We start from the raw sequence: 55,143 nt of genomic DNA, 5'->3' as shown, positions 1-55,143 counted from the left end.
GTTACTTCAAACTGTCCGTTCGTGCTGAGTAGAGGCTGAGCTTGTCGAAGCCTCGTATCGAAGCACCCGCCTGCCCCACGGTCCTTCGATACGCCATTTCGACGAGCTCAATGGCTACTCAGGACGAACGGTCGGGGATTGTTCCCCGCCCGCATCGACCGGCGCAACCTTCTCGACGCCGCCCTTGCGCCGCATCACCAGCTTGGTCGGATCGCGCAGATCGAAGCGGGTATAATGCCCACCCAGCAACCGATCGCGCCCGTCCAGCTCGGCGAACTTCACCAGTGCCTTGGCGGCGGGTTCCTCACCGGCCGGCAGCAACAGCACCTCGCCCGAGACGAACTGCAAATCCCAGCGGCGATCGCCGACCCAGGTCGCCGCGCGCACCATCGGGCGAAGCGCGGGTGCCGCCGCCATCAGCCGCTGATAGGCCGGCTCCTGCGCGTTGGCACCGTCACCCACCACCAATGGCAGATTGGGCATCGCATCGGCGCGCACCGGCTCGAGCAAGGTGCCCGCTTCGTCGATCAGCATCAACTGGCCGTTATTCTGCCAGATCGCCGCCGGGGTGCGCTCGACAATGTCGATCACCAGCGTATCGGGCAGCCGCCGCGACACCCGCGCATCGGCGATCCAGCCATAGCGCAACAGCCGCTCGCGCACTTCGTTCAGATCGACCAGCGGCATCGCGCGCGATTGCTGTTCGAGCGCGACGGCATAGACCGACATCCGCTCCATCCGCTCCAGCCCGCTCACCTCGACCTGATCGACGCGAAGCCCTGCGCGCCCCATCCCCTCGGCCACCGCGACGCCGATCGCGCCGGGCACGCCAAAGAAATTGGCGATACCGATCGCCCCCGCCCCCGCCGCGATCGCAAAGGTCCAGGCGGCGGCGCGGCGCAGCGCCAGCTCGCTAACCGGCAGCGCCGCGATCGTCCGATCGAGGATAGAGGGCTTGCGCGCCCGTTTCGCCGGCTGCTTGCGTTTGGCGGGCGCGCCTCGCTTCTGGGCCGATCGACGCTGAGTCATGCTGCTCACGCGCCCCCCCCATCGTGCATCGCTTCATCGACGATCCGCTGCACCAGTTGCGGGTAGGAAATGCCGCGATGCCGCGCCTGTTCGGGCACCAGGCTGAGCGGGGTCATCCCCGGCTGGGTGTTGACCTCGAGCAGGAACAGCCCTTCGGCCCCCTGGCTGTCGTCCCAGCGGAAATCGGCGCGCGAGGCACCCTTGCAGCCCAGCAACCGATGCGCTTCGAGCGCGAACCCCTCGCACGCCTGCGCGATGGCGTCGGGGATGTCGGCGGGATAGACATGCTCGGTCAGCCCGTCGGTATATTTGGCGGCATAGTCGTAAAAGCCGCCGGTCGGCTTTAATTCGGTAACGCCCAGCGCCTGATCGCCGAGCACCGCCGTCGTCAGTTCACGGCCACGGATAAAAGGTTCGGCGAGCAATTCGTCGAATTCGTTCCACGGCCCCACGCTGTCGCGCGCGATCGGGTTGCCGTGATTGCCCTCATCGGTGACGATCGCGACGCCCACCGACGATCCTTCGTTGACCGGCTTGAGCACATAAGGGCGCGGCAGCGGGTCGCGCGCGTACAGTTCCTCGGTCGGCACGATCCGCCCGCCGGGCATCGGGATGCCGTGCGGCACCAGCGCCTGCTTGGTCAGCACCTTGTCGATCGCGATCACCGATGCCGCCAGCCCCGAATGGGTGTAGCGCAGCCCCATCAGGTCGAGCATCCCCTGCACGCTGCCGTCCTCTCCGGGGGTGCCGTGGAGCGCGTTGAACACCAGATCGGGCGCGGCTTCGGCCAGCCGCGCGGCGACATCGCGCCCCATGTCGATCCGCGTCACGCGGTGACCAAGCGATTCGAGCGCATCGGCGACGCCCGCGCCCGACATCAGCGACACCTCGCGCTCGGCCGACCAGCCGCCCATCAGCACCGCGATGTGGAGGTTCTTGTTGTTCACGCGCTACGCCCCACTCGCTGAATTTCCCATTCGAGGTCGATCCGCGACGCCGCCTTCACCCGCGCGCGGACGTCGTCGCCCAGCGCCTCGATATCGGCGCTGGTCGCGTCGCCGGTATTGATCAGGAAATTGGTGTGTTTCTCGCTCACCTGCGCGCCACCGCGCATCAGCCCACGACAGCCCGCCGCATCGACCAATGCCCAGGCCTTCTCGCCCGGCGGGTTCTTGAAGGTCGAGCCGCCGGTCTTGCTGCGCAGCGGCTGCGATGCCTCGCGCGCGGCGGCGATGCGGTCCATTTCGGCCTGGATCGTGGCAGGTTCGGCGGGGTGGCCGCGGAAGGTCGCCGACACCACCACTGCGCCTTCGGGCAAATCGCTGTGGCGATAGGTGTAGCGAAGGTCACCGACGCTCAGCGTCCGCCGCTCGCCCGATCGCAGCACGACGTCGCACGCGACCAGCACATCCTTCACCTCGCGCCCATAGGCACCGCCGTTCATCCGCACGAAGCCGCCGACGGTGCCAGGGATCGACCGCAGGAACTCGGTACCGCCGATTCCGGCATCGCGCGCGGTCGAGGAAACCAAGATGCCCGATGCGCCGCCGCCGCAGCGAAGCGTGACCGCATCGATCGCCTCGACCTTGGCGAAAGGCTTGCCCAGGCGAACGACGACACCGGGCACGCCGCCGTCGCGCACGATCAGGTTCGATCCGAGGCCGAGCGCCATCACGGGGATCGCGGGGTCAAGATCGGCGAGGAAGGCGGCAAGGTCGTCGGCGTCGGCGGGTTCGAACAGCCATTCGGCGGCACCGCCGGTCTTGAACCACACCAAAGGCGCAAGCGGCGCGGCGGGCGTGAGGCGGCCGCGCGGCGCGGGCACGCCCTTCCCGTTCGTTTCGAGCGAAGTCGAGAAACGCTGTTCGTGCGCGAGGCCCGGTTTCTCGACTTCGCTCGAAACGAACGGTTGGGTGGCGTTCTTCGTCACGGTTTCATCCCCGCGCCGCCTCAATCGCCTGCGCCAGCCCCGCAGCCCATTTCGTGATGTCGCCCGCCCCCAGGCAGATGACCTGATCGCCGGGCTGCACCACCGCCGCCAGCGCGGTCGCCAGCGCCTCGGGTCCGTCGATCGTCTGCGCCGAGCGATGCCCGCGCCGACGGATATTCTCGACCAAAGCATCGGCATCGACACCTTCGACCGGGGCTTCGCCTGCGGCATAGACCGGCGTCACATAGACCATGTCGGCGTCGTTGAACGCCTGCGCGAACTCGTCCATCAGCCCGCCGAGCCGTGAATAGCGGTGCGGCTGCACCACCGCGATCACCCGCCCCTGTGCACTCTCGCGCGCCGCCGACAGCACCGCGCGGATTTCGACGGGGTGATGGCCGTAATCGTCGACGATCGCCGCGCCCCCTCCTCCTGCAAAGGCTACCGCGCCCACCTGGGTAAAGCGCCGCTTCACGCCGGTGAACGCGGCGAACCCCTTGGCGATCGTCGGATCGTCGATGCCAAGCTCAAGCGCGACCGCGATCGACGCCAGCGCATTCTGCACATTGTGGCGGCCGGGCATCGGCAGCTCGATATTTTCGATTGATCGCGTGGTGCCGTCGCGGTGGCGGACGATCACTTCAAAGCGATTGCCGCCGACATGCGGCGTCACATTGACCCCGCGCACATCGGCCTGTGCGGCAAAGCCATAGGTGACGATGCGGCGATCGCGCACGCGCGGGATGATCGCCTGCACCTCGGGATGGTCGAGGCACAGGATCGCCGCGCCGTAAAACGGCACATTCTCGACGAACTCGACGAACGCGTCCTTCACCCGATCGAACGAGCCATAATGGTCGAGATGCTCAGGGTCGATGTTCGTCACCACCGCCAGCGTGCCATCGAGCCGCAGGAAGCTGCCGTCGCTTTCGTCGGCTTCGACCACCATCCAGTCGCTCGCACCCAGCCGCGCGTTCGATCCATAGCTGTTGATGATGCCGCCGTTGATGACGGTCGGGTCGACCCCGCCGGCATCGAGGATCGCGGCGATCATGCTGGTCGTCGTCGTCTTGCCGTGCGTCCCCGCCACCGCGACGGTCGATTTCAGCCGCATCAATTCGGCCAGCATCTCGGCGCGGCGCACCAGCGGGATGCGGTTGGCCAGCGCATAGTCGCGCTCGGGATTGCCCGGTTTGATCGCGGTCGAGGTGACAACCACCGCGACGCCTTCGACATTCTCGGCCTTGTGCCCGATATGCACCGGGATGCCGCGCGCGCGCAGGCCTTCGATCACATAGCTTTCGGCGACGTCCGATCCTTGGACGCTATAGCCCAGATTATGCATCACCTCAGCGATGCCCGACATGCCGATTCCGCCGATGCCGACGAAATGGATCGTGCCGATGTCGGTGCCGACGCCCTTCATGCGATCACCTGCAAGCGCGCGGGGGCGTCGGGGCTGAATAGCGACGGCTGGTCGATCCGCTCGACCAGATCGGCCAGGTCGCGCGCGGCATCGGGCCGCCCGACGCTGCGCGCACAGCGTGCGGCATTGGCGAGCGCCAGCGTGTCGAGCCCCAGCTTCTGCATCTGCTTGGCAAGTTCGGTCGCGGTGAACTGATGCTGCGGGATCGTCCGTGCGCCACCGGCTTGCGTGATCTCACGCGCATTGGCGGTCTGGTGATCGTCGGTGGCACCGGGCAGCGGCACCAGGATCGCGGGGCGACCGGCGGCGGTAAGCTCCGAAATCGTCGAGGCACCCGCACGGGCGATCACGACATGCGCCCAGGCCAGCCGCTCGGGCAGGTCGGGCAGATAGGTCGCGATCTCGGCGGGGATTTGGTGCGCGGCATATTTGGCGCGGACCTCGTCGATGTCCTCGATCCGCGCCTGGTGCGTCACCTGCAAGCGGCGGCGGAAATGGACGGGCAGCAGCGCCAGGCCGTCGGGGACGACTTCGCTCAGGATCGACGCGCCCTGGCTGCCGCCGGTGACGAGCACGCGGAAGATGCCGTCCTCGTCGAGTTCGGGATAGGGCCGCTCGCGCAGGTCTAGCACCGACTGGCGCACCGGATTGCCGATCAGCCGCACCTTTGCGACATGATCGGGCTTGAGCCGTTCGACATTGGCATAGCTGGTCGCGATGGCGCTGACCTTGCCTGCCACCAGCCGGTTGACCCGGCCCAGCACCGCATTTTGTTCATGGATGATCGTCGGCAGCTTGGCATGGAACGCCGCCGCCAGCGCGGGGAATGCGGGATAGCCGCCAAAGCCGATGACGGCGGCGGGCTTGAAGCCGCGATACAGTTCGATCGCCATCGAACGCCCCGCGATCATCTTGCGCGCTGCCCTGGCCCAGCCGATCGGCCCGCCGGTAAAGCGCCCGGCGGGCAGCACATGCGTCTGCACATCGTCGAACAGCCCGGGGAAGCGCACCCCGCGCTCATCGCTCACCAGCGCGACATGATGCCCGCGCGCGACGAGTTCGGCGGCGAGCGCGGCGGCGGGGACCATATGCCCCCCGGTACCACCGGCGGCGAGGACGTAATGACGAGGATTCACTGTTTGCTCCGTGCGACGCTGTACGGCGATCGCTTCAGATACGGGTTTCGCCGCGTGAAGGCGAGCAATAGGCCGAAACCGATCGACAAGGCGATCATCGACGACCCGCCATAGCTGATGAACGGCAGCGTCATGCCCTTCGACGGCGCGATCCCGGTGTTGACTGCCATGTTGATCAGCGCCTGGATGCCGAGCTGCACCGCCAGCCCCGAAGCGGCGAGCAGGCGGAACGCATCCTCTTCGTCGAGCAGTTTCACGAACACGCGGACGACGATCGCCAGAAACACCAGCGCGATCGCGGCGCAGGCCATCAGCCCGAATTCCTCGCCGACGACCGAGAAGATGTAATCGGTATGCGCCTCGGGCAGCTTGAACTTGACGATGCCGCCGCCGGGACCGGTGCCGGTGATGCCGCCGCCGGTGATCGTCGCATGCGCCATGTCGGTCTGGTAATGATCGGTCATCGCCTTGTCGGGATCGGGAAACAGGAAGGCGTCGATCCGCGTGCGCGCGGTGCCGTAGAAGAAATAGGCGGCGACGATCCCCGCCACCGCGCTGCCGATCAGCGCGCCGATCGCCTTGGGGCTGGTGCCCGCGATCATCAGCATCACCATCCACACCGCGCCGAACACCACCGTCTGCCCGAAATCGGGCTGGAGCATCAGCAGCCCGCCGACCAAAGCGGTGAGCCCGCCGGTGATGATCACCAGCGGCAATTCGGGGTCCTTGGCGCGCAGCGACAACAGCCACGCGGTGGTGACGATGAACAGCGGCTTGAGGAATTCGGAGGGCTGGAATTGGGTAAAGCCGAGCCCGATCCAGCGCCGCGCACCGTTCACCTCGGCGCCGACAAAGGGCAAGGCCATCAGCGCGACGATGAGCACCAACGTCCCGACCAAAGCGATCCGCCGGGCAGCGGTGGTCGACAGCATCGAGGTGCCGAGCATGAACGGGATCGACACCGTCACCCACATCGCCTGGCGCCAGAAATAATACATCGCGGGGAAGGTCTTCTCGCCGTCCGAATAGCGGATCGCCGAAGCGGGCGACGCCGCCGCGACCGCGACCAGCCCGATCGCGATCAGCAGGAACGCCAGCAGCAGCAATACGCGGTCGATCTCCCAGAACCACAGCCCCAGCGGGGTGCGATTGCCGCGCCCCAGCCGTTCCTCGACCCGGCCACGAAGCCCCCGCGATGCATTGTCGCGCAGCACGTCGGTCATTCGAACGCTCCTACCAGGTCGACAAAGGCATCGCCGCGCGCGGTGAAGTCGCGGAATTGGTCGAACGATGCGCAGGCGGGCGACAGCAGGATCGTGTCGCCCGTCACCGCATTGGCCCATGCTGCGGCGACCGCAGCGTCTAGCGTGCCGGCTTGCTCGACCGCCATGTCGGGAGCGAGCAGCCGTTCGAACAGCGCCGCGGCGTCGCCGATCGTGTAGGCGCGCTTCACATTGGCGAACCCCGGACGACACGCGTCGAGATCGTCGGTCTTGGCCTGGCCGCCGCAGATCCAGTGGATTCGGTCGAACGCCTGCAGGGCCGGCGCGGTCGAGGTGGGGTTGGTCGCCTTCGAATCATTGACGAAGCGAACGCCGCTGCGGGTCCCCACGATCTGCATCCGGTGCGGCAACCCGCCGAAACTGGCGAGCCCCGCGTCGATCGCTCCCTGCGACACCCCCAGCGCCTCGCACGCGGCGATCGCCGCCAGCGCGTTCTGCGCGTTGTGCGGGCCTTGCAGCGCAGGCCAGCGCGACTGGTCCATGCAGACCCCCGGCGCGATCTTGGTGACGTCTTCGGCCCGCCCGCCTCGCGCGAGTTGGCGAGCAATGTCGGACGATGCTTCGTCGCCGATGCCGATGATCGCGGCATGGCCCGGTGTCTGCATCGCAAACAACCGCGCCTTCGACGCGGCATAGCCCTCGAACCCGGTATAGCGGTCGAGATGGTCGGGGGTTATGTTGAGCAACACTGCCACGTCGCAATCGAGCGTCTGGGTCAGATCGATCTGGTAGCTCGACAGCTCGAGCACATAGACCCCGCCCTGCGGCAGCGCGTCCTGCGCCAGGATCGGCAGGCCGATATTGCCGCCCATCGTCGTCGGCACGCCGGCGGTGGCCAGGATGTGGTGGATCAGCGCGGTGGTGGTCGATTTTCCGTTGGTGCCGGTGATGCCAACGACGCGGTGCGGCGGCAGCTCGGGGCGCGCCTGCGCGAATAGTTCGATGTCGCCGATGATCGGCACGCGCGCGGTGGCGGCGTGCTTTGCAAGCGGCAATCGGTTCAGCGGGACGCCGGGCGAAAGAACCAGGCCGTCGACCTCGAACTCCTGCCAGTCAGTGAAATCGTCAATGACGAGCTGGTGCCCCTCGAATCTTGGATTTCTGATTGCCTGCACCCTTGCAGGATCGTCGTCGTGCGCGAGCACTTCCGCGCCGCTAGCTAACAGCGCCGCCACCGTCGCTGCGCCTGAACGCGCCAGGCCGAGAACCGCGAAGCGCTTGCCCGCCCAGGCGCGCGCGGCGATCACCGGATTTTCAACGTCGACAGGCCGGCCAGCGCCAGCACCAGCGAGATGATCCAGAAGCGGATCACCACCGTCGGCTCGCTCCAGCCGAGCTGTTCGAAATGATGGTGGATCGGCGCCATCTTGAACACGCGGCGGCCGGTGCGCTTGTAGAAGAACACCTGGATGATGACGCTCATCGCCTCCATCACGAACAAGCCGCCGATGATCCCCAGCACGATCTCGTGATGCGCGGTCACCGCGATCGCGCCGAGCGCGCCGCCCAGCGCCAGGCTGCCGGTGTCGCCCATGAAGACCGCGGCGGGCGGCGCGTTGAACCATAGGAAGGCAAGGCCGGCGCCTGCGATCGCGCCGCAGAAGATCGCCAGATCGCCCGCGCGCGGCACATGCGGAATGCCCAGATACGCCGAATAGATCGCGTTGCCCGCCAGGTAGACGATGACCATGAACGCGACGCTCGCGATGATCACCGGCATCGTCGCCAAGCCGTCGAGCCCGTCGGTGAGGTTCACCGCATTGCCGAACGCGACGATCGTGAAGGCGGCGAAGGGGACGTAAAACCAGCCAAGGTCGATCGCGACGTTCGACAGGAACGGCAGGTACAGCATCGTGCCGTTCTGCTGGATGATGATCCAGCTGGCGATGCCCGCGATCAGAAACTCGAGCGCCAGCCGGGTGCGCCCCGATACCCCCGCGGTGCTCGCCTTGCTGACCTTGTCGTAATCGTCGAGGAAACCGATGCAACCGAACCCCAGCGTCACGAACAGGCACGCCCAGACGAAGGGGTTGGTCAGGTCCATCCAGATCAGCACGCTGATCGTCAGCGCGGTCAGGATCATCAGCCCCCCCATCGTCGGGGTACCGCGCTTGGCGAGGTGCGTCTGCGGTCCGTCGGCGCGGATCGGTTGGCCCTTGCCCTGGCGAAGCCGGAGCCAGCCGATGAACTTCGGCCCGATCAGCAGCCCGATGACGAGCGCGGTCGCCACCGCGCCGCCGGTGCGGAACGAGAGATAGCGCACGAGGTTGAGGCCGCCGGGAAAGTCGAGATACTGGGCGAGCAGATAGAGCATTAGCGGGCGATTTCCTGGCTGCGTCGTTCGGTCAGCGCGCGGACGACCGCCGACAGCCCGAGTGCGTTCGAACCCTTGATAAGGACCGAATCGCCGGGCGCCAGCACTGCTTCCAACGCGGCGCGCGCGGCTGCGGCGTCGGCGACATGGACGAAGTCGACACGTCCGGCAAGCGCTTGCGCCAGCGGGAGCATCTGTTCGCCGACCAGGATCGCCTGCGCGACGCCTGCCGCCTCGACCGGCTCGGCCAAGCCACTGTGATAGCTTGGGGAATTATCGCCGAGCTCGCGCATTTCGCCGAGCACCGCGATCCGCCGGCCGGGCGAGGCGGCGAGCACCGCGAGCGTCGCGCGCATCGATGCGGGGTTGGCGTTGTAGCTTTCGTCGAACAGCGTCGCGGTGCCACCGGGCAGCGCGATCTGACTGCGCGCGCCGCGCCCGGGCAGCCCCGCCAAGTCGGCGAGTGCCAGCCCGGCCAGGCCGAGGTCGCCGCCCGCGGCATCGACCGCGGCGACGATCGCCAGCGCGTTCGATACCCAATGCATCCCCGGCTGGCCGATCGTGAAGCTGAGTTCGCGCTCCCCCACCTTGGCGGCGATGAAGGTGCCCGCAGGCCCCGGCAGCGCCTCGATCGCGCGGACATCGGCGCCCTCGCCGCTGCCGAAGGTCACGATGTGCGAGGCATAGGGCTGCGCGGCGGCGATCAGCCGGTCGCGATGCGGACTGTCGAAGGGGATGATCGCGGTGCCGCCGGGTTCGAGCCCCGCGAAGATCTCGCCCTTGGCATCGGCGATCGCCTCGACCCCCGAGAAGAACGCGGTGTGCGCGGGCGCAACCGCGGTGACGATCGCGACGTGCGGGCGCACCAGCCCGGTCAGCGCGGTGAGTTCGCCGGCGTGGTTCATCCCCATTTCGAGCACCGCGAAGCGGCTGTCGGCGGGCATCCGCGCCAGGCTGAGCGGGACCCCGGTATGGTTGTTGTAGCTCTTGACCGATTTGTGCGTGGCGCCCGGATCGGCACGGTCGAGCGCGGCGGCGAGCGCCTCCTTGGTCCCGGTCTTGCCGACCGATCCGGTAACGCCGATGATTGTCGCCGCGGTGCGCGCGCGGGCAGCGCGGCCGAGCGCTTCGAGCGCCGCCATCGTGTTGGCGACGCGGACATGCGGGTGGTCGCACGGCTGCGAAACGATCGCGCCGGCAGCGCCTTGGGCGAAGGCCTGGGCAAGGAAGCGGTGGCCGTCGGTCGATTCGCCGGTGAGCGCGATGAAGAGGTCGCCGGGGCCGACCTCACGCGAATCGAAGGTGACGCCGGTGACGGTGAAATCGGTCGAGGCGGTACCACCGGTGGCGGCGGCGATTTCGGCGGCGGTGTAGAGAGGACGCTGGGTCATGCCCCCCTCCCCCGCTCGTTTCGAGCGAACCATCCCCGTTCGTTTCTAGCGAAGTCGAGAAACGCCCAGGGTGCGCTCGCTTCGGTTTCTCGACTTCGCTCGAAACGAACGGTGTGTGCGCCCCTCACGCCGCGCACTCGCGCGCAACGGTCACATCGTCGAACGGCAGCACCATATCGCCGACGATCTGCCCCTGTTCATGCCCCTTGCCCGCGATCAGCACGATGTCGGCCTCGCCCGCCTGCGCGATCGCGGCGGCGATCGCCGCGCGGCGGTCGCCGATTTCGGTCGCGCCAGGGGCGCCTTTCAGCACTTCGCGGCGGATGCTCGCAGCGTCTTCGGTGCGCGGATTGTCGTCGGTGACGATCGCGACATCGGCGCGTGCCGCCGCCACCTGCCCCATCAGCTCGCGCTTGCCCGGATCGCGGTCGCCGCCCGCGCCGAACACGACGATCAGCTTGCCCGCGGCATGCGGCTTGAGCGCCGCGATTGCGGCTTCGAGCGCGTCGGGGGTGTGTGCGTAATCGACATAGACCGGCGCACCGCTGCGCGCGATCGCCGCGCGTTCGAGCCGGCCGCGCACCGGCTGCAACCGCGCCAATGCCTGCAGCGTCGGCGCAACCGCACCGCCGGTCGCGATGACCAGCCCGGCGGCGACCAGGGCGTTCGCCGCCTGATACGCGCCGATCAGCGGCAGATTGACCTTGTGGATCGCGCCATCGGCCTCGATCGTCAGCCCCTGCCCCAGCAAGGTCGGATCGCGCCCGACCAGCCGCAGCGTATCGCCATGCTCGCCGACGGTGATCAGCCGGTTGCCGCGATGCCGCGCCAGATCGAGCACGCGATCGGCGTGCGGATCGTCGACCCACACCACCGCGGTGCCGTCATCGGCGAGGACTTCGGCGAACAGCCGCAGCTTGGCGGTGAAATATTCCGCCATGTCCTTGTGGTAATCGAGATGGTCGCGACTGAGATTGGTGAAGGCGGCGGCGCGGACGGGCAGCCCCTCGGTGCGATATTGCGAAAGGCCGTGGCTCGATGCCTCGAACGCCAGATGCGTCACCCCCTCGCGCGCCAGCCCGGCAACGTTCGACAGGAAGGTGACGACGTCGGGTGTCGTGAGCCCGGTGGTCACGCGCTCGTCGGCGGTGGTGACGCCCAGCGTGCCGATCGAGGCGGCATGGTGCCCCGCCATCCGCCATAATTGGCGGGTGAGCTCGACGGTCGAGGTCTTGCCGTTGGTGCCGGTGACCGCAGCCGTTACCGGCGGGAACGGCGCGAAGAAGCGCGCGGCCATTTCGGCGAAGCACGCGCGCGGGCTTTCGTGCGCGATATGGACCGCGCCTTCGACCACCGCTTCGCGCCGCGCGACCACCGCGATCGCGCCGCTGGCGATCGCCTGGGGGATGAAATCCTCGCCATTCACCCGCGCGCCTTCGAACGCGCCGAAAACGGTGCCCGGCGCCACCTTGCGATGGTCGATCGCAAAGCCGGTGACGTTCTGCTCCTCGGTGCCGCCGGTCAGCGTGCCGAGTTTCATTGGTCGACCTTCTTGTCGCCCGCGGCGCGCCACAGCAGCGGCATCAGCTCGGACACGTTGATGTCGCGGTTCATGTCGGGGACCACCCCCAGCAAGGGGCCGGTGCGCGAGATGACGCGGCTGACGACGGGGGCGGCGGTCCAGGCGGCGCCGGTGAAGCCGAAGGTTTCGGCGGTGCCTTTGGGCGAATCGAGCATAGCGATCACCACATAGCGTGGTGCGTCCATCGGGAAAGCCGCCGCGAAGGTCGAAACGTTCACCCGTTTATTGTATCCGCCCGCACCCGGCTTCTCGGCGGTGCCGGTCTTGGCGCCGACGCGGTAGCCCGGCGCCTCGCCGCGGCGGCCGGTGCCCTCGAGCACCACGAGCCGCATCAGCTGGCGCATCCGCGCGCTGGTGGTCTCCGAAAACACGCGGCGCCCCGTTGCTGCCTTGCCCTGCGGCACCTTGAGCATCGTCGCCGGCCGCCACGTCCCGCCATTCACCATCGCGGCATAGGCGCTGGCGAGGTGGAGCGGGGTGATCGCGATGCCATGGCCATAGGCCGTTGTTAGCGTGGTCGAGCGTCCCCAATTGGCGGGCCAGATCGGCCGCGCCTTTTCGATCTCGATATCGGGCGCGGTGTCGAAGCCTAGCTTGCGGAACAAATGCTCCATCTTGGCCTGGCCCATTTCCTCGGCGACGCGCGCGGTGGCGATGTTCGACGAATGCACCAGCGTCTCGGGAACGTTGAGCCAGCGCTTTTGCGCGTGGTCGTCGCGGATCTGGAAGCGGCCGATCCGCAGCGGCGCGGTGGCGTCGTAGCGTTTCGACATCGACGTCACGACGCCGGTTTCGATCCCCTCGGCCATCACCAGCGGCTTGAAGGTCGAACCCAGCTCGTAGACGCTCTGCGTCACGTTGTTGAGGATGCCGCTGTCGCCCTTGCCCATGCGGTTGGGGTTGAAGCTGGGAAGCGACGCGATCGCCATCACCTCGCCGGTATCGACGTCGAGGATCACCCCGGCCGCCCCCGCCGCGCCGAAGGTCGCCATCGCACGCCCAAGCTCGCTTTCGAGCGCCCCTTGTACGCGCAGGTCGAGCGAGAGGGGCACCGGCGCGCCGCGCAGCGCGGGGTTGGTCAGCTTGGCATCGAGATGCTTCTCCATGCCGGTCACACCATGGCCGTCGAAATCGAGCAGGCCGAGCGCGTGCGCCGCCAGCGTCGTCTGCGGATACAGCCGCTCGGGCTCGCGGGCGAAGGCGATGCCCGGCTCGCCCAGCGCGTTCACGCTATTGACGAGTTCGGGCAGCGCGCGGCGCTGTAGATAGGTGAAGGTCGAGCCCGAGGTCAGCGCGCGATAATAATCGTCGGCACCGCGATCGGGCATCAGTTCGGCCAGCGATTCGGCGAGCTGGCGCTTGTCGCCGATCACCTTGTCAGGATGGACGCCGATCGACCACGCATCGATCGTCCGCGCGAGCGGCGCACCGTGGCGATCGACGATATCACCGCGCACCGGGGTGAGCATCGCGGCGACGTCGCGCCCCGTCGCGGGCTCGGCCGACCAGGCGAGCATCGCCAGCCGGCCGACGACGATCAACACTCCCGCCGCGAACAGCAGCAGCAGGATCATCAGGCGCGCCTGCGCGGTCTGGACCAGCGCGTGCCGGCCCGCGCCGTTGCGCCGGTCGGCGGTCGGAGGCGCCGTCAGGACGATCAACGTCGTTTCACCGTCTCGGATTTGGCGCCGCGCGCCAGATCACCGAGCGTCCGGTCGCTCAGCAGCGTGTCGTCGAGCATCGCGACCGCTTGCGCCTTGCGCTCGGTCGGCCGGCGCGAGGGCGCGGCGAGTGCACGCTCGGGGCTGGTGGTCGCGACCGAGGCGAGCGCGATCGGCGCGGCGCTGCGCTTGGGCGCGGCGGTCGCAGGCTTGGCCGCGGGCGCGTCCGGCGCCGATGTAGCGGGCACAGCCGGGCTGGCCGCTGCCAGCTGCTGCTGGTTCGCGCGGTGGAGATCGTTGTCATACAGCCCGGCGGGGACGATGAACGCCGCCTGCTGGACGGTGGCTTCGCCCGGCGTCGCGACATGCAGCTGCGCCAGCGCTTCCTCGCCCGCGACATATTGTTCGGGGCGCGGTGCGGCGAGCGCGAGCACGTCGCCATTCCAGCGTTCGAGCTGGGCGATGCTCGAGCGCGTCTGGAATTCGGTTTCGAGGTCGCGAATTTCGCGCTGCGCCGACACGATCGCACGCTGCAGGCTTTCGACCCGCGCGCGTTCGGTCGCCACCCAGGACGATACCAGATAGCAGGGCGGCGCTACCAGCACGCCGCACAGAAACCAGCCAAAGCCCTTCAAGCTCTTTGCCGCCATCAGTTTTCTCCCTGCCCCCATGGGGCTGCCGCGGTACGCCGGGCTACACGCAAGGTTGCCGAGCGCGCGCGCGGGTTGCGCGCGATCTCGTCTTCGCCGGCGCGCACAGCGCGCGCCGGTTGCTCGAAGCTTGGCGGCCGGGGCGACAGCGCCGCCGGCCGATGCCGCGATCCGGCGGGCTCGCTGCCCGACCGTTCGCGAAAAAAGCGCTTCACCAGCCGATCCTCCAGGCTGTGAAAGGTTACCACCGCCAGCCGGCCGCCGGGCGCGAGCACACGCTCGGCGGCGGCGAGGCCGTCGACCAGCTCGTCCAGCTCGCGGTTGAGATGGATGCGGATCGCCTGGAAGGTCCGTGTCGCGGGGTCCTTCTTGTCGTGCGGCTTGTAGCCGAGCGACCGGCGGACGACCGAGGCGAGCTCGCCGGTGCGGGCAAGCGGGCGAGCGGCGACGATCGCACGCGCGACGCGGCGTGAGCGCGGCTCCTCGCCATAGCGATAGAGGACGTCGGCAATCGCTTCCTCGTCGGCGGTGTTGAGGAAATCGGCGGCGCTCTCGCCCGCCTGGCTCATCCGCATGTCGAGCGGGCCGTCGCCCTGGAACGAAAAGCCGCGCTCGGGCTGGTCGAGCTGCATCGACGAGACGCCGATATCCATCGTGACGCCGTCGACCGGCACCGCGTCGCGCGCCGCCAGCTCGCTTTCGAGCGCCGAGAAGGGCGATTCGACCAGAATCAGCGCGCCGTCGCTCGCCGCTGCCATCGCCTGCCCGTCGCGGATCGCGTGCGGGTCGCGGTCGAAGCCGATCACCCGCGCGCCGGCTTCGAGCATCGCGCGGGTATAACCGCCCGCGCCGAAGGTTGCGTCGACATGCCGCTCACCGGGGACGATCGCGAGGCCGGCGATCACTTCGTCGAGCAGGACGGGGACGTGCGGCGCGGTCACAGCACCACCTTCTTCTGCGCCATGTAGAAGCGGCAGCGATCCTGCAGATCGGGATCGTCGATCTCGGCGGCGAGAAGCGTTTCGGGTGCCCACACCTGGAAGCGATCGCCGTCGCCCGCGAAGAACGCCCATTTGCCGATCCCGGCGCGCTGGCGCTCATAGGCGGGCAGCACGAAGCGGCCGCTGGGGTCGTAATTGGCGATTTCGACGCGATTCGCGCGGCGCTCGGCCTTTTCGTCGAAGGGGCGACCCTGTTCGGCGGCGAGGCGGCGGAGATGATTGAAATCGTCGTTGAGCTGGCGCGCCCAGGTGACGTCGTAGCACAGCAGGCAGTTCAATGCGGCGTCGCGGCCGACCAGCACGGTGCGGACCGGCGGCTCCTGCGGCGGGGTATTACGGTCGAGCACGACGCGCAGGTCGGCGGGAATCGCGACGCGACCCTTGTCGTCGACCGACTGCAGCGTGAAGCCGTAAAAGAGTTCCCTGTCTGCCACCCGCGCCCTTCATCGGGAGCACACACAGCCCCTCCCCGCCCGAAACCACGACCTGGCCTCGGCTGATATCGGATGACGAAGAGGAACGTGCCCCGCGGGAATTTCGTACCAAATCGAGGGGGTCGCTACAATGGAAATCTATGCCTTTTCGCCCCACTTTGCCCCACCAGCATCCACAAAGGCACGATGTACACTTTTGGTCTTGTTATGTTCTTTTTGCGCCGTGGAGGATCGGCTGGTAACGCATTGCCGGAAAATGAAAGAAGATGCTTAACGCGGCGCCGACGGCTGCTCGGTCACCACGACGTTGGCGACCTCGCCCGAGCTGCGGCTCGGCGCAACGCCGAGTTCGGCGAGCGGCTCGTCCTGCGGCGCTGGCGCCGCGACGCTGTTGCCGAGCAACGTCATGTTCGCGACGACATCGGGTTTCGACGAGCCGATCGCCTCGACCGGCGCCTGGCGGTCGACCGAACTGAAGATCGCGCTGGCGATCGTGATCAGCAGCACGACCAGCGCGAGCCCGGTCATTGCGACCCGGATACGCTGCATTGCCTGGCTTTGGTCGATGGTGGGTGGCATCACGATACCAGGAAAGTAACCATCCCGCCGCGACTTGTCGACCGCGGTGTCAGCGCGGCGCCAGCGCGGCCGGCACCGACAGCCCCTTGGCGGTCAGCCAATCGCGATCGTACAGCGTCGAGAGATAGCGAAAGCCGGTGTCGCACAGGATCGTCACCACCCGGCTGCCCGCGCCGAGCTGCCGCGCCAGCCGCACCGCGCCGGCGACGTTGATCCCCGACGACAGCCCCAGGCACAGCCCCTCTTCGGCGAGCAGCCGGCGCATCCATTCGAGGCCCTCCTCGTCCGAGACGCGGAACTGGGTGTCGATCGGCGCGCCCTCCAGATTGGCGGTGATCCGCCCCTGCCCGATCCCCTCGGCAACCGACGAACCTTCGGATTTCAGTTCGCCATGCGCGTAATAGTTGAACAGCGCGGCGCCGTGCGGATCGGTGAGCGCGATCGTCACATTGGGATCACGCTCCTTGAGCCCCAGCCCGACCCCGGCGATCGTGCCGCCGGTGCCCGCGGCGCAGGTGAAGCCGTCGATCCGGCCTTCCATTTGTTCCCAAATCTCGCTCGAAGTGCCGACGATATGCGCGCGGCGGTTGGCGATATTGTCGAACTGGTTGGCCCAGATCGCACCCGGCGTCTCGTCGGCGATCCGGCGCGAGGTGTGGACGAAATGGCCGGGGTTCGAATAGGGCGCGGCGGGCACCAGCACCAGCTCGGCCCCGAGCGCGCGCAGCGTATCCATCTTCTCGCGGCTCTGCGTCTCGGGCATCACGATGATCGTGCGATAGCCCTTGGCATTGGCGACCAGCGCCAGCCCGATCCCGGTATTGCCCGCGGTCCCCTCGACGATCGTGCCGCCCGGCTGAAGCAATCCGCGCGCTTCGGCATCCTGGACGATGAACAATGCCGCGCGATCCTTCACGCTGGCGCCCGGGTTGGTGAATTCGCACTTGGCGAAGATCTCGGCCCCGGCAGCCTCGCTCGGCCCCTTGAGGCGGACCAGCGGGGTGTTTCCGATCAAGGCGAGCGTATCGTTGGTTGTCTGCATGGACCAGAGATAGGGATTTGCGGGTGTGCGCGGCAAGCAACACCTGCTGTCAGCCGGTCAACGCCCGGTTGCCACCCCAGCGCGCTCGAGATGCGGCGCCAGCCTGCCGCCCACCGCCAGGAAGAACATGCGAAAGTCGCTGAGCAGCGACCACCAAGGATGGGTGAAGGTGGCGGGCCGGTTTCGCTCGACGCGGAAATGGGCGTACCAGGCGAAGCCATAGCCTGCCAACGGCACGGTAGCCCACCACCACCCGCCCGCGCCGATCGCGACGACGAGCAATACCAGCGTGAGCGCGGTGCCGATATAATGCAGCCGCCGCGTCTCGGGCCTGGCGTGCTCGCGCAGGTAATGCGGCCAGAACTGCGCATAGGTGGCGATGCGGGTCATGGGCGCGAGGCTATGCGAGGCCGGGGTGGTTGGGAACGGGTGGATTTGGTGATTCGGAGCCTCGGAAAGCTACAAAAGCTACACTACGTACCCCCCGGATTCGCCCTTTCCGCGTCGCGAAACGCGAAGCCGGTGGGGATGCGGGAAGCGTGTTCATGCGACGTTCGTACCAAAGCTCGCGCTTGTAGGACAGCGGTGCGGTGGGAAGCGTCGTGCCTGTGCCAATCCAGCTGACGCAATTGGCCGGTCTGGTAGAAAGCCGCCATTGTAGAGCGACACGGTATCGATATTAGTGCTGATCCACACGGCGCCAATGCCCTGATCGCGGCGGATTGTGCGAAACCCGACGCCGCCTTTCTACCATACGTTTTTCGAAAAAGCGCTGCGGTGCCACCATTGGAAGTTTAAGGTTCTGACGCGACCATCGGGCATCTCTTGAAGGATACCCAGCACGCCAGAGGAAGAATCCGGAGACGGGAAATACCGAATGTCGCGAATGGGCAGCCTTGACGAAAACAGCTGGAGGGATTGCGACAGGCGGCGATCGGAATGCTGGGTGAAGGACCGAGCGCCCCAAACTCCACCATCACGCCAGACGCCGACGAAGTCGCCACCTTCCAGCTTTGCATTCACGCGCGCGCTGTTGATCGGGGAAGTATCGCGCCAACGCGGCAGTTTTTTTTCAGCAACTGTCCGGCGATCATACCCGTCTTCGAACAAGGGGGCGCTATCCCGTCGGATATACGTGCCCGGGACGTCAGCACTTTGTTCCCCAGCCGTGCCATCATCGAGCAGAAGCTGCCCCATGAATGCAGCGCTTATGTTAGCGGCACAGGGGCCTTCGAACTGCTCCACCGATGACAGCCGTAAGGTGTCGGGGGCGAGAACCTCGATCTTGATTGACGATGCGGCGGCATCGGTTGCCACCTGCTGCGAGCGTATGTCGGAAACCTTGCAGTCTTTTGCAGACTGGCGAGGCTGCGCGACGCTCGCGGGAGCGGTCATTAAAATAGCTGCGAGCAAGAAGTGCCGAATAAGCATGCACTTTATCTAACACGTAGACTTAGACCGCGCCACGTACATTCATAATGGCAAAAGGCTCGTGTCACCGGTAGCGCGGCACCCTTGGTTGGCCTACCCTCGCACCCATGATCTACATTCTTCAAAACCTCATGCCCATCCTAGTCGCCACGCTTGCCGGGCTTGCGATCGGGGCGGTGTGGTATCGCGACCAGCTTCGGCGGGGCGGGAGTGTGGGGTTGTTGGTCGCTGCGTTCGTTGCCGAGTTCTGGCTTTGCGCGATCCTTGCGGGGGCGCTGATCCTGGCGCCGGCGCAGGCCGATCGGTGGACGATGTCGCTGGGGAGCGCGGTGGTGATCTGGATCGGGTTCGTCGTGCCGGCGTTGGTGGTGACGCTGCGGCTGCGCGGGGTGCGCGCGGGCGGGATCGCCGGGGATTGCGGGCATTGGCTGGTGGTGATGCTGGTGCAGGCGGCGATCCTGCAGGGGATCGGGTTGGTGGCGCCGGCGGGGTGATGGGGTGCGCTATTCGCTAGCGGTTTCTCGACTTCGCTCGAAACGAACGGGTGGGAATGGGATTTGGGTGATCGTCCCCTCAGACCGTTCGTGCTGAGCTTGTCGAAGCACCGTCCTTCTGCAGCGAGCGGCCCGAAAAGAAAGAACAGTGCTTCGACAAGCTCAGCACGAACGGGTTAGGGGGAAGTGCGCGCACTTTAAGTGCGGCGCGTGAGCCCCCTGCCCCTCTCCCCTTAAGCCGCAACCCCCTCGATCGCCTCGCTCGCCGTCATCCACCGCGTTTCGGCGTCGGCGAGCTTTGCCTCCACCTCGCTGCGGCGCTTCATCAGGTCGCTCATCGCCAGTTTCGCAAGGTCGGCCCGCGCGTCCGCCGGCGCGAACATCGCGTGGTCGAGCGCGCTTTTCTCGGCGGTCAGCTTGGCGATCTCGCTTTCGGCGGCCTTGGCGTCCTTGCGCAGTTCGGCTTCCTTCTCGCGCGCGGCGGCGGCTGCCTTGCGGTCGGCCTTCTTGTCCTTCTTCGACCCCTTTTCGCCCGACGAGCCCAGCACCAGCGCGATATAATCGTCGAGGCTGCCGTCATATTCGCGCGCGGTGCCGTTATCGACCAGCACCAGCCGGTCGGCGGTGGTTTCGAGCATGTGGCGGTCATGGCTGACCACCACCACCGCGCCCTGATAGGCGTTTAGCGCCTGGATCAGCGCTTCGCGCGCATCGACGTCGAGATGGTTGGTCGGCTCGTCGAGGATCAGCATGTGCGGCGCGTCGCGGGTGATCAGCGCCAGCGCCAGCCGCGCCTTTTCGCCGCCCGACAGCTTGCCCACCAGCGTCGTCGCCTTGTCGCCCGAAAAGCCGAACCGCCCGAGCTGGCCGCGGACCGCGCCGGGGGTCGCGCCCTTCATCAGCGCCGCCATATGCTCGATAGGGGTGTCGCGCGGGTCGAGTTCCTCGACCTGATATTGGGTGAAATAGCCGACGCGCATCTTGCCCGACGAGGTGATCTCGCCCTCCATCGGGGTCAATTGCGCCGCGAGCAGCCGCGCGAGCGTGGTCTTGCCGTTGCCGTTGCGCCCCAGCAGCGCGATCCGGTCGTCGGGGTCGAGCCGCAGGTTCAGCCGCTTGAGGATCGGCGTGTCGCCATAGCCGACGCTGGCCATGTCGAGCGTCACCAGCGGCGGGCGCAATTCGGTGGGATCGGGAAAGTCGAAGCTGAGCGTCGGATCCTCGGCCATCGAAGCGATCGGCGACATGCGTGCCAGGGCCTTTTGCCGCGACTGTGCCTGCTTGGCGGTTGAGGCGCGCGCCGAATTGCGTGCGATATATTCCTGCAGCTTGGCGCGCTGCGCCATCTGGCTGGTGCGCGCGGCTTCGAGCTGCGCCATCCGTTCGGCGCGCTGCTTTTCGAACGCGTCATAGCCGCCGGGATAGAGCGTCACCTTGCCGCCCTGCAGATGCAGGATGTGATCGACGACGTTGTTGAGGAAATCGCGCTCGTGGCTGACGACGACGATCGTCGCCTTGTAGCCTTTCAGGAAATCCTCGAGCCACATCACCGCTTCGAGATCGAGATGGTTCGATGGTTCGTCGAGCAGCAGCAGGTCGGGCTGGCTGAACAGCAAGGCGGCGAGCGCGACTCGCATCTTCCAGCCGCCCGAGAAGCTGTCGAGCGGGCGCTGCTGCATTTCCTCGTCGAAGCCGAGGCCGACCAGGATCCGCGCAGCGCGCGCGGGGGCGGCGTGCGCGTCGATCGCAATCAGCCGCTCGTGGATTTCGACCACGCGGTCCATATCCTCGAGCTCTTCGACCTCTTCGAGCAAAGCCGCGCGCTCGACATCGGCGGCGAGCACGGTTTCGAACGGAGTCGCGGTGCCCGAGGGGGCTTCCTGCGCGATATAGCCGAGGCGTGCGGCCTTGGGCATTTCGGCGGCGCCGCCATCGGGTTCGAGCAGCCCGGCAATCACGCGCACCAGCGTCGACTTGCCAGCGCCGTTGCGGCCGATCAGGCCGACGCGGCTTCCGGGGGGCAAGGCGGCGGTGGCGTTATCGAGGATAAGGCGCCCGCCAAGGCGCACCGTGATCGCGTTCAGGTTCAGCATGCGCGCCCGATAGCAGGCAATCGCCGCAAACGCGACCGGCTTGCGAAACGCTGGCAAGCGGTTCGCGATTACGATATGTCACGCCCGGTCAAATCTTCGTCGCGTCGGAGTTCGAACGGCATGCAGCGTCGCCCTTATGGTCTGGTCCTGATTGCGTTGCTGGTGCTGCTGCTGGCGGTGCGCCATCCGACCACCGACATTCGAATCAATCTGCACGACACCAGCGACCCCACCCCGCGCCAGATCGTCGCGGCGATCGACACCGGATTGATGGCGGTATCGGTGCTGGTGACCTGGACACAGCGGATCGCGCGCTAGCTTGCACCGCCCCAAAACGCTGCTTACACCTGTGTAAATGACCGATCCCGAGACCGCCTGGCGGACCGCCTATCACCACCCCGGCGCGTGGGATCGCGCATTCCCGCCGCAGACGATGATCGCGCTGTTCGAACAATCGGCGCGCGAACGCGGCGACGCGCCGCTGATCGAATTTCTGGGCCGGCGGTACAGCTATGCCGAGACGCTCGACGGCGCGAGCCGCGTCGCGTGCGGGCTGGCGGCGCTGGGCTATGGCAAGGGCGACCGGATCGGTTTGTACCTGCCCAACGTCCCGCATTACGTCGCGGCCTATTACGGCATCCTCAAGCTCGGCGCGACGGTGGTGAATTTCTCGCCGCTTTATACCGCCGACGAGCTCGCGCATCAGGTCGAGGATTCGGGGACGCGGCTGCTGTTCACGATCTCGGCGAGCGCGTTGTTGCCGACCGCGGTGAAGGTGCTCGACCAAAGCTCGCTCGAGCGGCTTGTAGTGGGGTCGGTCGCGGGCGCGCTGCCCGCCGCGAAGTCGGTCTTCTACCGGATGCTCAAGCGCAAGGAGATCGCGCCGCGCCCCGCTGATCCGCGCATCACCGCCTTCTCGGCGCTGATCGCCAACCAGGGCGCGTGCGATACCCCGCCGCTCGATCCGATGACCGATCTGGCGCTGATTCAATATACCGGCGGCACCACCGGCAGCCCCAAGGGCGCGATGCTGAGCCACCAGAATTTGTCGGCTAATGCGCGGCAGGTGGCCGAGGTCGATCCGCAGCGCGGGATCGGGGTCGATCGCATCCTGGGCGCGCTGCCGATGTTCCATGTCTTCGCCAACACCTGCGTGCTCAACCGCACCGTGGTGGCGGGCGGCGAGATGGTGTTGCTGCCGCGCTTCGAGGCGGGCGCGGCACTGGCAGCGATCGCGCGCACCGGCGCGACCGCGCTACCCGGCGTGCCGACGATGTATCGCGCGCTGCTCGAACATCCCAATCTCACCAAGACCGACCTCAGCTCGCTGCGGATCTGCATTTCGGGCGGGGCGCCGCTGCCCGCCGAACTCAAGGCGCGGTTCGAGGAGGTGTCGGGGGCCAAATTGGTCGAGGGCTATGGCCTGTCCGAAAGCTCGGGCGTGGTGTCGACCAATCCCTATGAGGGGCTGAACAAGTCGGGGACGATCGGCCTGCCGCTGCCCGCGACGCGGGTGCGGCTGGTCGACAAGGCCGATCCCTCGCGCCCCGCCCCCGATGGCGAGCCTGGCGAGATCGTCGTCGCGGGGCCGCAGATCATGCTCGGCTATTGGAACCGCCCCGATGCCGATGGCGAAGCGTTCTGCCACGCCGCCGACGGCAGTCGCTGGCTGCGCACCGGCGATGTCGGGACGATCGACGAGGATGGCTATATCCGCATCGTCGACCGACTGAAGGACATGATCGCGGTCGGCGGCTTCAAGGTGTTCCCCAGCCAGATCGAGGCGATCCTGTACCATCACCCTGCGGTGCGCGAGGCGCTGGTGATCGGCATGCCCGACACCTATCGCGGCGAAGTGCCGCGCGCCTATGTGACGCTGGTCGAGGACAGCGGCGTTACCGGCGAGGCGATCGCGGCGTGGATCAACCCGCAGCTCGGCAAGCACGAGCGGCTCGACGCGGTGGTGGTGCGCGAGGCGCTGCCCAAGACGATGATCGGCAAGCTCAGCCGCAAGGATCTGGTCGCCGAGCTCGCGGCGGAGGCTTGAGCGGCGCACCCAAGCACCTGAATATCGGGCTTGTGCCCGCGCTTGCGCGCAACCCGGTTGCAAGCCGACCCGAACCTGCCGCATAGCATCGCACATGGCAGAGGAACCCGGCATCGCCGAGCTTTCGTTCGAGGAAGCATTGAAGGAACTCGAGCGGATCGTGAGCCGCCTCGAAAGCGGCGACGCGTCGCTGCAGGAGGCGATCGACCTGTACGAGCGCGGCGACCGGCTGAAGAAGCAGTGCGCGGCGCGGCTCGATTCGGCGCAGGCGCGGATCGAGGCGATCCGGCTCGATGGCAGCGGCCAGCCGGTGGGCACCACCGCGTTCGCGGGCACCTGACGTTGAGCGGAATGCGCCACGCCTCGATCCCGTTGCAGAACGCGATGCGCGACATTGCCGGCGAGATCGATCGCCAGTTCGACCAGTTGCTGCCGGTCCCCGCCGATCCGCGCGCCGGGCTGTACCAGGCGATGCGCCACGCCGCGATCGGCGGTGGCAAAAGGCTGCGCCCCCTGCTGGTGTTCGCCACCGCCAAATTGTTCGGCGTCGATCGCGAATGCATCGCGCGCGTCGCGACCGCGATCGAATGCATCCATGTCTACAGCCTGGTGCACGACGATTTGCCCGCGATGGACGACGACGACATGCGCCGCGGCAAGCCGACGGTGCACAAGGCGTTCGACGAGGCGACCGCGATCCTGGCGGGCGATTGCCTCCACGCGCTGGCGTTCGAGCTGCTCGCCGACGAGCGCACGCATGGCGACCCGTTCGTCCGCGTCGAATTGGTCCAGTGCATCGCGAATGCCGCCGGCCCCGCAGGCATGGGCGGCGGGCAGATGATGGACCTCGAAGCCGAAAAGACCAGCTTCGACCTGCCCACCGTCACCCGGCTTCAGGCGATGAAGACCGGCGCGTTGATCGCCTGCTCGGTCGAGGCGGGCGCGATCCTAGGGCGGTTGCCGATCGAGGGGCGGACCGGGCTTCGCGGCTATGCGCGCGACGTCGGGCTCGCCTTCCAGATCGCCGACGACCTGCTCGATGTCGAGGGCGACGAAGAGGCGGTCGGCAAGGCGCTGCGCAAGGACGGGTCGGCGGGCAAGGATACCTTCGTCTCGCTGCTCGGCATCGAGCGCGCGCGCGAACAGGCACGCATCCTGGTCGAACAGGCGATTGACCATCTCCACGCCTATGGCAACGAAGCCGACCTGCTGCGCGACATCGCGCGCTTCACGCTGGAACGCGATCGTTGACCGACAAAGGGACTTCATGACGATTCGCACCGCCGTCTATCCCGGCACCTTCGATCCGGTGACGCTCGGCCACATGGACATCATCGGCCGCGCCGCAAGGATCGTCGACCGGCTCGTGATCGGCGTGACGACCAACCCGTCGAAATCGCCGATGTTCACGATCGAGGAGCGGCTGGCGATGGTCCGCCGCGAGGTCGAGGGGATGGAGACCGAGGTCCATGTCGTCGCGTTCGATTCGCTGCTGATGGACTTTGCCGAGCGCGAGGGGGCCGACATGATCGTGCGCGGGCTGCGCGCGGTCGCCGATTTCGAATATGAATATCAGATGGCGGGGATGAACCAGCAGTTGAACGACCGGATCGAGACGGTCTTCCTGATGGCCGATGTCTCGCTCCAGCCGATCGCCAGCCGCTTGGTGAAGGAGATCGCGATGTATGGCGGCGATATCGGCAAGTTCGTCTCGGGCCCGGTGCGCGCCGATGTCGCCGCGCGCGTCGAGGTGATCGGCCGCAAGGGCAGCTGACGCCCCCGCCCCGCCGCGACGCGGGGCGGTCTTTTCGCCACCGGGCTTTTGTTCTAGGGCCACCACCACATCAGGTTGACGGGGTTTCCCATGCGTTTCGTTCTTGCCATGCTTGCGGTCCTCGGGCTCGGGGCGGCGTTGCCCGCCAGCGCCCAGATCGTCGAATCCAACGCCACTGGGCGTGCCACGCCGCCCGCGACCACCGATGCCGAGAATCTGTGGCTGCTCGACCTGTCGACCGGCGGCCGCGTCACGATCTGGCTGCGTCCCGATGTCGCGCCCAAGATGGTCGAGCGGATCAAGGGCCTCACCCGCCAGAAATTCTACGACGGGCTGCTGTTCCACCGCGTGATCGACGGCTTCATGGCGCAAACCGGCGACCCCAAGGGCGACGGGACCGGCGGCTCGTCGCTCCCCGATGTCGAGGCCGAGTTCAACTATCTGCCGCACGTCCGCGGCGCGGTATCGGCCGCGCGCCAGGGTTCGGCGCCCGGCGCCACCGCCGAAGTGCGCACCGCGGCGGAGAACAGCGCGAACAGCCAGTTCTTCATCGTTTTCTCGCCGCGGCTGTCGCTCGACAAGGATTATACCGTGTTCGGTCGGGTCCTTTCGGGGATGGAGCATGTCGATGCGATCCCGCGCGGCGAGCCGCCCGCGAACCCCGCACGCATCCTCCGCGCCTATATCGCCGCTGACAATCCCCCGCCCTTCACCCCGCAAGCCGCTACCGCCCCCGCGCTGCCGGCTGGCGAGAAGGAAGTCGTGCTGCCCGGGACCGCGCCGAGCAACTGAGATATTGCGACCGGCCAACCCCCGTTCGGACGGAGCTTGTCGACGTCCGGCCCGAACGATCGGCGAGCACAGCGCCCGGGTTAGGGCGGGGCGCCCTTCGACAGGCTCAGGGCTAACGGGCGCAAGGACTGCATTGAAGCGATGAACGTCGACCTGTTCGATTTCGAACTGCCGCCCGAGCGGATCGCGCTGCGCCCCGCCGCGCCGCGCGATTCGGCGCGGATGCTGGTGCTGAGCGGTGGCGCGACCACCGACGCGGTCGTCACCGACCTGCCCGGCCAATTGCGCGCCGGCGATTGCCTGGTCTTCAACGACACCCGCGTCATTCCCGCACAGCTCGAGGGCAAGCGCGGCGAGGCGAGCATCGGCGCGACCTTGCACAAGCGCGAGGGGCCGCGCCGCTGGCGCGCCTTCATCCGCAACGCCAAGCGGCTGCGCGACGGCGACACCGTCGATTTCGGCCATGACGTCACCGCCACCGCGAGCGACCGCGGCGACGATGGCAGCTTCGCGCTCGATTTCGCCGGCGACGAGCCGGTCGAGCTGCTGCTCGAGCGCACTGGCCGGATGCCGCTGCCGCCCTATATCGCGGCGCGGCGCGGCACCGATGCGCGCGATGCCGACGACTATCAGACGATGTTCGCGGCCGAACCCGGCGCGGTCGCCGCCCCCACCGCGGCGCTGCACTTCACCCCGGCGCTGCTCGCCTCGCTCGCCGCAGCGGGGATCGGGCACGAAACGCTGACGCTGCATGTCGGCGCGGGCACCTTCCTGCCGATGAAGGCTGCCGATACCGACGACCACCAGATGCATTCGGAATGGGGGCGGATCGACGCCGCCACCGCCGAGCGGCTGAACGCAGTGCGCGCGCGCGGCGGGCGGGTGATTGCGGTCGGCACCACCAGCCTGCGGCTGATCGAAAGCGCCGCGCAGGACGACGGTCGGATCGCGGCGTTCGAGGGCGACACCGCGATCTTCATCACCCCGGGCTATCGCTTCAAGGGGATCGACGGGCTGATGACCAATTTCCATCTGCCGCGATCGACGCTGTTCATGCTGGTATCGGCGCTGATGGGGCGCGAGACGATGCAGGCGGCCTATGCGCATGCGATCGCGGCCGAATACCGCTTCTACAGCTATGGCGATGCCAGCCTGTTGATCCCCTGACACGAGTTTGTCACACAGGGCGATGACCGTCCCCGATGCAGATGCCGGCGCGCCGATCCGGCTGGTGATCTTCGATTTCGACGGCACCTTGTCCGACAGCGGCGGCTGGTTCCTGGGGATCGTCGACCATCTGGCCGAGAAATACCGCTTTCGCGCAGTCGATCCCGACGAGGTCGAGGGGATGCGCGACAAGACCACGCGCGAGGTGATCCGGCACCTAGGCATTCCGCCATGGAAGCTGCCCTTCATCGCGCGCTATGTCCGCAGCCTGTTGGCGCTGCACACCCACGAGATCGCGCTGTTCGAGGGGATCGCCGAGCTGCTTGCGGCGCTGAAGGCCGCGGGGATCCGCGTCGCGGTGGTCACTTCGAACTCCGAACTCAACGCGCGCCGCATCCTCGGGCCCGACAATGCCGCGCTGGTCGATGTGTGGGAGTGCGCGTCGTCGCTGTACGGCAAGGCGCCCAAATATCGCCGCGCGCTCAAACGCGCCGGGGTCGCCGCGAGCGAAGCGATCTCGATCGGCGACGAAACTCGCGACATCGAAGCCGCGCGCCGGGCGGGGATGCGCGCAGGGGCGGTGTTGTGGGGATATGCCAGCGAATCGGCGCTGCGGGCGCAGTCGCCCGACCTGGTGTTCGCCGCGCCGAACGACATCGCGCGCATGCTCATCGCGGGCGATAGGTAGCCTCGACCGACACCGGGAAATTCACCGATCGCGCGATGAAGCAATAGCGGTCGACCTCGTGGTGCAGCCGATCGGCGAGCGTAAGGTCGGCACCCGCTGCCAGCTCGATCGCCGGCCGCAGCGTCGCCCGAAGGAAACGCCCTTCGCCGCCGGGGAGCGTTTCGCCCACCCCCAAGGGGTCGTCGACATAGCCATGGACGACGATCCCCGCCTGGCTCGCCAGATGCAGATACCAGAGCATGTGGCAGGCCGAGAGCGACGCCAGCAGCAGGTCTTCGGGATTGGGCAGCGCCGGATCGCCGCCGAGCAGCGGGTCGTTCGAGCAATGGATCACCGGCTTGCCCGGGGTCGTCACGTCCCAGGTCCGGGCATAGCCGCGATAGCTTGCGGTCCCCTGCCCGCGATTGCCGGTCCAGGCGATCCGCGCACCATAGTCGTGTTCGGCCATCGGCATGCCCTTTCCATTCGGCGCGCGGGACGGCAAAGCATCGCGGATGCGTCCCCGTTTCGATTTCACCATCCACGCGACCGATGGCAAGGCCCGCACCGGCACCATCGCGATGCGCCGCGGCGATATCCGCACCCCTGCTTTCATGCCGGTCGGCACCGCCGCGACGGTGAAGGCGGTCAAGCCAGCCGATGTCCGGGCGGCGGGGGCGGATATCCTGCTGGGCAACACCTATCACCTGATGCTGCGCCCCGGCGCCGAGCGGGTCGCGCGGCTGGGTGGGTTGCATCGCTTCATGGGCTGGGACCGGCCGATCCTGACCGACAGCGGCGGCTATCAGGTGATGAGCCTGTCCGACCTGACGACGCGCAGCGAGGACGGCGTTGCGTTCCGATCGCATATCGACGGGTCGCGCCACATGCTGTCCCCCGAACGGTCGATGGAAATCCAGCGGCTGCTGGGCAGCGACATCGTGATGGCGTTCGACGAGCTGGTGCCGACCACCGCGACGCGCGAGGTGCAGGCGGCGGCGATGGAGCGGTCGATGCGCTGGGCGCGGCGATCGCGCGAGGGTTTCGATGCGGGCGGCGAGCATGCCGAGGGTGCGGCGTTGTTCGGCATCCAGCAGGGCGCGCTCGATCAGGAACTGCGCAAGGCGAGCGCCGACGCGCTGCTCGATATCGGCTTCGATGGCTATGCGGTCGGCGGGCTCGCGGTGGGCGAAGGGCAGGAAGCGATGTTCGGGGTGCTCGATTATGCGCCGGGCCAGCTCGATGCCGCGCGTCCGCGCTATCTGATGGGGGTCGGCAAGCCCGACGACATCGTCGGCGCGGTCGAGCGCGGAATCGACACGTTCGATTGCGTGCTGCCGACGCGCAGCGGGCGCAACGGCCAGGCCTTCACCCGCAACGGTCCGCTCAACATCCGCAATGCGCGCTTCGCCGAGGACCAGGGGCCGGTCGATCCGAGCTGCGGCTGCCCGACCTGTGCGGGGTGGAGCCGCGCCTATCTGCACCATCTGGTGCGCACCGGCGAGATATTGGGCGCGATCCTGATGACCGAGCACAATCTGTGGTTCTATCAGGCGCTGATGGCCGATCTGCGCGGCGCGATCGGCGGCGGCACCCTGAGCGCGTTCGCCGACGAATTTCGGGCGCGCTATGCTGAACGCGATCACGGCTGAAGCATTATACCAAAGAAGGAGAGGGATATGTCGGACCAAGACGAGCTGCCGAGCAACGAGATCGTCGTGGCGGCCAAGGATGCGCAGGCGCGCCGCACCGCGGCACAGGCCAAGCCCCCCGCCGAGGATCGCAGCCGCCACTGGCCGATGACCGCGATCGGTGTCGGCATCGGATCGGCGGCGCTGGCAGCCGCCTTGCTGTACGCCAACCGCGGCAACAAGAAGCCCTGACTGCCGCCAACGGTGGCGATTATCGGGCCGGCGTCGCAACCTTGCGCGCCGGTCGCGGGTTGATGCAGCGACGCTTGGTCGCTTCTGCGGGCTTGGCGTCCACTCTTACGATGGAGGCCATCATGGGCTTGTTCACCAAAGACATCGCCACGTTCGACGACCTGTTCCTGCACCAGCTGCAGGACGTCTATTATGCCGAAAACCAGATCACCAAGGCGCTGCCCAAGATGGTCGCCAAGGCGACCGACGCCGGGCTGAAGGCCGCGTTCGAGCAGCATCTGAGCGAAACCGAGGGTCAGATTGCACGACTCGAGCAGGTGTTCGAGCTTATGGGTGAGAAGGCCAAGGCGGTTACTTGCCCCGCGATCGACGGCATCATCAAAGAAGCCAATGAAACCGCGGGCGAGATTTCGGACAAGGCGGTGCTCGACGCCGCGCTGATCGCCGCCGCACAGGCAGTCGAGCATTACGAGATCACGCGCTACGGCACGCTGGTCACCTGGGCCGAGCAGATTGGGCGGCCCGATATCGCGACCATCCTGCAGCAGACGCTCGACGAGGAATATGCGACCGACGACAAGCTGACCGCGATGGCCAAGTCGAAGGTCAATCCGCGCGCCGATGCGGTGACCGAACCCGCCTGACCCCCCTGCTTGCGCCGGCCCCGATCGGGTCGGCGCGGGCTTCGGACTGTAGCACCGCGAGTCGCGCCGCACCGATCGTTCGGAAGGCTACAAAAGCTACACTACGTACCCCCCAGATTCCCCTTCCCTGCCGCATGAGAGACGATGGCGGTCGAGTGCAGGAGGAGCGTGATCATGGGTTGGGCCTACCAAAACCGGCGCTTGTAGGACAGCGGCGAGCGAACGCTCCGGCGGCGATTGACACCTGCCGGGACTGGGGCACAACGGCGGCGCTTTACCGGAGACCGCCATGACCAAATTCGCCGCCGCGCTGTTGTTCGCCACCATGCTGACGCCGGTCGCGGCGCCCGCGCAGACGCCGCCCCCGGCGGCGACCGCGCCGGTCTCGGTCGAGCCGATCGCCTATACCGAACGCACGCTCGCCAACGGCCTGCGCGTCTATGCGATCCGCGACACCACGACGTCGACCGTCTCGGTGCAGGTCTGGTACGATGTCGGGTCGAAGGACGATCCCGCGGGCAAATCGGGCTTCGCGCACATGTTCGAGCATCTGATGTTCAAGGGCACGCGCAACCTGGTCGACGAGCAGGTCGATCGGCTGACCGAAGATGTCGGCGGCTACAACAACGCATCGACCGGCGACGACTACACCAATTATTTCGAGGCGGTGCCCGCCAACCACCTCCAGCGGCTGCTGTTCGCCGAGGCCGACCGGATGGCGACTTTGGTCGTCGATCCCAAGGTGTTCGCGTCCGAGCGCGAGGTGGTGAAGGAGGAATTGCGCAGCCGCGTCCTCGCCGCGCCCTTCGGCAAGCTGTTCTACCTTTATCGGCCGATGATCGGCTATACGACGCATCCTTATGCGCGCCCGGGCATCGGCAGCATCGAGGATCTCGACGCCGCGACGATCGACGATATCCGGGCGTTCCATGCGACCTATTATCGCCCCGACAATGCGGTGCTGGTGGTGGCAGGTAATTTCGATCCCGCGCAGCTCGACCAATGGGTCGACCAGTATTTCGCAGGCATCAAGAAGCCCGCGCGCCCGATCCCGCGTGTCACCGCGACCGAGCCCGAGCCGACCAAGGCCCGCGCCTATACGGTGTACGAGCCCAACACCCCGCTACCCGCGGTGCTGATCAACTATCCGCTGCCGCCGTCGAACCATCCCGATGCCGCGGCGCTCACGGTGCTCAACACGATCATGGCAGGCGGCGACAATTCGCGGCTGTACCAGTCGCTGGTCTATCGCGACCAACTCGCGGCGCAGGCGGCGAGCTTCTACGACGCCAAGCAATCGACCGGCCAGTTCAGCGTCTATGCGATCCTGGCCGGCGGCAAGACCGCGGTCGATGGCGAGGCGGCGCTGCGGCGCGAGATCGCCCGGCTGCGCGACGAACCCGTCACCGCCGCCGAGCTCGCCGAAGCCAAGAATGAATTGCTGACCGAGAATATCGAGGGGCGAGAGACCGCCGAGGGCAAGGCCTTCACGCTCGCCAATGCGATCATCGTCGATCGCGATCCCAGGGCCGCCGACAAGCGGCTCGCCGAACTGGCGACGGTCACCGCCGCCGATGTCCAGCGCGTCGCGCGCCGCTACCTGACCGACGCGCGCTCGTCGTCGATCCGCTACAACCCGGCCGAGAGCGCGCCGGCGGGCAGCAAGGGCGACACCATCACGCTGGCACCGACGGTGCAGGTCGCCGAACTCAAGGCCCCTGCCGACATCGTCATCCACACCGCAGCAGCGGCGGGCGAACGCGTCGCGCCCCCCGAGCCCGGCGCGCCGGTGAAGCCGGTGCTGCCGCAGCCGACCGAGACCCGCCTCGCCAACGGGATGCGGGTGATCGTGGTCGAGAAGCGCGGGTTGCCGCTGGTGAGTGCGGCGCTGATGGTCGAGGGCGGCGGCGCGCTCGATCCATCGGGGCGCGCGGGGCTTGCGAGCATGACCGCATCGCTGCTAACCAAGGGCACGACGACGCGCAGCGCCACGCAGATTGCGGAGGCGGTCGAATCGCTCGGCGGATCGATCGCGAGCGACGCGCAATGGGATGGCGCTGGCGTTACGCTGACGGTGAAGTCCGACCAGCTCACGCCGGCGCTCGGCATCCTCGCCGATGTCGCGCGCAATCCGGCCTTGGCCAGCGAAGAGCTCGATCGCGCGCGAACGCAGGCGATCGACGGGGTGACGGTGCAGCTGAAGGACCCCGGCGCGCTGTCGCGGATCGTCGCGACGCGCGCGGTGTTCGGCGATGCGGCCTATGGCAACCGGCTGGGGGGCACGCCCGCCTCGCTCAAGGCGATCACCCGCGACGAGGTGATGGCGGCGTATCGCGCGAGCTGGCGTCCCGAGCGCGCGGCGTTGGTGCTGGTGGGCGATATCGATGCTGCGGGCGGGCAGAAGCTGGCCGAGCAGCTGTTCGGCGACTGGCGCGGCCAGGGCCAGGCGGCCGCGCGCGCTGCGGCAGCGCCCGCGGTGCCGCAGCCGCGGGTGATCGTCGTCGACCTGCCCGATGCGGGTCAGGCAGGCGTCGTCGTCGCACGCCCGGGGATCGCGCGCAGCGATCCGCGTTTCTATGCCGCCAATGTCGCTAATGCGACCCTCGGGGTCGGCTTCTCGTCGCGGCTCAACCAGGAAATCCGGATCAAGCGCGGGCTGGCCTATGGTGCGGGGAGCCAGCTCGACGCGCGGCGCGGGGTCGGCCCGGTCTCGGCGGCGACGCAGACCAAGAACCCGACTGCGCCCGACGTGGTGGCGATCATCGCCGCCGAAATGCGCCGGCTGGGCACCGAGCCCGCCCCCGCCGCCGAGCTCGCGACTCGCAAGGCGGTGCTGATCGGCAGCTTCGGCCGCGCGACCGAAACGCGATCGGGGATTGCCGGGCTGGTCGGCGACTATGTCGTCGAGGCGGTGCCGCTGGCTGAACTGCAGCGCTATGGCAGCGCGACCGAGGCGGTCGACCCGCGCGCGGTGCAGGCGGCAGCGGCGGCGCTGCTCGATCCGGCGGCGGCGAGCATCGTCGTGGTCGGCGACGCCAAGCAGTTCATCGAACCGCTGCGCAAGGCGTATCCGCAGGTCGAGGTGATCGCCGCGGGGGCGCTGAATTTGGATCGTGCGGCGTTGCAGTAGCCACCGTCCTCCCCCGCTAAAGCAAGGACGGTTTTGGGGCCGGCAAGGATCGCGATTGGGCCGCATCCTTCCTCCCCCGCCAGAAGGAAAATGGTTTGGGGCGGGGGCGGCCGGGCGCCAATTCTTTCCTCCCCCGCCAGGGGGAGGGGGACCGCGCGAGCGGTGGTGGGGGCGGACGCGCGCGGGCCGTTGGGGGTCCTCCCCCTCCACCATGCTGCGCATGGTCCCCCTCCCCCTGGCGGGGGAGGATTGTATTGGGGCGGACGGGCGGCTGGGCACCAATTCTTTCCTCCCCCGCTGGGGGGAGGGGGACCGCGCAAGCGGTGGAGGGGGCGGACGCGAACGAGCCGTTGGGCGTCCTCCCCCTCCACCATGCTGCGCATGGTCCCCCTCCCCCTGGCGGGGGAGGAGTAATTGTATCGGATGGGCCGCGCAGAACCGCCACCTCCCCCCCTGGCGGGGGAGGATTGCGGGTCGATCCTGCCGTGCAGCCGCTACCCCTTGATCTGCTTCGCGATCGAGCGGCGGGTCGCGGCGCCGTAAGGGGGCTTGAGCCCTGCCAGCCGCGCCACGTCGATCTTGGGCTGGCGATAGATCGACCGCGCATGGCTGAAGGTGCGGAAGCCCGCCTCGCCGTGATAGGCGCCCATCCCCGAGGGTCCGATCCCGCCGAAGGGCAGCTCCTCCTGGCTGACATGGAACACCACGTCGTCGAGCGTCACCCCGCCCGAGATCGTCCGGTCGAGCACGCGGCGGCGTTCGGCTTCATCGGTGCCGAAATGATACAGCGCGAGCGGGCGGTCGCGGCGGTTCACCTCGGCGATCGCGTCGTCGATCGTGTCGTAGGTGCGGATCGGCAGGATCGGGCCGAAGATTTCCTCCTGCATCACCGTCATCGCGTCGGTCGCGCCGCGGATGATATGCAGCGGCAGCTTGCGGCTGTTCGAGGCGGCGAAATCCTCGTTCGCGGGGTTCACGACGATGACCTCGGCACCCTTGGCGCGCGCGTCTTCGATCCAGCCGGTCAGCCGTTCGTGGTGCCGATCGTTGATGATCGCGGTATAATCGGGGTTGGCGAGCAAGGTCGGATATTGCGCGCTCGCCGCCGCCTGCAGCCCTGCCACCGCTTCCTCCTCGCGATCGGCGGGGACCAGCAGATAATCGGGGGCGAGGCAGATCTGCCCGGCGTTGAGCAGCTTGCCGATCACCACCCGCTCGGTCGCGCGCGCGATATCGGCCGATCGCCCCAGGATCACCGGCGACTTGCCGCCGAGCTCGAGCGTCACCGGGGTCAGATGATCGGCGGCGGCGTGTAGGATATGCCGCCCGATGCCGGTCGCGCCGGTGAACAGCAGGTGATCGAAGCGCAACGCGGCGAATGCCTTGCCGACGTCGGCCGCGCCCGACACGAACGCGACTTCGCTGGCATCGAAATAGCGCGCGCCCAGCTCCTCGAACAACGCAGCGACTCGCGGGGTGAATTCGCTGGTCTTCACCATCGCGCGATTGCCCGCCGCCAGCACCCCGGCGAGCGGGCTCATCACCAGATTGACCGGAAAATTCCACGGCGCGATGATCCCGACCACCCCCTTGGGCTGATATTCGACCCAGGCGCGCCCGCCGAGCAGCCCCAGCGGAAACAGCACCGGCTTTTTTTCGGGTCGCGACCAGCGATCGAGATGCTTGAGCGCATGGCGCAGCGGCGCGATCGACGCGGCGATGTCGGTCAGCAGCGACTGTTCCTGGCTGCGATGGCCGAAATCGTCGCAGAGCGCGTCGCAGAAGCGTTGCTGGTTGCCGATCAGCATCGCGATCGCGCGCTTGAGCCGGTCGCGCCGCGACTCGATCGTCGCGGGAAGCTCGGCAAGGAAGGCGGCGCGCTGGACGTCGAGGATCGATTGCATGCGGCCGCTCCCAAGGATGTCACCCCACTGTAGGCGCTGCCCCCGCCGCGACAAGCCACCAGCCATAGGCGCCGATCGCGAGCAACGTCCCCAGCGGCAGCCGGTCGCTCGCGCGGGTGCGGCGCAGGAGCAGCGCGGCGGCGATGCCGAGCACGCACGCGGCGAGCAGCACCGCGGGCAGCGCCTGCCACCCCAACCACAGCCCGATCGCGCCGAACAATTTGGGATCGCCGCCGCCCAAGCCCATCCGCCCGCGCACCCGGCGATAGACGAAGGCGACCAGCCACAGCACGCCGAACCCCGCGATCCCGCCGATCGCACGATCGAGCAGCGATGGCGGCAGCCCGGCGGCGGCGCTCGCCAGCCCGCCGATCGCCAGCGCGAGCACCAGCGGGTTGGGCAACCAGAAGGCGGCAAGGTCGATCGCCGCCAGCGCCAGCAACAGCCAGCCCAAGAGCGCCCCGGCAGCCCCCTCGATCCCCGGCGCCACCAGCCCCGCGCTCACCCCGATCGCCAGCCCGGCGACTTCGGTGACCGGATGGCCGAGCGCGATCCGCGCGCCGCACCCGCGGCATCGCCCGCGTTGCACGACAAAACTGACGATCGGCATCAATTCGGTGGCGCGCAGCGGCTTGCCGCACCCGTCGCAGGCCGAACGCCCCTGCAATGCCGAGCGCCCCTGCGGCCAGCGGATCGCGACGGTGGCGATGAAGCTGCCGAACACCGCCCCCAGCGTGCCGAGCAACACCGGCCAGATCATAAGTCACCCTTCCCGTCGCCACGATCCCGCCCGCCTAGCCGTCCGACCGGCCGATGCCCAGCGCCCCGGCTTTGCAAAGCCGCCGCCTGCCCCCTAGATCGGCGCAAACCAGAACCGAGAGGAACCGCCCTTGTCATCCAACCCCACCGATCCGGTCGTCATCGCCAGCTATGCCCGCACCCCGATGGGCAGCTTCATGGGCTGCCTGACCGACGCCACCGCGACCCAGCTGGGGGCCGCCGCAGTGGGCGCCGCGGTCGAGCGCGCGGGGCTCAAGGGCGAGGCGATCGAGCGGATCTATATGGGCTGCGTGCTCCCCGCCGGCCTCGGCCAGGCCCCCGCGCGGCAGGCGGCGCTCGGCGCGGGCCTGCCCGAGCATGTCGAGGCGACGACGCTCAACAAGATGTGCGGATCGGGGATGCAGGCGGCGATCATGGCCGCCGAGACGCTGGCGGCAGGGTCGGCCGATTTCATCGTCGCGGGCGGCATGGAGAGCATGACCAACGCCCCCTATCTGTCGCTGCGCCACCGCTCGGGCGCGCGGATCGGCCATGACGTGATGAAGGACCATATGTATCTCGACGGGCTCGAGGATGCCTATGAGCCCGGCCGGCTGATGGGCAGCTTCGCCGAGGACACCGCCGCCGAATATCAGTTCACCCGCGCCGCGCAGGACGATTTCGCGATCGCCAGCCTCCAGCGCGCGCAGCAGGCGCAGACTTCGGGCGCGTTCGATCGCGAGATCGTGAGCGTCGAGGTCAAGGGGCGCAAGGGCGTCACCACCGTCCGGCTCGACGAGCAACCCGCGCGCGGCGACATCGCCAAGATCCCGACGCTCAAGCCCGCTTTCTCGAAGGACGGCACGATCACCGCCGCCAACGCCTCGTCGATCTCCGACGGCGCGGCGGCGCTGGTGATGACGCGGATGTCGATCGCCGAGAAGTTCGGCCTCACCCCGGTCGCACGCATCGTCGCGCATGCCGGCCACGCCCACGCATCGGCGCGCTTCACCACCGCCCCGGTATTCGCAATGCGCAAGGCGTTGGAGAAGGCCGGGTGGAGCACCGGCGATGTCGACCTGTTCGAGGTGAACGAAGCATTCGCCTGCGTCGCGATGATCGCGATGCGCGACCTGGGGCTGTCGCACGACGTGGTCAACGTCCATGGCGGCGCCTGCGCGCTGGGGCACCCGATCGGTGCGAGCGGCACACGTATCCTCGCGACCTTGCTGTCGGCGCTCGAGACCAAGGGGGCGCGGCGCGGGCTGGCGTCGCTTTGCATCGGCGGCGGCGAGGCTACCGCGATGGCGGTCGAACTGATCGGGTAAAATCCCCCCTCCCTGCAAGGGAGGGGTCGGGGGTGGGTCGAGGCTTGGAGCTACGGCAGCCTAGCGAGCGACGCAGCCGTATCGCGAGCACGCGACCCACCCCCAGCCCCTCCCTTCCAGGGAGGGGAGCCAAGTCAGTCGACGTCCTCGTCGGGCGCGACGCCCCATAGCCGTGCTTGCTCGATATACCCGCCGCGCCCCTTGATATCGATCCGGCACCAGCCGCGCGCGCAACCGATGATCCGCCCGACCACGCCGGGCGCGACTCGCCACGCGACTCGCGCGCCGGCATCGGCCGATTCGCGAAGCTCGGTGATGCCGCCCTGCACGATCCCGGTGCGGCGATCGCTCAGCAGCCCCACCTGCATCCATCCGCTGGTGCCGTCGGCGCTCTCCACCTTGCGCCAGTCGCGATAGATGTCGATCACCCGGATCGGCAGGTCGGCGCGGACATAGACCCAGTTCACCGGATAATTGCGCCCAGGTCCCGTCCGCATCCGCGCCTTGCTCGCCGCGATCGACGCATAATAAGGCGGCTTGCGCTGTTGCGCCGATACCGGCGCCGCGATCAACGCCAGAGTGATCGCCGTCGCGGCCAGGCCGCCTTTGCTCATGATGATGTTCCGCCTGCTCATCGCCGACCCGTAGCGCGGCGATCGGGCGACGTTCAAGGCGTTGACTGGCGGCGGCGGCAGGGCCAATCGAATGCGATGCCCGATCAGCGATCCGCCCGCCCCAAGGTAATCGTCACCCGAGCGCTGCCCGACGGCGCTTCGGACCGCATGATCGAATTGTTCGATACCGTCCTCAACCGCGACGACGTGCCGATGCCGCGCGCGGCGCTGGCCGCCGCGATGGCCGATTGCGACGTGCTGGTGCCGACGGTCACCGATTCGATCGACGCCGCGCTGATCGCGGGTGCGGGGCCGCGGCTCAAGCTGATCGCCAACTACGGCGCCGGGGTGAACCATATCGACCTCAAGGCGGCGCGTGCGCGCGGCATCCTGGTCACCAACACCCCCGGCGTGCTCACCGAAGACACTGCCGACATGACGATGGCGCTGATCGTCGGCGTCCCCCGCCGGCTGGCCGAGGGCGAGAAGCTGGTGCGATCGGGTGCCTGGACCGGCTGGAGCCCGACCGCGATGCTGGGCCACCGGATCGGCGGCAAGACGCTGGGGATCGTCGGCATGGGCCGGATCGGCCAGGCGGTGGCGGCCCGCGCGCGCGCCTTCGGGCTAACGATCCATTATCACAACCGCCACCGCCTGCCCGGCGTGCTCGAGGCGCAGCTCGGCGCGACGTGGCACGCCGATCTCGACGAGATGCTCGCGGCGATCGACATTCTGACGATCCACACCCCGCGCAATGCCGACAGCGAAAACCTGATCGACTCGCGCCGCATCGGGCTGCTGCGCCCGCATGTCTATGTCATCAACGCGTCGCGCGGCGGCATCCTCGACGAAGAGGCACTGGTCGACGCGCTCGAGGGCGGGCGGCTGGCGGGCGCGGGGCTCGACGTGTGGAAGCACGAGCCTGCGATCGACCCACGGCTGCTGGCGCTGCCCAATGTGGTGATGACCCCGCATATGGGATCGGCGACCTTCGAGGGCCGCGCCGCGACGGGGGCGAAGGTCATCGCCAACATCCGCGTCTGGGCCGATGGCCACCGCCCGCCCGACCAGGTGCTCGACGGCTGGGTGTAGGCACCTGCCTCTGCCCCTCCCCGTTCGTGCTGAGCTTGTCGAAGCACCGTACTTCGTGCCGCGAACGCACCGTATGGAGATAAGCAGGACGGTGCTTCGACAAGCTCAGCACGAACGGTTGAGGGGTGAGTGGGCCTAAGCAGATCCCGCGCTCGACCGAGTCCCCCTTACTCCAACGGCCCCGCATATTGCGGCCCGGCATAATCGCTGAACCGCGTGATCTCGGGCTCGAACTTCAGGATCACCTTGCCCGTCGCGCCGTGGCGCTGCTTGGCGATGATCAGCTCGGCGAGGCCATAGACCCGCTCCATCTCCATATGCCATTTCTGATGGTCTTCGAACACGCGCGGATCGTCGCCCTCGACCGGGCGCTTGGGTTCGCGCGCGGCGACGTAATAATCCTCGCGATAGACGAAGAACACGATGTCGGCGTCCTGCTCGATCGATCCCGATTCGCGAAGATCCGACAGCATCGGTCGCTTGTCCTCACGCTGTTCGACCGCGCGGCTGAGCTGCGACAGCGCCATCACCGGCACGTCGAGATCCTTGGCAAGCGTCTTAAGGCCCCGGCTGATCTCCGAGATTTCCTGCACGCGATTGTCGCCCGCGCGATTGCCCGATCCCGACAGCAGCTGGAGGTAATCGACGACGATGAACTTCAGATCGTCCTTCAACTGGCGCTTCAGGCGGCGAACGCGGGTGTGCAGCGCGCTGATCGACAGGCCCGCGGTATCGTCGATGAACAAGGGCAGGTTCTGCAGGTCGGTCGCGGCATCGGCCAATTGGCGGAATTCGGCCTTGCTGATCTTGCCCATGCGCAAAGCTTCCGAACTGATCCGCGATTGTTCGGCAAGGATACGCGTCGCGAGCTGATCGGCGGACATTTCGAGGCTGAAGAAGGCGACCTTCGCGCCCACCGAATCCTTGGGCGCGATCCCCAGCGCCATGTCGTCGATCCAGCGCCGCGAGGCGTTGAAGGCGATGTTGGTGGCGAGCGAGGTCTTGCCCATACCCGGACGCCCGGCAAGGATCATCAAATCCGAATGATGGAGGCCACCGATCCGCGCGTTGATGCTGTCGAACCCGGTGGTGACGCCCGAAAGCCCCCCGCCGGTGTTGAGCGCCTTGGCCGCCATGTCGACCGCGGCGGTGGTCGCCTGCGCGAAGGTCTTGATCGTCTTGGTGGTGTCGCGCCCCGCCGCAACCGCGAACAGCGCCTCTTCGGCGGCCTCGACCTGCGCCGCCGGATTGATCGCCTCCGACGTGTCCATCGCCTTTTCGACCAGGTCGCGCCCGACCTCGACCAGCGTGCGCAGCATCGCCAGGTCGTAGATCTGCTTGGCGAACTGCTTGGCCCCGATCAGCCCCGCGCCCGATCCGGTGAGCTGCGCCAGATAGGCGGGGCCGCCAAGCTCCTTCATCCCCTCGTCGCCCGCGAACATCGGTCGCAGCGTCAGCGGGTTGGCGAGCATGTCCTCGCCGCGCAGCTTGCCGATCGCGCCGAAGATTCGGCCATGCACCGGCTCGAAGAAATGGTCGGGGGTCAGCATGTCCGAAACGTCGTCGGCCAGCCGGTTGTCGATCATCATCGCGCCGAGCAATGCCGCTTCGGCCTCGACATTCTGCGGGAGCCGCAGCCCCTCGCCGGGGGCGGTATGAATCACGGGGAGCGTTGCCATGCGTCCTAATCCGGCAATGCGGCGCGGCGCGCAAGGCGGCGCATCGGTGAATCATGTGGAAGGTTCACCCCCCCCTCCCCGTTCGTGCTGAGCCTGTCGAAGCACCGTCCTGCCTTTGGCGGGCCGCCCGCAAAAGAAGAACGGCACTTCGACAAGCTCAGTGCGAACGGGAATAGGGTGAAGTCGCGCGCGCCCCGTTGATCTTGCGCGCCAAAGGCTTATCGCGGGGGGACCATGGCCGACCCCAGGATCATCGCCGTCACGCTGGACGAACGCACGATCCTGTGGCGCAACGCCGATATCGAGCAGGAGCGCCGGATCGCGATCTTCGATCTGCTCGAGGGCAATTATTTCAAGCCGTTGCGCGAGCATCCCGACGGCTATGCCGGCCCTTACAAGCTGACGATCAGCGTCGAGGAGGGGCGGCTGGCGCTGGCGATGGCGCGCGAGGACGGATCGCCGCTCGAAACGCTGGTGCTCGCGATGGGGCGCTTCCAGCGGCCGATCAAAAGCTATTTCGCGATTTGCGACAGCTATTATCAGGCGATCCGCAGCGCCACCGCCGAGCATATCGAAACCGTCGATATGGCGCGCCGCGCGGTCCATAACGAAGCCGCCGAGCTGCTCAAGGAACGCCTCGAGCGCAATATCGAGGTCGATTTCGATACCGCGCGGCGGCTGTTCACGCTGATCTGCGTGCTGCACATCAAATCATAAAGGGGCGAACGGGGTGCAATTTTGGGGGCTGGGGCGGCTGCTGATCGCAGTCGGCGCGGCGGGGGCGATTGCGGGCGGCGGGTGGATCTATGCCGGCCAGTGGCAACCGTCGATCGAACAATATCCGGTGCAGGGGGTAGACGTCAGCGCCGCGACGGGGGCGATCGACTGGTATGTCGCCCGCGGCGACGGCGTCGATTTCGCCTATGTCGTCGCGACGCAGGGCGACGTGTCGCGCGACGCCGCGTTCGAGCAGCATTGGCGGGCGTTGCCCGTGGCCGGCGTTCGCCGCGGCGCGCTGCACCTCTATGCGCCGTGCCGACCGGGCACCGAACAGGCCGATCATTTCAACGCCACCGTTCCGCGCACCGCCGATGCGCTGCCCGCCGCGGTCGCATTCGAGCTCGACCCGGCTTGCAACCCCGCCCCCACCCGCGGCGCGATGCTCGGCGAAGTGCAGGCGTTCCTCGCGCGCGTCGAACGCCATACCGGCAAGCCCGCCCTGCTGCGCGTATCGCCCGCCTTCGAGGCGCCATACCAGCTGAGCCAAGGCATCGACCGTACCTTCTGGGGGGTGCGTGCGTTTCGCGAGCCCGCCTATCTGGCGCGCGGCTGGCGCATGTGGCAGGCGAACCCGATCCGCCGCGTCGATGGTATCGAACGGCCCGCCCATTGGAACGTGGTAGCAACTTGACCCAGACCGACCCGACCGCGATCGACCCGCAACCGCTGATCGCCGCCGCGCGCGAAGCCGCGCGCAACGCCCACGCGCCCTATTCGCGCTTCTCGGTCGGTGCTGCGGTGCTGCTGACCGACGGCAGCGTCGTCACCGGCGCCAATTTCGAGAATGCCAGCTACGGCCTGTCGCTGTGCGCCGAAACCGTCGCGATCGCGACGCTCAGCGCGGCGGGGCGGCTGCGCGATGTCGTCGCGATCGGGGTGATCGGCGGGATGCAGGTCGATGGCGTCGCCACCGGTACCGATCCGGTGCGGCCGTGCGGGCGCTGCCGCCAGGTGCTCAACGAGGCCGCAGGCATGGGCGCGCGCGACATCGCGGTGTTCTGCGCCGGCGCACAGGGCGAGCGGATCGAAACCCACCGGCTGCGCGACCTGCTGCCGCACGCCTTCGGCCCCGCCGACCTGGGGCTGTAAACGCCAGCGGCGCTCAGTGCGCCGCCGCCGCCCCCGCCTTCTTGGGCAACAAGTGCAGGATCGCGACGATCGCGCCGCCCACCACCAGCCCGACGATCCCCGCGCCGAACGCGGTGACGACCCATTCGACCACGCCGCGCGCGCCCGCCAAGGCACCGCCCGCCGCCACCGCGACGTCGTGGATGCCATGTTCGATTCCCGCCAGCCCGAAGCCGGCCAGGCCATGGACGATGATCCCGCCACCGACCCAGATCATCGCCGCGGTGCCGACGATCGACAGGAACTTCAGCAGCACCGGCATCGCCTTGACCAGCCCGCGCCCGAAGCCGGCGCCCCCCCCCCCGCCCTTGGCGAGATGCAGCCCGACATCGTCCATCTTCACGATGATCGCGACGAAGCCATAGACGCCGACGGTGATCGCCAGCCCGACCAGCGCGAGTACCAGCGCCTGCTGCCAGATCGACCCGGTGTCGAGATCGGCGAGCGCGATCGCCATGATCTCGGCCGACAGGATGAAGTCGGTGCGGATGGCCCCCGATACCTGGCGATCCTCGAGCTCCTGCGGATCGGTGATCGCCGCCACCTCCTGGCCATGGTCCTCGCCCGCCAGCGCTTCATAGACCTTCTCGGTCCCCTCGAAGCACAGATAGGCGCCGCCGATCATCAGCAGCGGCGTCAGCGCCCAGGGAAGCCATGCGCTGATCGCGAGCGCCGCGGGCAGCAGGAACAGCAACTTGTTCTTGAGCGACCCGATCGCGATCTTGCCGATGATCGGCAGCTCGCGTTGCGGCGGCAGTCCGACGACATAGCGCGGCGTCACCGCGGCATCGTCGATGACCACGCCGGCCGACTTCGCCCCCGCACGCGCCGCCGCGGCGCCGACATCGTCGAGCGACGCTGCCGCCAGCTTCGTCAGCGCCGCCACGTCGTCGAGCAGCGCAACCAATCCTCCGGCCATATTTCCTCCTGAACTCGTGTCGCTGCCTATCGCGCGCGGGCGCACAACGCACGCCCAATCGAAAACGCTTCATGACGCTCGCGTAGCAAGCCGGCCTATGACACGCTGGCTACCCGTGGGAGGCCATTGCCATGTCGATTCTGATCCTGTCGCTGCTGCTGCCGCTCCAATCGATCACGCCGCAGGCCTTGCTCGCGAGCAACGCCGGCCGGTGGCGCGGCGAGCTCGCCTATCGCGACTATCAGACCGACCAATGGGAGGGCCTGCCGGTCGAGGTGACGATCGTCGCCCAGCCCGACGGCGTCACGACGGTAAGCACCGCGGCGTATGACGACGGCCCCAAGACCGGCACCGTCTGGATCACCACGACGTCGATGGTCGAAGGCGACACACTGAACTCGGCGACGTTCCGCAAAGGCCGCCCGCTCGAAACCGGCACGGTGCGGCTGACCGTTTCCGCCGCGACCGACCCGACGCACTGGACGATGATCGCGCAGGACCGGCGGATCGACGGCGACGCCATGGCTCGGGTCCGCGAAACCACTAGCCGCGACGGCGCGACGATGACCACGCTGAAGGAGGTCGATCCCGAAGGCGACGGCAAGGATGTCTGGCTGCCGCGCAACCGCACCGTGCTGACGCGCGTCGACTAAGCCGCTTGCCCCGCCGCGCGCGACCCGCGAAAAGGCCGCGTACGCAAGGGGAAGCCATTCATGATCCTGTCCGACCGCTGGATTCGCGAGGCCGCCACGACGCGGCGGATGATCGAGCCCTTCACCGAATCGCAGCGCCGCGAAGGCTGCATCAGCTACGGCCTGTCGTCCTATGGCTATGACGCGCGCGTCGCCGACGAATTCAAGATCTTCACCAATGTCGACAGCGCGATCGTCGACCCGAAGAATTTCGATTCGAACAGCTTCGTCGATCGCAAGACCGATTGCTGCATCATCCCACCCAACAGCTTCGCGCTGGCGCGGACGGTCGAATATTTCCGGGTGCCGCGCGACGTGCTGGTGATCTGCCTCGGCAAATCGACCTATGCGCGCTGCGGGATCATCGTGAACGTCACCCCGCTCGAACCCGAATGGGAGGGGCATGTGACGCTCGAATTCTCGAACACCACGCCGCTCCCTGCCAAGATCTACGCCAATGAAGGCGCGTGCCAGTTCCTGTTCCTGCAGGGGAACGAGGTGTGCGAGACGAGCTACGCCGACCGCGCGGGCAAATATATGGGGCAACGCGGGGTTACGCTCCCCAAGCTGTAACTGATCGTACCCGCGGCAAAGGCAGGAACGGGTCCGGACCGCTGGTGCGGTCCGGATCAGTCAGCGCTTCAGCGTGCCGCGGTGCGCTGCACGTCGAGCTTGCGCAGCCCGCGCTGCGCGATCGCGTGCGCGCCCAACGCATAATCGGGGCGCAGCAGCAGCGACACATCCTCGCCGGCCATGACGCGCGCATAGAGCGCCTCGGCCTGTTCGAGCCGGTTGGTGCGCGCGTAGATCGCGGCAAGGTTCAGCAGCAATTCGGGCTTGGTCGGCTCGAGCGCCAATTGCGCGCGCAGCGACGTTTCGGCCTCGCCGAACCGGCCGCGTTCGATTGCTTCATGGGCATAAGGGTCGGTCCGGTTCTGGGCCACGGCCGACGCCGCCGGCACACCCAGCATCGCCGCGACAATGATCAACTTCGTAGCACGCATTTCGCTCTCCAAAAGCTAAGGTTACACTCACGTGACTCTTATATGTCACTTTTGTGTCATGCGCTTTCGGGGGGTGGCGTGCAAACCAAATCGTCGCTGCAGCTGCGAGCGTCCCGGCGCGGGGCATAAAAAAAGGGGCGGTCCGAAGACCGCCCCTCTTTCTCTATCCGTCGATGCCGAAGCGATCAGAACTCGCGATATTGCTCGTTGCCGATGAAGCCCAGCTTGGTGACGTTCGCACGCTTCACGATCGCCAGGATCTGGTCGACGCGCTCGTAACGCGCGGTCGGCTCGGGCTGGAAGTGCAGCTCGGGCTCGGGATCGAGCGCGACCGACTGGTCGAGATACTGCGAAAGCGTCACGTCGTTGACGGGTGCGCCGTTCCAGCTGACCGTGCCAGCCGCGTCGATCACGATCTTGTTCTTCACCGGATCGACGACCTGCTGGTTCTGGTTGTCGTTTGGCTGGGGAAGATCCACCTTCACCGCGTGGGTCTGGATCGGGATGGTGATGATGAACATGATGAGGAGCACGAGCAGGACGTCGATCAACGGCGTCATGTTCAGGTCCATCATCGGCTCGCCGTCGTCTTTGCCGCCGCTCATTGCCATGTCATTTACTCCTGGTACGCAGCGTCAGACCCGGCCACGGGCAGTGCCCGCCGGCGGTTCCGAAATGAAGCCGACTTTCACGAAGCCAGCCTGCTGCATCGTGTAGATCGCGCCGCCGATGCAGCGGTACGGCGTGTTCACGTCGCCGCGAATATGCACCTCGGGAATATCGTCGGGCTTCAGGTTGTCGCCGAACCGCGCCACCACTGCCTCGAGATTTTCGGCACCGCGCCGCAGCAGTTCGCCGCTGTCGACCTGGGTAAGGTTCCAATACACCTTGCAACCGGCTTCGGAGCCGCTGACCGACAAGTTGATATTCTCGGGCTTGGTCGTGGTGGGCTCGTACGCCACCTCGGGCAATTCGAGATCGACCGCCTGGATTGCGACCGGAACCGCGATCAGGAAGATGATCAGGAGCACCAGCATGACGTCCACCAGGGGAGTCGTGTTGATGTCCGAAAGTGGTTTTTCGGTGGAGTCACCACCAACGCTCATCGCCATTTGCGCGCTATCCTATTTTTATACTCGGTTCGATCGTCCGAACCGGGGGATGGCGACGCCGGGGCTGGATGCCCGCGGCGTCGCCGTCCGATCAGGCGCGGGTCTGCACGCCGCCGGTCTGGCCGGCAGTGGTCGTGGCAGGCTTCGCAACCGGGGCAACCGGCTTGCTTGCAGCAACCGAGGCGTTCGTCGGGCGAACCGCGCCGTTCGATGCCAGGAAGCCCAGAACGTCGTTCGAGAACGCGCTCAGATCTTCCGAGATCGCCTTGTTGCGACGCTGCAGCCAGTTGTATGCCAGCACCGCAGGCACCGCGACGAGCAGGCCGAGTGCGGTCATGATCAGTGCTTCACCGACGGGGCCGGCAACCGCGTCGATCGATGCCTGGCCCGACGAACCGATCTTCACCAGGGCGCGGTAGATACCGATAACGGTACCGAACAGGCCGATGAACGGTGCGGTTGCACCGACGGTTGCCAGGAAGGCGAGACCGCCGCCGAGCTTCGAGTTGATCGACGCTTCCGAACGCGCCAGCGAACCGTGCAGCCAGTCATGCGCCTCGACCGGGTCGGTCAGCTTGCCGTGCTGCTCCTGCGCGGCCAGGCCGTCGTCGACGATCTGGCGATAGGCCGAATTCTTGTCGAGCTTGGCTGCGCCTTCCTTCAGGTTGTTCGACTTCCAGAAGTCGGCGCGCATGCGCTTGGCCTGGTTCATGATCTTCTGCTGTTCGAACAGCTTGGTGAACATAATGTAGAACGAGACGATCGACATGATGACGAGGATGCCGAAGGTGCCCTGAGCGATCAGGCCGCCTTCTTTCAGCGCGGCTGCCAGGCCGTAGGGATTTTCTTCGACCGAAGCCGCCGCGGCAAAGATGGTGGTGAGCATATCTGAGATCTTCCTCTGACGAATAGAGCGTTATTCAAGGGCGCCGGCGCGAGGGATGGCCACTCGCGCCGGCAGAAACGGGTCAGTCTTCGAGCTGCCAGCGGATGCCCGGCAGACTATATGTCGCCACGACCGGGTTACCAGCGTCGTCGAGCGCCGGCGAGAACCGCCCGCGGCGTTCGGCAAGACGGCACGTCGTGTTGTCGAGATCGCTGTTGCCGCTCGACGAGGTCACGCGGCAGGCGGTGACGCGGCCATTGGTGCCAACGGTTACCGAAACCGACACACGACCCTCTGCCTCTGCGCGACGCGCAGCAGGGGGATAGTCGTCGTTCGAGAACCACGAACCCGGATTGCCCTTGGGCCCAGCCTTCTTCGACACCTTGGGCGGCGCCGGAACCGGCGGCGCAACGGGCGCTGCAGGGACTGGCGGCGCTGCGATCATCGTCGTGACGATCGAAGGCGGCGGCGTGTTGACCGACTGGATTACCACCGGCGGTGGCGTGTTGGTCCGCACGAGCGGCGGCGGGGTCACCACGGGGGGTGGCTGTACCTGCGGCGTGTCAGGCGGCGGGGGCGGCGGCTCTTCTTCTGGCGGCGGCGGCGGCGGTTCCTGGACGTCGAAGGTGTTTAACTCTTCGCTCACCTGCTTCACGTATTGATACGCGAGGCCGGAGACCAGGAAATAACCGAGCACGGCATGGACCGCGGCAACGATGATGATCGCCACGATACGGCCAGAGCCCGCTTTTTGGTCAGCATAGGCCATTCAGCAACGAAACTCCCTCAAATCGCGCGTGCTGAGCACAACGCTGGGCAATACGCCCGAAAAAAGGCGAAGCGCCAACCCGACTGAACCGTAACGGCCAAGCGTTCCGGTCGGAATGGTTGTCTATCGCCGCGTCGGACGTGACGCAAACGCTTTGTCGGACGCAACAAACGTATAGTCGCCGCGCCCTGGATTAATTTCTGTATCAAAAGCGGCCGATCGGGTACCTGTCGCGGCATGTTCCAGCTTGCCCCCAGCATCGTCCTCGCGGCGCTCGCCCTCACCCCATCCCTTGAAAATACGGCGCAAAACGGCCAAATCGTGGCAGTTCCGGGGCAAGGCTTGCCCACCCGGAGCTATGCCGAACTCGCGCCACTAGTGCTGCAAGCGCCGATCATCGCCGATGCGACGATCCGAAGCGCAGTCAGGATAAAAGGTGCCGAGGCGCAGACCGTCGCCGACGGATTTGTCCGATTTTATGTCAACGCCGACGTTGCCGCACTGATTCGCGGGCCCGGTGCCGTAGTGGCGCAGGTCGGCTATGTCATCGATATGCCGTTCGATGCGCGCGGCCGTACACCCCGACCAAAGGGCATGCGCGTCCTAATCTTCGCGCGGCCGGTGCCCGGCCGGCCCGACCAGGTACAGTTGCTCGAGCCCGGCGCGCAGCTGCCCTGGACCCCCGCCAACGACGCGCTGGTCCGCCAGATCGCGCAGGCCGCGGTTGCACCCGATGCGCCGCCCACGATCACCGGGATCGGCAACGCCTTCCACGTCCCCGGCTCGCTGCCCGGCGAGGGCGAGACGCAGATCTTCCTGCGCACCCAGTCGGGCGACCCGGTATCGCTGTCGATCCTGCGCCGCCCCGGCGAACAGCGCCGCTGGGCGGTCGCACTGGGCGAGATCGTCGACGACGCCGCCGGCCCACCGCAGCGCGACACCTTATTATGGTATCGATTGGCGTGCGGCCTGCCCCCGGCACTTCCCGAGGAGAGCACCGCCAACGAAGCGCCCGATCGTGCCGAAATCGCGCGCGACGATTATGCCTTCGTCATGCAGGCACTGGGGCCGTGCGCCCGCTGATCGCTCAATCGCGCCCCAGATGGACGAAATCGCGCGCGAAGCACGCCTGCGCCGCGCCGCCATCGACATATAGGGTCTGCCCGGTGCTCGCGCCTGCGCCCACCAGGAAGCATACCGCATCGGCGATTGCCTGCGGCGTCGGCAGCTGGCCGAGCGGCATCATCGCCGCCAACGCATCGATCTGCGCCGGCGCGTAATCGGCGGTCGGCAGCGTCAGCCCCGGGGCCACCGCATTGACGCGCACCGGCGCCAGCACCGCCGCCAGCGTCCGCGTCGCCTCGGCCAGCGCCTGCTTCGACAGCGTATAGGCAAGCTGGTCGCGATGCGGCCGCGCGATCCGCTGGTCGAGGATGTTGACGATCGCGCAGCCCCCCTGCCCCGCGACAGCAGTCGAGAGCGCGATCGGCGCGGCGACGTTGACGCGGTAATGCGCCACCAGCGCCGCCGCATCGGGAAGTGCGCCGTCGCCCGCGTCGAACATCGATGCGTTGTTGACCAGCACGTCGACCCGCCGCCCGAAGCGCGCGGCGACTGCGGGCACCAGCGCCTCGACCGCGGCGAAATCGTCGAGGTCGCAGGCGAAGCCGTGCCAGGTGGCGCCGGCCGCCTCGATCGCCTCGACCAGCCAGGCCTCGGGCGCCGGATCACGGGTGGCGTGGAGCGCGACGTCATAGCCCGCCGCCGCCAGCGCCGCCGCGATATGCGCGCCCAGCCGACGGCAGCTGCCGGTGACCAGCGCCAGCCCCGCCGCGCTCACCGCCGGTGCCGTACCATCGTGATCCCGATCGATTCGCCCGCTTCGGCGATCGCCAGCTTCACGATCTCGATCTCGACGCGCAGCACGCGCGGATCGGCGACGAACAGCGTTTCGGCGATATGGTCGGCCACCCCCTCGATCAGCGTGAAATGCACGCCTTCGGGCAATTGCGTGGCGGCTTCCTTGAGCTCGAGATAGCTTTTCGAGGCCGACAGCGGGGTGTCGGGATGGAAATGCTCGGCGCAGGCGATGTCGACCGTCATCGAGATCCGCAGCGGCTGCGGCAAATGGGTCTCTTCGGAATAGACGCCGGTGAGCACGTTGACCTCGAGGTCGCGGACCTGAAGCTTCAGCGAATCGTGCAAGAGGGTATGGCCTTGTTCGGGAGGATGGAGACCGCGGGCTTAGCGCCGCGCATCGCGCGCGTCGATCAGGCGGCGGCGCTGGGGCGCGCGGTGGCGGCGGCGTGCCAGCGCAGGATATGCTTGGCGCGCTCGGGCACCGACAATTTGGCCGCCGACTTGGCGAAGTCGATCGTCACCAGCGCGGTGATGTCGGCGAAGCTATAGCCGCCGCCCGCGATCCAGGTGCGATCGGCCAGCCGCTCGTCGAGCGCCTTCACGAAGCCGTCCCACATCACCATCCCGCGCGCCGCGAGTTCGGGGATCTGCGCGACCGGCGGCCAATTGCCCGGGATCCCGCGGTCGACAAAGGCGGGCGAACGATTGCGAAAGGCATAGACCGCGGCGGCATAGCCATCGCCCTCGATCCGCCGCGTCCAGGATTCGATCCGCCCGATCGCCAGCGGATCGCTGCCGAACAGCGAAGGCTCGGGGTACAGCGCCTCGATATAGCGGCAGATCGCCGCCGATTCGCACAGCACTTCGCCGTCATCGAGCTCGAGCGCTGGCACCGCGCCGCGCGGGTTGATCTTTAGATAGGCGTCGCGCAGCTGCTCGCTGTCGCGCAGGTCGACATGCTCGCGATCGATGACGACGCCCTTTTCGGCCAGGAAGATGCGCACGCGGCGGGGGCTCGGCGCCCAGGGTGCATCATAGAGTTTCATGCGGCATCGTCCTTATGGCTTGCGCGCGGCGCGGCACGCGGTAAGCCGCGCCGCCTCCGCTCATGTCGGAGCCCCTGATATGCCGGGGTAGCGGGAAGATAAAGCGTGGCCGACCTGATCCCGATCGCCGAAGCCGACCAGCAGGCGATCGAAACGCTGCTCGACAGCGTGTTCGGCACCGATCGGCACCAGCGCACCGCCTATCGCCTGCGCGACGGTGTTGCCGCGATCCCCGAGCTCAGCTTCGCGGCGGTCGAGGACGGCCAACTGGTGGGCAGCATCCAGTGCTGGCCGGTCGAACTCGCCGCCGATTCGGGCGCGCGCATCCCGATGATCCTGGTCGGGCCGATCGCGGTGTCGCCGCTGCGCCAGGATGTCGGCATCGGCCGCGCGCTCACCCACCGTGCGATCGCGGTGGCGCAGCAATCGGACATCCCCGGCGGCGACTCGCTGATGCTGATCGGCGACCCCGATTATTATGGTCGCTTCTTCGGCTTCGGTGCCGAGCGGACCGGCCAGTGGCGGCTGCCGGGGCCGTTCGAATCGCATCGATTGCTGGCGCTCGGCAGCGACGTACCGATGCAGCCGGGACACGTCGGTCCCAGGATCGGTGCTACCGTCCAAAGGCGGCTTGCCGGTGGGCCGCGCGGGTCCTAACGGATGACGGCTATGCCCATGCCAACCCAGCCCGATCTGTCCAGCCTATCGCTCGCCGACATCGCCCGCCTTGCCGAAGAGCATAAGCTGCCGCCGGTCGACAAATGGAATCCCGAGCATTGCGGCGACAGCGGCATGCGGATCGCCAGCGACGGGACCTGGCATCACGAAGGATCGCCGATCACGCGTACCGAAATGGTACGGTTGTTCTCGACGATCCTGCGCCGCGAGGAGGATGGCAGCTATGTGCTGGTCACCCCCGTCGAAAAGCTCGACATCGCGGTCGAGGATGCACCCTTCGTCGCGGTCGAAATGAAGGCCGAGGGCGCCGGCGAGGCGATGAAGCTGGCCTTCCGGCTCAACACCGGCGATCTGGTGACCGCCGGCCCCGACCACGCGCTGCGCTTCGCCGCGGGCGAGGATGGCCCGCGCCCTTATCTGCACGTTCGCGGCGGGCTCGAGGCGCTGGTGGGGCGCTCGGTCTATTACGAACTGGCCGAAATCGCGCTCGCCAATGGCAGCACCCCCGCCGGGGTGTGGAGCAACGCCGCCTTCTTCGCGGCCGAGCCCGCCGCATGACGCTTGCCGAAAGGCTTCGTCACGCACTCGAACGGCCCGCCCATCCCGATACCGTGCTGCTGCCCGGCGACCTGCCCGCGCACGAGATCGAACAATCGGGGATCGACGCCCCCGCTGCGGTGCTGGTGGCGATCACCGATCGCTTCGAGCCCGGCGTCATCCTCACCAAGCGCACCGAAACGCTCGCGCGCCATCCGGGGCAGGTCGCCTTCCCCGGCGGGCGGATCGATGCCGGCGACGTCGATGCGATCGCCGCCGCGCTGCGCGAAGCCGAGGAGGAAATCGCGATGCCGCGCCATGTGGTAGACATCATCGGCACCGTCGATCGCTATCGCACCGTCACCGGCTTTTCGGTGACCCCGGTGCTGGGCGTGGTGCCCGCCGACCTCGCGCTGACGCCGCAGCCGAGCGAGGTCCAGACGATCTTCGAAGTCCCGCTCGCCTTCCTGCTCGATCCCGCCAACCATGTCCGCGCCAGCGCCGAGTATCGCGGCACCACGCGGCATTTCCACGAGATGTTCTGGGACGGCCACCGCATCTGGGGCGCGACCGCCGCGATGATCGTCAACCTGTCGCAGCGCCTGCGGTGGTCGCTATGATCCTGCCCGACGTCGCTTGGCGCCAACGCGAGGGGCTCGCCGAGCTCAACGCCGCGCTCGGCGCCGACAACGCGCGCTATGTCGGCGGCGCGGTGCGCGACACGCTCCTCGGGCTCGACGTCACCGACATCGACATCGCCACCCGGCACGCCCCCGAGGATGTCGTCGAGATCGTCCGCCGCGCGGGCTTCAAGCCGGTGCCGACCGGGATCGAGCATGGCACGATCACCGTGGTCCTTCCCTCGGGACCGGTCGAGGTCACCACCCTGCGCCGCGACGTCTCAACCGATGGCCGCCGCGCCACCGTCGCCTTCACCGACGATTGGCGCGAAGATGCCAGCCGCCGCGATTTCACGATGAACGCGCTCTATGCCGATCCGCTGACCGGCGAGGTGATCGACTATTTCGACGGGCTGGGCGATCTGGCGGCGCGCCGGGTACGCTTCATCGGTGACCCACTGCGCCGGATCGCCGAGGATCATCTGCGGATCCTGCGCTTCTTCCGCTTCCTCGCGCGGTTCGGCGATGCGCCCGATACCGCGGGGCTTGCCGCGTGCACCGAGCGCGCACGCGACCTGATGGCGCTGTCGCGCGAACGCATCGCCGACGAGCTGCTCAAGCTGGTGGTGGCGCGCGATGCGGTGCGCGTGCTGACGATGATGATCGATCGCGGCATCCTGCTGCCGGTGATCCCCGAGATCGATCCCACCAGCGTCGCGCGCGTCGAAGCGCTTGCCGCCCGCGAAGCTGCGCAAGGCATCACCCCGGACCCGATCCGCCGCCTCGCCGCGCTGCTGCCCGCCGATCCGGCGATCAACGAAGCCGTCGGCGCACGGTTGAAGCTGTCGAACGCGCGGCGCAAGCGGCTCGCCAGCGCGATCCTGCCGGTAGGGAGCGAGGGCGCGCGCGCGCTCGGCTATCGCATCGGGATCGAGGGGGCGGTCGATCGCCTGCTGCTCGCCGATGGCGACACCCACGCGATCACCGACTGGCAGCCGCCCGCGCTACCGATCGGCGGCGGCGCGCTGGTCCAGCGCGGCGTCGCGCGCGGCCCCGATGTCGCGCGGCTGCTGCGGCAGGTCGAGGATCGCTGGATCGCCGAGGGCTTTCCCGATGCGGCGCGGATCGATTCGATCGCCGACGCCGCGGTCGCTCAGTTCTTGCAGAGCGACAGCAACCGAAACGCCTGATCGGCGGGCAGCGGCCGGGCGTAGAGATAGCCCTGGCCATAGGTGCACCCCAGCGCGGTCAGCGTCTGCCCGAGCTCGATCGTCTCAATCCCCTCGGCAGTGGTCTTCATCCCCAGCGCCTGCGCCAGGCTTAGGATCGCGCGGACGATCGCCACTTTGTCGCGATCGGCGAGCATCCCCGACACGAAGCTGCGATCGATCTTGAGCACGTCGATCGGCAGCTTCTGCAGATAGGCAAGGTTCGAATAGCCGGTGCCGAAATCGTCCATCGCCAAGGTGGTGCCGAGTTCCTTGAGCGCGCGGATCGTGTGCGCGGTGCGATCGGGATCGGCGACGATTGCGCTTTCGGTGAGTTCGATCGTCAACCGGCGGCCTTCGACGCCGTGGCGTTCGAGGATATCGCGCACCATCGTCGCCACACGGTCGCGCTGGAGCTGGATCGCCGACAGATTCACCGCGACGCTGACGCCGCAATCGCCCCCCGCACGCCGGTCCCATTCGGCGATCGTTTCGATCGCCTGCGCCATCGCCCAGCGGCCCAAGGGAACGATCAGCCCCGATTCCTCGGCAACCGGAATGAAGTCGGTCGGCGAGAGTTCGACGCCCTGTTCGGTGCGCCAGCGCGACAGCGCCTCGAACGCGACGATCCGCCCGGTCGCCAGGTCACAGATCGGCTGGAACGCCAGCCGCAGCGCGCCATGGTCGATCGCGCGGCGTAGCTCGGTCTCTATCCCGAACTCCTGGCGCGCGAGGTCGAATGCGCGCGTTTGATAGACTTCGGTGCGACCGGTCTTTTTCGACCGTTTCACCGCGAATTGCGCATGGCGGACCAATTCCTCGGCATCGCCTTCCTGATCGGCGCCGAGGGCAATGCCGATCGAGCACGAGACGCGGATTTCGAAATCGGACAGCCGAAACGGCGCCACCAGCGAATCCTCGATCCGCTTGGCGACATGCAGCGCGTCG

At 67.5% G+C, this 55,143-nt stretch carries 59 protein-coding genes (1 of these 59 only partly in view); 25 read left to right on the top strand and 34 right to left on the bottom strand.

The annotated features are described in order from the left end of the window. Window positions 1-114: 114 nt before the first annotated feature. The 18 genes from OKW76_RS14875 to OKW76_RS14790 all read right to left on the bottom strand — a co-directional run bounded on the left by OKW76_RS14875 (window position 115) and on the right by OKW76_RS14790 (window position 18,889). Window positions 115-1,029, bottom strand: a complete 915-nt coding sequence (locus tag OKW76_RS14875) for a cell division protein FtsQ/DivIB (RefSeq protein WP_265553018.1) — start codon at window positions 1,027-1,029, stop codon at window positions 115-117. Between the two features lie 5 nt (window positions 1,030-1,034). Continuing rightward, entirely contained in the window at window positions 1,035-1,976 is a 942-nt protein-coding gene (locus tag OKW76_RS14870) for a D-alanine--D-alanine ligase (RefSeq protein WP_265549628.1), read from the bottom strand. After that, window positions 1,973-2,854, bottom strand: a complete 882-nt coding sequence (gene murB, locus OKW76_RS14865; protein ID WP_265553016.1) for a UDP-N-acetylmuramate dehydrogenase — start codon at window positions 2,852-2,854, stop codon at window positions 1,973-1,975. Before murB ends, OKW76_RS14870 begins: the two co-directional genes overlap by 4 nt. A gap of 109 nt (window positions 2,855-2,963) precedes the next feature. Further along, complete coding sequence (murC, locus tag OKW76_RS14860; protein ID WP_265549627.1) at window positions 2,964-4,385, bottom strand: UDP-N-acetylmuramate--L-alanine ligase; 1,422 nt, start codon at window positions 4,383-4,385, stop codon at window positions 2,964-2,966. After that, window positions 4,382-5,521 carry an undecaprenyldiphospho-muramoylpentapeptide beta-N-acetylglucosaminyltransferase gene (gene murG / locus OKW76_RS14855; protein ID WP_265549625.1) on the bottom strand — a complete coding sequence of 380 codons (1,140 nt, stop codon included), beginning with the start codon at window positions 5,519-5,521 and terminating at the stop codon, window positions 4,382-4,384. The genes murC and murG overlap by 4 nt, the downstream gene beginning before the upstream one ends. Further along, window positions 5,518-6,744 (bottom strand): FtsW/RodA/SpoVE family cell cycle protein, encoded by a 1,227-nt coding sequence (locus OKW76_RS14850; RefSeq protein WP_256506647.1) that lies wholly within the window; start codon window positions 6,742-6,744, stop codon window positions 5,518-5,520. Before OKW76_RS14850 ends, murG begins: the two co-directional genes overlap by 4 nt. Continuing rightward, window positions 6,741-8,051 carry a UDP-N-acetylmuramoyl-L-alanine--D-glutamate ligase gene (gene murD / locus OKW76_RS14845; protein WP_265549623.1) on the bottom strand — a complete coding sequence of 437 codons (1,311 nt, stop codon included), beginning with the start codon at window positions 8,049-8,051 and terminating at the stop codon, window positions 6,741-6,743. The genes OKW76_RS14850 and murD overlap by 4 nt, the downstream gene beginning before the upstream one ends. Beyond that, on the bottom strand, window positions 8,048-9,118 hold the full coding sequence (gene mraY / locus OKW76_RS14840) for a phospho-N-acetylmuramoyl-pentapeptide-transferase (protein WP_265549622.1): 1,071 nt from the start codon (window positions 9,116-9,118) through the stop codon (window positions 8,048-8,050). The genes murD and mraY overlap by 4 nt, the downstream gene beginning before the upstream one ends. Next, window positions 9,118-10,509, bottom strand: a complete 1,392-nt coding sequence (locus OKW76_RS14835; protein WP_265549620.1) for a UDP-N-acetylmuramoyl-tripeptide--D-alanyl-D-alanine ligase — start codon at window positions 10,507-10,509, stop codon at window positions 9,118-9,120. The genes mraY and OKW76_RS14835 overlap by 1 nt, the downstream gene beginning before the upstream one ends. A gap of 124 nt (window positions 10,510-10,633) precedes the next feature. Next, window positions 10,634-12,049: a UDP-N-acetylmuramoyl-L-alanyl-D-glutamate--2,6-diaminopimelate ligase gene (locus OKW76_RS14830; RefSeq protein ID WP_265549618.1), complete on the bottom strand. Its 1,416-nt coding sequence runs from the start codon at window positions 12,047-12,049 to the stop codon at window positions 10,634-10,636. After that, entirely contained in the window at window positions 12,046-13,752 is a 1,707-nt protein-coding gene (locus OKW76_RS14825; protein WP_265549616.1) for a peptidoglycan D,D-transpeptidase FtsI family protein, read from the bottom strand. Before OKW76_RS14825 ends, OKW76_RS14830 begins: the two co-directional genes overlap by 4 nt. Further along, window positions 13,749-14,402: a hypothetical protein gene (locus OKW76_RS14820; RefSeq protein WP_265549614.1), complete on the bottom strand. Its 654-nt coding sequence runs from the start codon at window positions 14,400-14,402 to the stop codon at window positions 13,749-13,751. Before OKW76_RS14820 ends, OKW76_RS14825 begins: the two co-directional genes overlap by 4 nt. Next, window positions 14,402-15,343: a 16S rRNA (cytosine(1402)-N(4))-methyltransferase RsmH gene (rsmH, locus tag OKW76_RS14815; protein ID WP_265549612.1), complete on the bottom strand. Its 942-nt coding sequence runs from the start codon at window positions 15,341-15,343 to the stop codon at window positions 14,402-14,404. Before rsmH ends, OKW76_RS14820 begins: the two co-directional genes overlap by 1 nt. After that, window positions 15,340-15,837 carry a division/cell wall cluster transcriptional repressor MraZ gene (locus OKW76_RS14810; RefSeq protein WP_265549610.1) on the bottom strand — a complete coding sequence of 166 codons (498 nt, stop codon included), beginning with the start codon at window positions 15,835-15,837 and terminating at the stop codon, window positions 15,340-15,342. The genes rsmH and OKW76_RS14810 overlap by 4 nt, the downstream gene beginning before the upstream one ends. Before the next feature lie 270 nt (window positions 15,838-16,107). Further along, a complete protein-coding gene (locus OKW76_RS14805; RefSeq protein WP_265549608.1) occupies window positions 16,108-16,386 on the bottom strand; it encodes a hypothetical protein in 279 nt (92 codons plus the stop codon). 79 nt (window positions 16,387-16,465) lie between these two features. Beyond that, entirely contained in the window at window positions 16,466-17,458 is a 993-nt protein-coding gene (locus OKW76_RS14800; protein WP_265549607.1) for a cysteine synthase A, read from the bottom strand. Between the two features lie 57 nt (window positions 17,459-17,515). Beyond that, window positions 17,516-17,848, bottom strand: a complete 333-nt coding sequence (locus OKW76_RS14795) for a DUF962 domain-containing protein (protein WP_265549605.1) — start codon at window positions 17,846-17,848, stop codon at window positions 17,516-17,518. Window positions 17,849-18,205: 357 nt separating this feature from the next. Next, window positions 18,206-18,889, bottom strand: coding sequence for a hypothetical protein (locus OKW76_RS14790; RefSeq protein WP_265549604.1), 684 nt, complete (start codon window positions 18,887-18,889; stop codon window positions 18,206-18,208). A gap of 131 nt (window positions 18,890-19,020) precedes the next feature. On the opposite strand from OKW76_RS14790, the gene OKW76_RS14785 reads away from it, so the two are divergent. Then, entirely contained in the window at window positions 19,021-19,383 is a 363-nt protein-coding gene (locus OKW76_RS14785) for a DUF1761 domain-containing protein (protein ID WP_265549603.1), read from the top strand. 233 nt (window positions 19,384-19,616) lie between these two features. On the opposite strand, the gene OKW76_RS14780 is transcribed toward OKW76_RS14785, so the two are convergent. Next, on the bottom strand, window positions 19,617-21,476 hold the full coding sequence (locus OKW76_RS14780; RefSeq protein ID WP_265549602.1) for an ABC-F family ATP-binding cassette domain-containing protein: 1,860 nt from the start codon (window positions 21,474-21,476) through the stop codon (window positions 19,617-19,619). 120 nt (window positions 21,477-21,596) lie between these two features. On the opposite strand from OKW76_RS14780, the gene OKW76_RS14775 reads away from it, so the two are divergent. The 8 genes from OKW76_RS14775 (at window position 21,597) to OKW76_RS14740 (ending at window position 27,944) form a co-directional block, all read left to right on the top strand. Next, on the top strand, window positions 21,597-21,794 hold the full coding sequence (locus OKW76_RS14775; protein WP_265549600.1) for a hypothetical protein: 198 nt from the start codon (window positions 21,597-21,599) through the stop codon (window positions 21,792-21,794). Between the two features lie 37 nt (window positions 21,795-21,831). Beyond that, entirely contained in the window at window positions 21,832-23,523 is a 1,692-nt protein-coding gene (locus OKW76_RS14770) for a long-chain-fatty-acid--CoA ligase (protein WP_265549598.1), read from the top strand. 94 nt (window positions 23,524-23,617) lie between these two features. After that, window positions 23,618-23,863 carry an exodeoxyribonuclease VII small subunit gene (locus OKW76_RS14765; protein WP_265549596.1) on the top strand — a complete coding sequence of 82 codons (246 nt, stop codon included), beginning with the start codon at window positions 23,618-23,620 and terminating at the stop codon, window positions 23,861-23,863. An 11-nt stretch (window positions 23,864-23,874) separates the two neighbouring features. Then, on the top strand, window positions 23,875-24,774 hold the full coding sequence (locus OKW76_RS14760; RefSeq protein ID WP_265553013.1) for a polyprenyl synthetase family protein: 900 nt from the start codon (window positions 23,875-23,877) through the stop codon (window positions 24,772-24,774). Window positions 24,775-24,790: 16 nt separating this feature from the next. Next, window positions 24,791-25,297: a pantetheine-phosphate adenylyltransferase gene (gene coaD, locus OKW76_RS14755; protein WP_256506628.1), complete on the top strand. Its 507-nt coding sequence runs from the start codon at window positions 24,791-24,793 to the stop codon at window positions 25,295-25,297. A gap of 90 nt (window positions 25,298-25,387) precedes the next feature. Continuing rightward, window positions 25,388-26,089 carry a peptidylprolyl isomerase gene (locus OKW76_RS14750; protein ID WP_265549593.1) on the top strand — a complete coding sequence of 234 codons (702 nt, stop codon included), beginning with the start codon at window positions 25,388-25,390 and terminating at the stop codon, window positions 26,087-26,089. Between the two features lie 141 nt (window positions 26,090-26,230). After that, complete coding sequence (queA, locus tag OKW76_RS14745) at window positions 26,231-27,256, top strand: tRNA preQ1(34) S-adenosylmethionine ribosyltransferase-isomerase QueA (RefSeq protein WP_265549591.1); 1,026 nt, start codon at window positions 26,231-26,233, stop codon at window positions 27,254-27,256. Window positions 27,257-27,278: 22 nt separating this feature from the next. Beyond that, window positions 27,279-27,944 (top strand): HAD hydrolase-like protein, encoded by a 666-nt coding sequence (locus OKW76_RS14740; protein ID WP_265549590.1) that lies wholly within the window; start codon window positions 27,279-27,281, stop codon window positions 27,942-27,944. On the opposite strand, the gene OKW76_RS14735 is transcribed toward OKW76_RS14740, so the two are convergent. Next, window positions 27,925-28,398, bottom strand: a complete 474-nt coding sequence (locus OKW76_RS14735; protein WP_265549589.1) for an OsmC family protein — start codon at window positions 28,396-28,398, stop codon at window positions 27,925-27,927. The two genes, OKW76_RS14740 and OKW76_RS14735, sit on opposite strands and share 20 nt — an antisense overlap. Before the next feature lie 40 nt (window positions 28,399-28,438). Here OKW76_RS14735 and tgt point away from each other — a divergent pair, with 40 nt between their 5' ends. The 4 genes from tgt (at window position 28,439) to OKW76_RS14715 (ending at window position 33,580) form a co-directional block, all read left to right on the top strand. Then, the gene (gene tgt / locus OKW76_RS14730) at window positions 28,439-29,575 is read left to right on the top strand and encodes a tRNA guanosine(34) transglycosylase Tgt (RefSeq protein ID WP_265549588.1); all 1,137 of its coding nucleotides are present in this window, start codon (window positions 28,439-28,441) and stop codon (window positions 29,573-29,575) included. 27 nt (window positions 29,576-29,602) lie between these two features. Then, window positions 29,603-29,806, top strand: a complete 204-nt coding sequence (locus OKW76_RS14725) for a hypothetical protein (RefSeq protein ID WP_265549587.1) — start codon at window positions 29,603-29,605, stop codon at window positions 29,804-29,806. Between the two features lie 122 nt (window positions 29,807-29,928). Further along, a complete protein-coding gene (locus OKW76_RS14720) occupies window positions 29,929-30,450 on the top strand; it encodes a ferritin-like domain-containing protein (RefSeq protein ID WP_265549586.1) in 522 nt (173 codons plus the stop codon). A 289-nt stretch (window positions 30,451-30,739) separates the two neighbouring features. Next, window positions 30,740-33,580 (top strand): M16 family metallopeptidase, encoded by a 2,841-nt coding sequence (locus OKW76_RS14715; RefSeq protein ID WP_265549583.1) that lies wholly within the window; start codon window positions 30,740-30,742, stop codon window positions 33,578-33,580. A gap of 494 nt (window positions 33,581-34,074) precedes the next feature. Here OKW76_RS14715 and OKW76_RS14710 read toward each other — a convergent pair whose 3' ends face one another. Together OKW76_RS14710 and OKW76_RS14705 are read right to left on the bottom strand one after the other, a co-directional pair. Next, on the bottom strand, window positions 34,075-35,484 hold the full coding sequence (locus OKW76_RS14710; RefSeq protein ID WP_265549582.1) for a coniferyl aldehyde dehydrogenase: 1,410 nt from the start codon (window positions 35,482-35,484) through the stop codon (window positions 34,075-34,077). 19 nt (window positions 35,485-35,503) lie between these two features. Beyond that, window positions 35,504-36,244 (bottom strand): prepilin peptidase, encoded by a 741-nt coding sequence (locus tag OKW76_RS14705; RefSeq protein ID WP_265549581.1) that lies wholly within the window; start codon window positions 36,242-36,244, stop codon window positions 35,504-35,506. A gap of 130 nt (window positions 36,245-36,374) precedes the next feature. Between OKW76_RS14705 and OKW76_RS14700 the strand changes: the two genes are divergently transcribed. Then, window positions 36,375-37,571 carry an acetyl-CoA C-acyltransferase gene (locus OKW76_RS14700; RefSeq protein WP_265549580.1) on the top strand — a complete coding sequence of 399 codons (1,197 nt, stop codon included), beginning with the start codon at window positions 36,375-36,377 and terminating at the stop codon, window positions 37,569-37,571. 134 nt (window positions 37,572-37,705) lie between these two features. On the opposite strand, the gene OKW76_RS14695 is transcribed toward OKW76_RS14700, so the two are convergent. Beyond that, window positions 37,706-38,185, bottom strand: coding sequence for an SH3 domain-containing protein (locus OKW76_RS14695; protein WP_265549579.1), 480 nt, complete (start codon window positions 38,183-38,185; stop codon window positions 37,706-37,708). 96 nt (window positions 38,186-38,281) lie between these two features. On the opposite strand from OKW76_RS14695, the gene OKW76_RS14690 reads away from it, so the two are divergent. Further along, window positions 38,282-39,277 carry a 2-hydroxyacid dehydrogenase gene (locus tag OKW76_RS14690; protein WP_265549578.1) on the top strand — a complete coding sequence of 332 codons (996 nt, stop codon included), beginning with the start codon at window positions 38,282-38,284 and terminating at the stop codon, window positions 39,275-39,277. A 167-nt stretch (window positions 39,278-39,444) separates the two neighbouring features. Here OKW76_RS14690 and OKW76_RS14685 read toward each other — a convergent pair whose 3' ends face one another. Then, window positions 39,445-40,956: a replicative DNA helicase gene (locus OKW76_RS14685; protein WP_265549577.1), complete on the bottom strand. Its 1,512-nt coding sequence runs from the start codon at window positions 40,954-40,956 to the stop codon at window positions 39,445-39,447. A 234-nt stretch (window positions 40,957-41,190) separates the two neighbouring features. Here OKW76_RS14685 and OKW76_RS14680 point away from each other — a divergent pair, with 234 nt between their 5' ends. The 3 genes from OKW76_RS14680 to OKW76_RS14670 are packed head-to-tail and all read left to right on the top strand — an operon-like array spanning window position 41,191 to window position 42,825. Continuing rightward, a complete protein-coding gene (locus OKW76_RS14680; protein WP_256506613.1) occupies window positions 41,191-41,673 on the top strand; it encodes a UPF0262 family protein in 483 nt (160 codons plus the stop codon). A 13-nt stretch (window positions 41,674-41,686) separates the two neighbouring features. Then, on the top strand, window positions 41,687-42,367 hold the full coding sequence (locus OKW76_RS14675) for a GH25 family lysozyme (RefSeq protein ID WP_265549576.1): 681 nt from the start codon (window positions 41,687-41,689) through the stop codon (window positions 42,365-42,367). Next, the gene (locus OKW76_RS14670) at window positions 42,364-42,825 is read left to right on the top strand and encodes a cytidine deaminase (RefSeq protein WP_265549575.1); all 462 of its coding nucleotides are present in this window, start codon (window positions 42,364-42,366) and stop codon (window positions 42,823-42,825) included. Before OKW76_RS14675 ends, OKW76_RS14670 begins: the two co-directional genes overlap by 4 nt. A 13-nt stretch (window positions 42,826-42,838) precedes the next feature. Here the strand turns inward: OKW76_RS14670 and OKW76_RS14665 are convergent, their stop codons facing one another. Next, complete coding sequence (locus OKW76_RS14665) at window positions 42,839-43,783, bottom strand: DUF808 domain-containing protein (protein ID WP_265549574.1); 945 nt, start codon at window positions 43,781-43,783, stop codon at window positions 42,839-42,841. Between the two features lie 131 nt (window positions 43,784-43,914). On the opposite strand from OKW76_RS14665, the gene OKW76_RS14660 reads away from it, so the two are divergent. After that, on the top strand, window positions 43,915-44,436 hold the full coding sequence (locus OKW76_RS14660; protein WP_265549573.1) for a hypothetical protein: 522 nt from the start codon (window positions 43,915-43,917) through the stop codon (window positions 44,434-44,436). 60 nt (window positions 44,437-44,496) lie between these two features. Then, window positions 44,497-45,048, top strand: a complete 552-nt coding sequence (dcd, locus tag OKW76_RS14655) for a dCTP deaminase (protein WP_265549572.1) — start codon at window positions 44,497-44,499, stop codon at window positions 45,046-45,048. A 68-nt stretch (window positions 45,049-45,116) separates the two neighbouring features. Here dcd and OKW76_RS14650 read toward each other — a convergent pair whose 3' ends face one another. From OKW76_RS14650 to OKW76_RS14630, 5 genes are all read right to left on the bottom strand, one after another. Continuing rightward, complete coding sequence (locus OKW76_RS14650) at window positions 45,117-45,479, bottom strand: tetratricopeptide repeat protein (RefSeq protein ID WP_265549571.1); 363 nt, start codon at window positions 45,477-45,479, stop codon at window positions 45,117-45,119. 185 nt (window positions 45,480-45,664) lie between these two features. Beyond that, the gene (locus tag OKW76_RS14645; protein ID WP_265549570.1) at window positions 45,665-46,090 is read right to left on the bottom strand and encodes an ExbD/TolR family protein; all 426 of its coding nucleotides are present in this window, start codon (window positions 46,088-46,090) and stop codon (window positions 45,665-45,667) included. Window positions 46,091-46,114: 24 nt separating this feature from the next. Beyond that, on the bottom strand, window positions 46,115-46,591 hold the full coding sequence (locus tag OKW76_RS14640; RefSeq protein WP_265549569.1) for an ExbD/TolR family protein: 477 nt from the start codon (window positions 46,589-46,591) through the stop codon (window positions 46,115-46,117). Window positions 46,592-46,682: 91 nt separating this feature from the next. Then, the gene (locus OKW76_RS14635) at window positions 46,683-47,477 is read right to left on the bottom strand and encodes a MotA/TolQ/ExbB proton channel family protein (protein WP_265549568.1); all 795 of its coding nucleotides are present in this window, start codon (window positions 47,475-47,477) and stop codon (window positions 46,683-46,685) included. Window positions 47,478-47,559: 82 nt separating this feature from the next. Then, entirely contained in the window at window positions 47,560-48,246 is a 687-nt protein-coding gene (locus tag OKW76_RS14630) for an energy transducer TonB (protein WP_265549567.1), read from the bottom strand. 342 nt (window positions 48,247-48,588) lie between these two features. Between OKW76_RS14630 and OKW76_RS14625 the strand changes: the two genes are divergently transcribed. Further along, complete coding sequence (locus OKW76_RS14625; protein ID WP_265549566.1) at window positions 48,589-49,329, top strand: hypothetical protein; 741 nt, start codon at window positions 48,589-48,591, stop codon at window positions 49,327-49,329. A gap of 4 nt (window positions 49,330-49,333) precedes the next feature. Here OKW76_RS14625 and OKW76_RS14620 read toward each other — a convergent pair whose 3' ends face one another. The 3 genes from OKW76_RS14620 to OKW76_RS14610 form a co-directional block, all read right to left on the bottom strand. Then, window positions 49,334-50,086, bottom strand: a complete 753-nt coding sequence (locus OKW76_RS14620; RefSeq protein ID WP_265549565.1) for an SDR family oxidoreductase — start codon at window positions 50,084-50,086, stop codon at window positions 49,334-49,336. Further along, window positions 50,083-50,451: a dihydroneopterin aldolase gene (locus OKW76_RS14615; RefSeq protein ID WP_256506598.1), complete on the bottom strand. Its 369-nt coding sequence runs from the start codon at window positions 50,449-50,451 to the stop codon at window positions 50,083-50,085. The genes OKW76_RS14620 and OKW76_RS14615 overlap by 4 nt, the downstream gene beginning before the upstream one ends. Before the next feature lie 65 nt (window positions 50,452-50,516). After that, a complete protein-coding gene (locus OKW76_RS14610; protein ID WP_265549564.1) occupies window positions 50,517-51,152 on the bottom strand; it encodes a glutathione S-transferase family protein in 636 nt (211 codons plus the stop codon). A gap of 105 nt (window positions 51,153-51,257) precedes the next feature. On the opposite strand from OKW76_RS14610, the gene OKW76_RS14605 reads away from it, so the two are divergent. From OKW76_RS14605 to OKW76_RS14590, 4 genes are read left to right on the top strand one after another with little or no spacing between them, the layout of a single operon-like run. Further along, a complete protein-coding gene (locus OKW76_RS14605) occupies window positions 51,258-51,809 on the top strand; it encodes a GNAT family N-acetyltransferase (protein WP_265549563.1) in 552 nt (183 codons plus the stop codon). A 12-nt stretch (window positions 51,810-51,821) separates the two neighbouring features. Then, the gene (locus OKW76_RS14600; RefSeq protein ID WP_265549562.1) at window positions 51,822-52,388 is read left to right on the top strand and encodes a DUF1285 domain-containing protein; all 567 of its coding nucleotides are present in this window, start codon (window positions 51,822-51,824) and stop codon (window positions 52,386-52,388) included. After that, complete coding sequence (locus OKW76_RS14595; RefSeq protein WP_265549561.1) at window positions 52,385-52,987, top strand: CoA pyrophosphatase; 603 nt, start codon at window positions 52,385-52,387, stop codon at window positions 52,985-52,987. Before OKW76_RS14600 ends, OKW76_RS14595 begins: the two co-directional genes overlap by 4 nt. Beyond that, entirely contained in the window at window positions 52,984-54,177 is a 1,194-nt protein-coding gene (locus OKW76_RS14590; RefSeq protein WP_265549560.1) for a CCA tRNA nucleotidyltransferase, read from the top strand. Before OKW76_RS14595 ends, OKW76_RS14590 begins: the two co-directional genes overlap by 4 nt. On the opposite strand, the gene OKW76_RS14585 is transcribed toward OKW76_RS14590, so the two are convergent. Further along, window positions 54,141-55,143, bottom strand: the 3' portion of a protein-coding gene (locus OKW76_RS14585; protein ID WP_416221824.1) for a putative bifunctional diguanylate cyclase/phosphodiesterase. It continues 713 nt past the right edge of the window; the window shows 1,003 of its 1,716 coding nt (coding positions 714-1,716); its start codon lies off the right edge, out of view; it ends in the stop codon at window positions 54,141-54,143. The two genes, OKW76_RS14590 and OKW76_RS14585, sit on opposite strands and share 37 nt — an antisense overlap.

The sequence above is a fragment of the Sphingomonas sp. S1-29 genome, from assembly GCF_026167545.1.
Classification (GTDB): Bacteria; Pseudomonadota; Alphaproteobacteria; order Sphingomonadales; family Sphingomonadaceae; genus Sphingomonas.
Note: the sequence above shows the minus strand (reverse complement) of the source record. Positions and strands in the feature narration are given on the sequence as shown.

Bases quoted from the DNA above. Each gene is read 5' to 3' on its own strand.
- OKW76_RS14875 (WP_265553018.1), bottom strand. From the start codon at position 1,029: ATGACTCAGCGTCGATCGGCCCAGAAGCGAGGCGCGCCCGCCAAACGC.
- murC (WP_265549627.1), bottom strand. From the start codon at position 4,385: ATGAAGGGCGTCGGCACCGACATCGGCACGATCCATTTCGTCGGCATC.
- OKW76_RS14850 (WP_256506647.1), bottom strand. From the start codon at position 6,744: ATGACCGACGTGCTGCGCGACAATGCATCGCGGGGGCTTCGTGGCCGG.
- mraY (WP_265549622.1), bottom strand. From the start codon at position 9,118: ATGCTCTATCTGCTCGCCCAGTATCTCGACTTTCCCGGCGGCCTCAAC.
- OKW76_RS14835 (WP_265549620.1), bottom strand. From the start codon at position 10,509: ATGACCCAGCGTCCTCTCTACACCGCCGCCGAAATCGCCGCCGCCACC.
- OKW76_RS14830 (WP_265549618.1), bottom strand. From the start codon at position 12,049: ATGAAACTCGGCACGCTGACCGGCGGCACCGAGGAGCAGAACGTCACC.
- OKW76_RS14820 (WP_265549614.1), bottom strand. From the start codon at position 14,402: ATGGCGGCAAAGAGCTTGAAGGGCTTTGGCTGGTTTCTGTGCGGCGTG.
- OKW76_RS14805 (WP_265549608.1), bottom strand. From the start codon at position 16,386: ATGCAGCGTATCCGGGTCGCAATGACCGGGCTCGCGCTGGTCGTGCTG.
- OKW76_RS14800 (WP_265549607.1), bottom strand. From the start codon at position 17,458: ATGCAGACAACCAACGATACGCTCGCCTTGATCGGAAACACCCCGCTG.
- OKW76_RS14795 (WP_265549605.1), bottom strand. From the start codon at position 17,848: ATGACCCGCATCGCCACCTATGCGCAGTTCTGGCCGCATTACCTGCGC.
- OKW76_RS14790 (WP_265549604.1), bottom strand. From the start codon at position 18,889: ATGCTTATTCGGCACTTCTTGCTCGCAGCTATTTTAATGACCGCTCCC.
- OKW76_RS14785 (WP_265549603.1), top strand. From the start codon at position 19,021: ATGCCCATCCTAGTCGCCACGCTTGCCGGGCTTGCGATCGGGGCGGTG.
- OKW76_RS14780 (WP_265549602.1), bottom strand. From the start codon at position 21,476: ATGCTGAACCTGAACGCGATCACGGTGCGCCTTGGCGGGCGCCTTATC.
- OKW76_RS14775 (WP_265549600.1), top strand. From the start codon at position 21,597: ATGCAGCGTCGCCCTTATGGTCTGGTCCTGATTGCGTTGCTGGTGCTG.
- OKW76_RS14770 (WP_265549598.1), top strand. From the start codon at position 21,832: ATGACCGATCCCGAGACCGCCTGGCGGACCGCCTATCACCACCCCGGC.
- OKW76_RS14765 (WP_265549596.1), top strand. From the start codon at position 23,618: ATGGCAGAGGAACCCGGCATCGCCGAGCTTTCGTTCGAGGAAGCATTG.
- OKW76_RS14760 (WP_265553013.1), top strand. From the start codon at position 23,875: ATGCGCCACGCCTCGATCCCGTTGCAGAACGCGATGCGCGACATTGCC.
- coaD (WP_256506628.1), top strand. From the start codon at position 24,791: ATGACGATTCGCACCGCCGTCTATCCCGGCACCTTCGATCCGGTGACG.
- OKW76_RS14750 (WP_265549593.1), top strand. From the start codon at position 25,388: ATGCGTTTCGTTCTTGCCATGCTTGCGGTCCTCGGGCTCGGGGCGGCG.
- queA (WP_265549591.1), top strand. From the start codon at position 26,231: ATGAACGTCGACCTGTTCGATTTCGAACTGCCGCCCGAGCGGATCGCG.
- OKW76_RS14740 (WP_265549590.1), top strand. From the start codon at position 27,279: ATGACCGTCCCCGATGCAGATGCCGGCGCGCCGATCCGGCTGGTGATC.
- OKW76_RS14735 (WP_265549589.1), bottom strand. From the start codon at position 28,398: ATGCCGATGGCCGAACACGACTATGGTGCGCGGATCGCCTGGACCGGC.
- tgt (WP_265549588.1), top strand. From the start codon at position 28,439: ATGCGTCCCCGTTTCGATTTCACCATCCACGCGACCGATGGCAAGGCC.
- OKW76_RS14725 (WP_265549587.1), top strand. From the start codon at position 29,603: ATGTCGGACCAAGACGAGCTGCCGAGCAACGAGATCGTCGTGGCGGCC.
- OKW76_RS14720 (WP_265549586.1), top strand. From the start codon at position 29,929: ATGGGCTTGTTCACCAAAGACATCGCCACGTTCGACGACCTGTTCCTG.
- OKW76_RS14715 (WP_265549583.1), top strand. From the start codon at position 30,740: ATGACCAAATTCGCCGCCGCGCTGTTGTTCGCCACCATGCTGACGCCG.
- OKW76_RS14710 (WP_265549582.1), bottom strand. From the start codon at position 35,484: ATGCAATCGATCCTCGACGTCCAGCGCGCCGCCTTCCTTGCCGAGCTT.
- OKW76_RS14705 (WP_265549581.1), bottom strand. From the start codon at position 36,244: ATGATCTGGCCGGTGTTGCTCGGCACGCTGGGGGCGGTGTTCGGCAGC.
- OKW76_RS14695 (WP_265549579.1), bottom strand. From the start codon at position 38,185: ATGAGCAAAGGCGGCCTGGCCGCGACGGCGATCACTCTGGCGTTGATC.
- OKW76_RS14690 (WP_265549578.1), top strand. From the start codon at position 38,282: ATGCCCGATCAGCGATCCGCCCGCCCCAAGGTAATCGTCACCCGAGCG.
- OKW76_RS14685 (WP_265549577.1), bottom strand. From the start codon at position 40,956: ATGGCAACGCTCCCCGTGATTCATACCGCCCCCGGCGAGGGGCTGCGG.
- OKW76_RS14680 (WP_256506613.1), top strand. From the start codon at position 41,191: ATGGCCGACCCCAGGATCATCGCCGTCACGCTGGACGAACGCACGATC.
- OKW76_RS14665 (WP_265549574.1), bottom strand. From the start codon at position 43,783: ATGGCCGGAGGATTGGTTGCGCTGCTCGACGACGTGGCGGCGCTGACG.
- OKW76_RS14660 (WP_265549573.1), top strand. From the start codon at position 43,915: ATGTCGATTCTGATCCTGTCGCTGCTGCTGCCGCTCCAATCGATCACG.
- dcd (WP_265549572.1), top strand. From the start codon at position 44,497: ATGATCCTGTCCGACCGCTGGATTCGCGAGGCCGCCACGACGCGGCGG.
- OKW76_RS14650 (WP_265549571.1), bottom strand. From the start codon at position 45,479: ATGCGTGCTACGAAGTTGATCATTGTCGCGGCGATGCTGGGTGTGCCG.
- OKW76_RS14645 (WP_265549570.1), bottom strand. From the start codon at position 46,090: ATGGCAATGAGCGGCGGCAAAGACGACGGCGAGCCGATGATGGACCTG.
- OKW76_RS14640 (WP_265549569.1), bottom strand. From the start codon at position 46,591: ATGGCGATGAGCGTTGGTGGTGACTCCACCGAAAAACCACTTTCGGAC.
- OKW76_RS14635 (WP_265549568.1), bottom strand. From the start codon at position 47,477: ATGCTCACCACCATCTTTGCCGCGGCGGCTTCGGTCGAAGAAAATCCC.
- OKW76_RS14630 (WP_265549567.1), bottom strand. From the start codon at position 48,246: ATGGCCTATGCTGACCAAAAAGCGGGCTCTGGCCGTATCGTGGCGATC.
- OKW76_RS14610 (WP_265549564.1), bottom strand. From the start codon at position 51,152: ATGAAACTCTATGATGCACCCTGGGCGCCGAGCCCCCGCCGCGTGCGC.
- OKW76_RS14600 (WP_265549562.1), top strand. From the start codon at position 51,822: ATGCCCATGCCAACCCAGCCCGATCTGTCCAGCCTATCGCTCGCCGAC.
- OKW76_RS14595 (WP_265549561.1), top strand. From the start codon at position 52,385: ATGACGCTTGCCGAAAGGCTTCGTCACGCACTCGAACGGCCCGCCCAT.
- OKW76_RS14590 (WP_265549560.1), top strand. From the start codon at position 52,984: ATGATCCTGCCCGACGTCGCTTGGCGCCAACGCGAGGGGCTCGCCGAG.